Raw genomic sequence first — 57671 nt, 5'->3', positions numbered from 1 at the left:
GCGGCGGTCCAGGTCGCACCGTCGTCGAAGGAGACCGCCAGGGTGGCGGAGGCGGCCCTGGTCACGCCGTCCAGCCACTCCTGGGTGGCGGCGGCGAGCCCGATCCGGGTGGAGCCGCCGGCCTTGACATCGCCGGCGGTGTCGGTGGCGACGTCGTAGTCGAGCTGCAGCAGCTTGATGTCCTGCTGGAACGGCCCGTCCTGCGGGATCCGGCCGGAGCGGAAGCCCCACTCGGTGTGCGTCCGGATCGAGGTCTTCCACGCCCCGGCGTCCCGGCGGGAGTCCAGGACCAGCCGGTACGGCTGCTCCTCGGCCGGCTGCTCCCAGCCGTAACCGGCCCGCCCGGCACCGGACTTCACCAGGGTGTCGCCCCGGTGGAGGGCGTACGTCGTGGTGTCGTACTCGTCGTCGGGCATCGAGCCGGAGTGGCCGGCGCCGTTGTCCGTCCACATGCTGATGTTGAACTGGATGTCGTCGTAGACGCTGCGGGTGGGACCCCAGTAGCCGGTGCCCAGGCGCGGGCGCTGGATGCCGCCGAACCAGTCGGTGCGGTAGGTCCGCCCGGGCCGGTAGGTGTCCCTGCCGCCGCGCATCTCGGCCAACTCGGTCCCGTAGCCGGGGCTGTAGACCGCGTGGTCCTCGTACCAGAAGCCGCTGCCGTGCTGTTCGGAGACCCACTCGGTGCGGGTGCTCGGGTAGGTCTCCTGCTCGGCGAAGCCGATGCCCGGGCCCCAGGCCGGGATGTCGTAGCGGTAGCCGCCGCCGGGCACCGTGCGGAACCCGTTGTAGGTGGCCTCCACCTTGGCCAGGTCGCGCTTCGGGTCCGGGGTGTAGGCGAGCGGGCGGTCCGGGATGGCGCCGTCGTGCTGGTCGAGCAGGTCGTACAGGTAGCGGGTGTCCTTGCGCAGGGTGACGTCCAGGTCGAACCGGCCGCGCTGGGCGGAGGCGATCAGCGCGGCGCCGGCGTCGCGCATGACGGAGACCACGGTGAGCGGGGTGGCGGTGCCCTGGTCGTCGGCGTAGTACTCCATCAGCCGGCCGGGGCCGTCGTTGACGACGACGAGCAGCTTCGCGCCCGCAGCCAGGGCGGCGGCGGCCCGCTCGGCGGGCGGGACGGCGTCGGCGCGCCGGACGACGACCGCCTTTCCGCGCACGTCCAGGCCCGCGTAGTCGGCCGCCGCGCCCTGCCCGGCGTACACCGCGCGCAGTTCGGCCGAGCCGTCGGTGACGGTGGCACCCGCCTGCGCGGTGGCCTCCGGGCCCTGGCCGCCGTGGCCGTCCTGCTGCTTCTGCTCCTCCTCCTGCCGGCCCGGGTGGCCCTTGCCGTCGGTGCGCAGGTCGACGACAGGCTCACCGAGGCGCCAGCGGGTCAGGTAGCTGAAGCTGCCGTCGGTGACCTTCTCGGTCGGGCTCGCGTACAGGGTGTCGTAGGCGGGCGGCATCACGTAGGCGTCGCGCAGTAGGTTGCCGTTGTCGAAGGTACGGGCGAAGTCCCAGCGCAGCTGGCGTTGTTGGGCCCGCTGCGGGAGGGCGGTGCTGACCTTGCGGGCCTTGCTCGCGTCCAGCGAGACGGTGGCCGGCCCGGTGAGTACGGTCTCGGGGTCGATCAGGACGGCCATGCCCAGCGAGTCGGGCTGCTCGCCGCTCACGTCCAGCGCGGCCCAGGTGGCGTAGGTGCCGGGCGGCAGGCGCAGGGTGCGCTGTCCGTCCACGGCGATCGGCGACATGGTCGGGTCGCCCTTCTCGGCGAGCACCACGACACCGGCGGCCGGCTTACCGTCCCGTCCGGTCAACTTCACGGTGTAGTCGTAGAGTTCGCGCTCCTTCTGCAGGGCGAAGCCGGTGTGCGCGACCACCGCGCCGGAAGCCCGGTCGGTGGCGAGCACCTGCCCGGAGAAGGTGGTGGCGTTCGGGACGCCGGCCGGGTCCAGGGTGAGCGTCACGGCCGCGCTCCCGCCGGCCGGCACGGTGACCGCCTTCGCCGAGAGGGAGTAGGCGGCGTCCGCGCTGTCCGTCGCCAGGTCGAGTGTGACGGCGGTCGCGCCCGTGTTGCGGTAGGTGACCGTACGGGTGGCCGGCGCGGCGCCGGCGGTCGGCCAGCGGTAGACCGCCGCCTCCACCGAACCGGTCGCCTCCACCGTCGAGTTGACGGCGGCGAGCACGTCGAGCCGGCCGGTGCCCTGCTCGTACGGCGTGAAGCCGGCCAGCATCTTGGAGGAACTCATCAGGGCTTCCTTGAGCTGCTGCCCCGACCACTCGGGGTGGCGCTGCTTGAGGATCGCGGCGGCGCCCGCCACGTGCGGGGTGGCCATCGAGGTGCCCGACATGGTCTGGTACATGCCGCTGCCCGAGGACAGCGCCTGCGAGCGGGCGGCGGTGATGTCCACCCCGGGCGCGGAGAGGTCCGGCTTGAGCCCGTACGAGCCGCTCAGCGGGCCCATGCTGGAGAAGTCGGCCCGGCCGTCCTGCTTGTCGACGGCCGCGACGGTCAGCGCGGCGGACGCCGAACCGGGGGCGCCGATCGTCCCGGCGCCGTACGCGTTGCCGGCAGCGATCACGTACAGCGGTCCGCCGTCCGCCGACAGCGCGTCCACGGCCTGCGCCATCGGGTCGGTGCCGTCGTCGGGGACGGAGGAGCCGAGGCTCATGCTGACCACGTCGGCGCCCTGCGCCTTGGCCCACTCCATGCCCGCGATGATCCAGGAGTCCTGCCCGGAGCCCTCGTCCGACAGCACCTTGCCGATCAGCAGGCTCGCCCCCGGCGCCACACCCTTGTAGGCGCCCGCCGAGGCGGCACCGCTGCCCGCGACGGTGGAGGCGACGTGGGTGCCGTGGCCGTTCCCGTCGGTCACCTGCTGCCCCGGTACGAAGCTCTGCTCGCCGGCGATCCGGTCCTTGACGTCCGGGTGGGTGCCGTCGACACCGGTGTCCAGCACGGCCACCTTGCGGCCCGTGCCGTCGAAGCCGGCGGCCCACGCCTGCGGCGCGTTGACCTGCGGCACCGACTCCTTGAGGCTCGCCTCGACCCGGCCGTCCAGCCAGAGCTTCTCGATGCCCTTGGCTTCGTTCAGCGACCGGGCGGCGGGCTTCGGTGCCAGGTCGTTCCAGAACGCCCGGGCCTGCGTGCTGCGGGCCTTGAGCGCCGCTCCGCCGATGCTCGGCAACTGCCGCACCACGGTGCTGCCGGCCGGCGCAGGCGGCAGCGAACGGGCGGCCAGGGCCGGCTTGCCGTAGGTGGCGATCAGCGGCATCCCGCCGGAACGCGCGTCGTCGTAGCCCATCCGCACCAGCGCGGTGATGTCGAAGAGCCGCTGGTCCAGCTTGCCGGCGGCGAGCAACGGCTGTGCCTCGTCCGGCAGGACGTGGATGTCGCCGCCGGACTGCTGGACGTGCACCCCGCCCCCGGCACCCTCGGGGCGGTCCACCGTCACGGTGTCCTGGTTGCCGGGGCCGTCGGTGTAGTGCACGACGTCACCGGTGACCAGGGTGAGGTCGTAGGTGCTGGACGGCGCCGCGGCGGTGGGCGCGGTGGCACCCGGTGCGGCGTACGCGGAGGTCGGGGGCAGCAGGATCCCGGTGCCGAGCAGCAGCGCGGTGGCGCCGGCCAGCAGGGGGACCCGTCGTCGTATCGGGGTCATGCACATGATGTACAGGCTGACGAGTGCTCAGGGCAGCGCCTGCGGGAGGCGGGAACCCGCCTGGGCGGTTAACCGCCCGGGCGGGCCCGCGATCAGGAGCACTCCCTGGTGGTGCCGGCACGGCCGTGGCCCCGGTCTCCGCGCGCGGCGGGGACCGGGGCCACCAGGGGCGCACCGGTGCGGCGGGTCCGTCAGCCCTGCGGGGCCACCGAGCCGAGGTAGGCGGCGGCCTTCTCCGGCTCGTAGAACCAGTTCTCGAAGTCGGCCGCGTTGTCGAAGCCGTTGGCGAAGCGGTCCGCCACCGGCGGCAGCTGGCCGGCCGCGCCGATCAGGTTCAGCACGTGCTCCGGCGGCGGGGCGAGCATCGCGTTGGTCCACTTGGTGACGTGCTGCGCGGCGTCCCAGTAGCGGTCGAACGCGGCCTGCATGAAGTCCCGGTCGAACGGCTTCTCGCCCTGCTCCAGGATCGCCTCCAGGTAGACCGCCGCGCACTTGGCCGCATTGTTCGAACCCTGGCCGGTGATCGGGTCGTTGGCGACCACCACGTCGGCGACGCCCAGCACCAGGCCGCCGCCCGGCAGCTCGCCGATCGGGTTGCGGACCACCGGGGCGTACCGGCCGGCCAGGGTGCCGCCCGCGTCGGTGAGTTCGACGCCGGCCCGGGTGCGGTCGTACTCCCACGGGGTGAAGGTCTTCATCAGGTCCAGGGTGAGCCGCAGGTGCTCGGCCGGGTCCTTGACGTCGCCGAAGACGTCCAGCGGGCCGCCGGGGATGCCCTCCCAGAAGAGGATGTCGCCGGGCCCCGAGGTGGTCAGGGTCGGCATGATGAACAGCTCGCCGACTCCGGGCACCAGGTTGCAGCGCACCGCCTTGAAGTCGTGCTCCGGGCGCGGCCCGAGGCCGTGCACGTAGCTGACGGCCAGCGCGCGCTGCGGCGTGTCGTAGGGGGAGCGGGAGGCGTCCCGGCCGAACATCGAGACCAGCTCGCCCTTGCCGGCCGCGACCAGCACCAGGTCGTACGTCCGGGCGAAGTAGTCCAGGTCGGAGACGGCGACGCCGTGCACCACGACCTGGCCGCCGCGCTCGGCGAAGGTCTCCAGCCAGCCGGACATCTTGACCCGCTGGTCGACGGACTGGGCGTAGCCGTCCAGCCGTCCCACCCAGTCGATCACCCGGGCCGACTCGGGGCCGGTCACCGAGACGCCGAGGCCCTCGATCCGCGGGGCCTCCTGCTCCCAGAAGTTGATGCCGAGGTCCCGCTCGTGCTGGAGCGCGGTGTCGAACATGCACTGGGTGGACATCACCCGGCCGTCGCGGACCTCGTCCGCCGTGCGGTTGGTCATCACGGTGACGTCGTAGCCGTTGGACTGGAGCCCCAGCGCGAGCTGGAGCCCGGCCTGGCCGGCTCCGACGATCAGTATTCTGCGCATCGCTGTCTGCTTTCTCGATTGCGAGTGGTGGTCATGCCCGCTCCCGGACCGGACCGGCCGAGGCCGGGGGCCCGGCCGGCCCGGGGTGTGTCGAAAGGCCGCCGTGTCGGCGGCGCCCGGTCCGTCAGAGGCGCCCGGACTGTGCCGACTCCTGCGTCAGCGCGTGCACCACCAGGGCGGTCAGCACCTCGACCGAGGACGCCCGCTGCCGCGCGTCGCAGAGCAGCAGCGGGATGTGGTCCGGCAGGGCGAGGGAGTCCCGGACGGCCTCGGTCGAGTAGACCGGGGCCCCGTCGAACTGGTTGACCGCCACCACGAACGGCAACCCGGTGCCCTCGAAGTAGTCGAGCGCGGGGAAGCAGTCGGCCGGCCGGCGGGTGTCGGCCAGGATCACCGCGCCGACCGCGCCGCGCACCAGGTCGTCCCACATGAACCAGAAGCGGCCCTGCCCCGGGGTGCCGAACAGGTAGAGCACCAGGTCGGACTCCAGACTGATCCGGCCGAAGTCCATCGCCACCGTGGTGGTGGACTTGCCCGGGACGGCGCCGGTGTCGTCGAGGCCCACGCTGGCCTCGGTCATGACCGCCTCGGTGGTCAGCGGGGGTATCTCGGACACCGAGCCGACGAAGGTGGTCTTGCCGACGCCGAAGCCGCCCGCCACCACGATCTTGGTGGAGGTGGCCGTCCCCGCGATCAGCGGGACACCCGGGGGCAGGTCCGCCCGGTCGGGCGCACCCGGTGCGCCCGGTACTGCCGGGGCAGTTGGTACGACTGAGGACCGCTCCCTTGCGGCCTCAGAGCTTGCGAAGTCCACCCAGCACCTTCTCCAGCAGATCACGCTTCGACGTGCCGTGCGCCTCGCCCGCCCCGCCCGGGGCCCCCGCCGAGTCCGTGCCGTGCACCCTGATCCGGCCCTGGTCGGCGAGATCGCTGACCAGCACCTTGACGACCCCCAACGGGATCCGCAGCAGGGCCGAGATCTCCGCGACCGAACGCATCTGACCTCGGCACAGCTCGCAGATCGCCGCCAGCTCGGGCAGCGCCCGGTCCGCCGGGTCGGTCGGCCGGTTGAGCGCCGACACCAGCGTTTCGACCAGCAGCACGCGGGTGAACCGCGTTCTGCCCCGGGTGATGGTGTACGGCCGCACCCTGGACGAACGCCCCTGGCCCGGCCGTGCCGTCGTGGTCCGTTGTGCGCGCAGAGCGTGGCCCTGCCCTGCTCCGTACGTACTGCCGTTGTCGCTGCCGGCCATGCTTCCCACCTCCCTAGGCCTCATCGGACGGCCATCGCCCGGTGGAGTTCGCTACGCACCTGCGGCGTCAGCGCATGACCGGCGCGCTCCACGAGCAGCGCCATCTGGTAGGCGACCACGCCCAGATCGCATTCGAGGGAGGCGTACACACCGAGGCAGGAGCCGTCGCTGATCGCCATCACCACGAGATGTCCCTGGTCCATCGTCACCATGGTCTGTTTCACGGCGCCGCGGGCCATCGACCCGGCCGCGCCCGCGGCCAGGCTGGTCAGCGCCGAGACGATCGCCGCCAACTGCTCCGAGCGGGAGCCGTCCCGCGAGTCGGCGAGCAGCAGGCCGTCCGAGGAGACCACCACGGCGTCGACCACGCCGGCGACCGAGCCGAGGAAGTCGTCGAGCAGCCACCGCACGCTGCTGGCGGCCTGGCTGACCGCGCCGTGGCCGGGCGTGCCGTGGCCGGGCGTGCCGCCGCCCGGGTGTACCGGCTGTCCGGAGCTGTTCATCGGTTCTCCCCCTCGACGGCCGCGTCCACCGGCTGCTCCGCCGCCGGCGCGGACGGCCGGTCGGTGGGCGGCGCGGCGGACGGCCGGGCTGTGGTGGGCGGTGCTGTGACGGGCCGGTCCTCGGTGGGCCGGTCGCCGGTGGGCCGGTCCTCGGTGGGCCGGTCGCCGGTGGGTCGTGGTGCGGCCGCGGGCGTGGGGGCGGAGGCCTGCTCCGGCCGGGCGCCCGCGGGGCCGGTCGGGGCCGAGTCGCGGGCCGCGCGGCGCAGCCCGCCCTGGAAGACGCCGAGTCTGCGGCGGAGCTCCTCGGGCGAGACCCCCGACCGGGCGGGGGCGTGCTGGTCGGGGACGTGGTGGTCGGAGACGGGCCGGTTGGCGACGGGCCGGTTGGCGACGGGCCGGCCGGGGAGCCCCTGTCCCGTGCCACCGCGGCTACCGTCGGCCGCCGCGGGGGCGGTCCGGGCCGGCGCGCTCTCCTCGACGGCCAGGCGGCGCAGGCCGGAGGTGGGCATCTCCCCGGTGCCGGGCAGCCCGTTGCCGCGGGGAATCCGGCGGGGCAGGCCGAGCGGGGTGACCGGGGCGTCTTCGGGTACGGCACCGCGCTCGGGGGCCCGGGTGCCGTTCAGGTGCTGCTCGGGTATCCGCTCCTCCGTCCGGCCGTGTTCGGCGGCCTGTTCGGCGGCCTGCCGGGCGGACGGCTCGGCAGCCTGCTCGGCGGACGGCTCGACGACCTGCTCGACGACCTGCTCGGCGGACGGCCCGGCATCGACCGGGCCGGCTCCCGTGACGTCCTGCGAGCCGGGTTCGGCCGCCTGGGCCGGGAGCACCGGGACGGCCTGGGCCGCGGGCTTGCGGCGCGGCAGCACGGGCAGCTCCCCGCCCGCCGCCGGGCCGTCGGCGCGGGGCGCCGCGGTCGCCGGGCGGGCCTGCTCCGCCGCGAGGGCCTCGGCCTGGGCGCGGGCGCTCTCCGCCGCCGAGGTGACGGTGCGTTCGGCCCGGCGCTGGTCGTCCAGGTCGGTGTTGGTGACGGCGTCCTGCTGGAGGGCCTCCCGGGGGAGCATCACCATCGCGGTGACGCCGCCGCCCTGGACGTTCTCCCGCAGCTGGACGCGGATGCCGTGCCGGCGGGCGAGCCGGGCGACCACGAACAGGCCCATGCTCCGCCCGGTCAGGGCACCGGCCAGCAGCGCGTCGCGGCGGTCGCTGCCGGGCTCGGACGGCTCGGACAGCTGCTCGTTGAGGGCGCGCAGCCGCTCGCCGGGCAGGCCGATGCCGCGGTCCACCACGGAGATCATCAGCTCGCCGTTGTCGAGCAGCCAGCCGCCCACCTCGACCTGGTCCTGCGGGGGCGAGAAGGCGGTGGCGTTCTCCAGCAGTTCGGCGACCAGGTGGCTGGTGTCGTCGGCGACCGCGCCGCTGAGCCGGATCGACGCCAGGAAGCCGAGCTTGACCCGCTCGTACCGCTCGATCTCGGACACGGCGGCCCGGACGACATCCAGCAGGGTGACGGTCTTGCGGCTGCGGTGGCTGTTCTCCAGACCGGCCAGCAGCAGCATGTTCTCGCTGTTGCGGCGCATCCGGGTGGCGAGGTGGTCGAGCCGGAACAGGCTCTCCAGCTGGGCCGGGTCGGCCTCGCGCCCCTCCAGCGCCTCGATCAGCACCAGCTGGCGCTCGACCAGGGTCAGGGTGCGCATCGCGAGGTTGACGAAGGTGGAGTCGACGCTGCCCTCCAGCTCGTCGACCTCCTTGGCCAGCGCGTCCCGCTCCCGCACGAGCGCGTCGCGGGCCGCCGTCAGGGCGTCCCGCTCGGCGGAGAGTTCGGCGACCAGGGTGTCGGTGCCGCTCTGCCGCTCGGCGGTCTCCTCCGCCTGCCGGGTCAGCTCGTCCAGGGTGCGGAGCAGTTGCTCGCGCTCGTGCAGCAGCTGCTGCCGCTCGCCGGCGTAGGCCTGCAGCCGGCGGTCCTGGGCCTCCCGCTCGGCGGCGAGGCCGTGCCGCTCCTCCATCAGGGCGCGGAGGTTCCGCTCGGCCTGGTCCCGGGCGCGCAGCAGCGGACGGGCCGTCGCCCGCCGGGCGACGTAGGCGCTGCCGCCGGCCAGCACAACGGCGGCCCCGGCACCCCAGAGCGCGGGCACGGCGGAGCCGTCCGCGGCCGCTCCGCAGCCGGAGAGCGAGAGGACCGCCAGACAACAGGCGAGGGGACGTGGGAAGCGGCCGGGCGTCGGTGCGTCGGCCTGCGCCGACCCGGTACGCGCGGTGCCCTCGCCGGTCGGGCCGCTCAACGCCCCGCCGGGGCGCCGGCGCTCCGTCATCCTTTTACGCAACGGTGCTCACAATCTCGTCAGGCCTCAAGTGCCAATGCAACTTCAGGCCTTCGTGGATCTCGCAGGAGGACGGTAACCCCCGATCCCGCCGCAGACACCCGCGAGAGTCAACCGTAGAAATAGGTGGACAAACAAGATCAACTCTGCATTTCCCCCGTTGCCGACTCTGACGCGGTGTCATCTCAGGCCGAGTTGTCGCAGGTCAGCGCGGCACTGACAGTCGCGCGATCGAAACTGTGGGTCACGAGATGTGATGGAGATCTCACGTGATCCCCCCGGGTCGTCGGTGGGCGAACTTCTCTCCCTGGTCCACCTGGTGACGGTGCGCCCGGTGCTCAGGGGGTCGGGGGAGGGGACTCGGTGGGGCGGCGGTCGGGCCCGGGGCGGGGAATCGCGGCCGGTGGGAGGTGGTCGGCGGCCCGTCGGGGGCGGCTGCCCATGGTCGGGCCCGAGTGTCCTCGGCGGGGGTTCGGAACTCCTGCCCGCGGGGTCGGGTGGGCCTGCGCCGAACGTGAATGGACCGATCGGTCGGTCCATTTCTGTGGGCGGCGGGTTCGGCCGCCGCAACGGTGGCGCTTTGGAGCGCGCGCCCGCCGAGGCTCGCCGTGCCCACCGAGCCCGCCGCCCACGCCGAAGCCCGCCGGCCCCGCCGGCCGCGCCGGGCGCGCCGGGGCGCGAATGGACCGACCGGTCGGTCCCGTCCGGGGCGTGAATGGACCGACCGGTCGGTCCATTTTTCGTGCGGTGGCCGGTCCGGCCGCCGGAGCATTGGTACTTCGGAGCATGTGCGCGCCAAGGCTGGCCGCCCCCGCCAGTTGCACCCGAGATGCCACTGGACCGACTGGTCGGTCTATTTTCTCGGAAACCTCGGGTCGAGCGGAGCGCCCGCCGGGTGCAGGAGGCGGCCCGTCAGGGCCCAGCAGGCGCCCTGTCCGGGTGCAGGACCAGGCGCGGGGCCAGCGGGCAGGCGTGGGGCTCAGGGGGCGGACAACGGGCGCGGCGAGCAGGGCGCGGGCCCGGGAGGCCGGCCGCCCGGCTCAGGAGGTCGGCGGCCTGCCCACCGGCTCCGCCGGGCTCCGGAGCGCGTGCCCGCCGAAGCCGGCCGTGCCCGCCAGCTGGGCGTCCCACCAGGCGGCCGTCCGTGCGGGGTCCATCGTCGTCCAGTCGGGGGCCTGCTCGACCTGGGCCCGGCCGAGGCGGCGGCCGAGGGTGACCAGGGCGCGCCCCGCCTCCCCGCGCTCGCGCTCGTACGCGGCGACCAGGTCCTCCCAGGAGGCGGACCGCCGCCAGGCGTCCTCGAAGGCGACGGCGTCCTGCAGGGCCTTGGCGGCGCCGCTGGTGTTGTGCGGGCGTACCACGGTGGCCGCGTCGCCGGCCAGCAGCAGGCGGCCGGAGGTGCGGCGCGGGGTGTCGAGGTCGTAGATCGGCTGCAGGAAGGTCCGCTCGGGCGGGGTCAGGGCGATCAGGGCGGCCCAGTAGGGCGGGAGGTGCCGCTCGGCGAGCAGCGCGACATGCGTGGTCAGCTGCTCGGTGGCCGCGCCCGGCGGGATGCTGGTCGGATCCTCCAACCGCAGGCCGGCGGCGGGCGGCGGGGCGTAGAAGACCCAGTTGACCATCGGCCGGCCGGGCTCCTGGCCGGGGATCCGGTAGAGCACGACCTGGCCGCCGGGGAAGCAGACCGTGGCGGTGTGTTCGGCGGGCCAGGCCCGGTCGGCCGGGCCGGCCAGCTGGTCCAGCGCCGCCAGCCGTTCGGCGGGGAAGCTGCCGCGCCAGCAGACGTACCCGGCGTACCCGGGCCGGGCTTCGGGGCTGACGGCCGCGCGCACCACCGAGCGGTAACCGTCCGCGCCGACCACCAGGTCGAAGCGCTCCTCCCGGCCGGAGGCCAGCCGGACGACGGCGCCCGCGCGGCCGCCCGCCGGCCCGAGGCCGTTCGCGACGCCCGCCACCGGGTCGCCGAGGCGGTGTTCCACGGTGGCCGGGGTCCGTTCGCGCAGGCCGCGCCAGAGCAGGCCCCAGTGGTAGGAGCGGAAGGGGAACGGCTGGTCCCAGAGCAGCCGGCCCAGCGCGGAGCCGTCGGCGACCAGCCAGTGCCGCCGGGTGAGCCGATGCCAGGCGATGCCCTCGTCCAGGTGGCCGGCCGCCGCGAGTTCGGCGTACCGGTCGTCGTGCACGCAGAGGCCCACCCCGCGGTCCGTCAGTTCGCCGTGGGTGCGTTCCAGGACGACCACCCGTTCCGCGCCCCCGCGCGCGGCGGCCGCCGCGAACGCGCAGCCCGCGATGCTTCCGCCGACCACCGCGACCGTTCCACCGAGCATGGCCGAACCTCCCCGCCACCCGCGCCGCCGCGTCCCGTGCCCCCGGGCCCGCTCCGACCACCGTACGACGTGTACGGCTCGTCCGGGGCCGATCGGGAGGCCGGCGCGGCCGAGTGAACGCCGGAACGCCGGGGAGGGCACGGCCCGCAGGCCGCACCCTCCCCGCCGATCGCGGACCGGTGTCAGCAGCTCAGGTTGCTGCCGGCGGTGGTGCCGAGGATCTGGACGAAGCTCTGGTACGAGTTGATCCGGCTCTGGACCTGGGCGGGGTTGCCGCCGTTGCACTCCAGGCTGCCGTTGATGCTGCGGATGGTCTCACCGAAGCCGTAGCCGTTGACCATGGCGTTGTGCGGGGTCATGGTGCCCGGCCCGTTCTGGGTGTTCCAGTACCAGAGGCCGGTCTTCCAGGCGACCGAGGCGTCGGTCTGCACGAGGTTCGGGTTGTGCAGCAGGTCGATGCCCAGGGCATCGCCGGCGGCCTTGTAGTTGAAGTTCCAGCTCAGCTGGATCGGGCCGCGGCCGTAGTACGCGGACTGTCCGGCGGGGCAGCCGTACGACTGCGAGGTGTCGCAGTAGTGCGGGTAGTTGGCGGTGTTCTGCTCGACCACGTAGACGAGCCCGCCGGTCTCGTGGCTGACGTTCGCGAGGAAGGCCGCGGCCTCCTGCTTGCGGACGGTGTCGCTGCCGGTGCCGGCGAAGCCGGGGTAGGCGCTCAGCGCGGCGGTCAGACCGGCGTAGGTGTAGAAGGAGTTGCGGCTCGGGAACATCTGGTTGAACTGAGCCTCACTGACCGGGAATCCGCCCGGGTTGGCGGTCTGCGTCGGGCTCGGCGAGGTGCCGCCGCCGGTGCAGGTGTACGGCGACCAGTACCAGGTGCTGATCACCGGGTCGTAGCCCGGGTTGTCGTGCGTGGCCTGGTAGTACTGGCCGTTGGTGTACTTGACGATCGCGCCGGTGACGTAGGTCTGGCCGGCCACCCAGGCGGGGTACGTGCAGCCGGTGCCGGAGGTGGGGGACGGGGTGGTCCCGCCACCGCCGCCGGAGCAGCTGCCCTGGTCGGCCCAGACGCCGGAGGAACCGCCCGGGGTCTCGTTCTGGGTCCACCACTTCGCGGACCAGTTGTGCGAGTTGTACGAGACCTGGCCGCTGGCGGCGGTGTAGACCGTGGCCGAGTTCCAGGGGGTCGCACAGCCTGCCGCGGAGGCGGAGGCGGGGAGGAGCACGGCGAGCGCTATCGCTGTCGCGACGGCGGCCAGGACGGCCATCACGCGCTTGTGGATCGACATTTCATCACCCCTCGGTGCGGTGGGGGCCGCACGAGTTGGAGGACAGGACGGTCCCGCGGGGGGCCGGCCGTGGGGAGGCCGGGCCCCGACCGGGGTGCGGGCCGGGGCGGAACTGATGGGGACTCAACAGTAGTGGTCTATACCTGTCAATAGGTATGGACCAAATCTCCCGCAAACCTCCACGAGTGCCCGCGGGGGTGCCCGTCCGCCGCTCCGGTCCGCCGCCCCGGCCCGGCGGCCGCGCCGCGGTGCCCCGTCCTGACGGCCCCCGCCGCCGGGCGGCCGCCCGTTCGTGCACCCTGCCGGTTGCCGGGATCTGCGAGGATGGCCGGGTGAACGACTACCCCGGCCCCGGTGCGCCGATCAGGTCGGGCATCCCGGACCACGGCCGGGTGCCCAAGTACTACGCCGTCAAAGGCGAGTTGGACGAGCTGCTCGACGAACTCGGCGAGGGCGGGGTGCTACCGACCGAACGCGACCTCGCGGTCCGCTTCGCGGTCTCCCGGGACACCCTGCGCCAGGCGCTGCGGGAGCTGCTGATCCAGGGGCGGGTACGCCGGCGGGGCCGGAGCACCGTGGTGGCCGGCCCGAAGCTGGAGCAGCCGCTGTCGCTGGCCAGCTACACCGAGGGCGTCCGGCGGCAGGGCCGCGTCCCGGGCCGCAACCTGATCGGACTGGAGACCTTCGCGGCCGACCCGGCGCTGGCCGGACAGCTGGGCCTGGCGCCCGGCGATCCGGTCTGGCACCTGGAGCGCGTGCTGCTCGCGGACGGCGAGCGGGTCGGCCTGGAGAGCACCTACCTCGCGGTCGCCCGGGTGCCCGCGCTGGACCGCGAGTTCGACCCGGGGGCCTCGCTCTACGCGTACTTGAAGGAGAAGCTCGGTATCGGCTTCGGCGGCGCGGACGAGCGGATCGAGACCGTTCTCGCCACCCCGCGCGAGGCCCTGCTGATCGGCACGCCCCCCGCGCTGCCGATGCTGCTGCTCCACCGGCTCACCCGGGACGACGAGGGCCTGCCGGTGGAACGGGTGCGCTCGCTCTACCGCGGCGACCGCTTCAGCTTCACCACCCAGCTGGGCACGTAGGTCTGAGCCGCCGCCGGAGCGGGGCCGCGGGCCGTTCCGTTCCCGCCCGCGGCCCGGCGCCGGTACGGTCCGCGGCCGGACGGTGGTCCGGTGCTGGGCGCGGTGCGCGCGGCTGAACCTGGCGGCCCTGGCCCGTACCGGCCGGGCTCAGTCGAGGGCGGCCCGCAGCCGGGCTGCCACCTCGGCGGCCGCCGCCTCGTCCGGGTAGTGCGAGCGCGGCCAGAAGAAGCCACGCAGCCCGTCCTTCGGATTCCTGGGCACCACATGGACGTGCAGGTGCGGCACCGACTGGCTGATCCGGTTGTTGGCCGCCACGAAGCTGCCGGCCGCCACCATCCCCCGCTCCACCGCGGCGGTGACCCGTTGCACCCGGGCGAAGAACGGCCCGACGTCGGCCGCGGGCAGGTCGGTCACGGTCCGCAGATGCTCCCGCGGCACCACCAGCACATGCCCGGGGAACAGCGGCCGCTGGTCGAGGAAGGCCACCGCCACCTCGTCGTCCAGCACCCGGTGGGCGGGCAGCCCGCCGGCCACGATCGCGCAGAAGACGCAGTCCATCCGATCAGTGAACCCCGCCGGACGGCTCGGCCCCGGCAGGCCGCGCCGCCGGTCCGCGGCGGGCCGGCGACGGGGTGGGAGTTCCGTCCGGCCGCCCCGCGCCCCCGGGCGCGGTCGCTGGACGCGGTCACCGGCCGCTGGACGCGGTCACCGGCCGCAGTGAGGGCCCCGCCGGGCGGACAATGGATGACATACCCGGCGGGTCCGCGAGCCGGCCGGTCCGCACCCCCGCGAGGGGGCGGCCGAGGTGCCGCGGACCGTGGGAGGAGGTAGCCGTGATCGTCCGGATCTGGGCCGCGCAGGTGCTGGCGGGGCACGTGGACGAGTTCTGCGCACTGCTGGTCTCCGACGTGCTCCCCGGACTGGCCGAGGCGGAGGGGTGCCTGGGCGGCGAGGTGCTGCGGTCGATGACCGACGACGGGCACCGGGTGCTGGTGGTGACGCGGTGGCGGGACGAGGCGGCCCTGCGCGGGTACGCGGGGCCGATGTGGCGGATCCGGCCGGTGTGGGCCGAGGGCGAGCTGCGCTATCTGGGGCACCCGCCCGAGGTCACCCACTACCGGCCGCTGGCGTCCGGCTGACCGGGCGGTCGATCCGGTGGCCGGCGGGCCGGCCCGACGGTCGGTCCGCTCACCGTGCCGGTCGCCGCGCCGCCCGCCGGCCCGCCCGCCGGCCCGCCCGGCCGGCTTCGCCCCTGCCCGCTGTCATCCATGCCGGCCTCCGCCCGCGCGGCGGGGCCGCGCTGGCTACGCTCGAAGAGGGGACGGGAGGACTGCCGATGCCTGGGCTCCCCTTTGTCGGACGTGCCGATCTGCTGGCCGAGATCGGCGACGCGCTCGCCGACGCCCGATCCGGACGCGGCGGACTGGTCGCACTGACCGGCGCGGCCGGAGCGGGCAAGACCCGCCTCGCGGAGGAGGTCGTGCTGGCGGCCAAGGGCTTCCGGGTGATCTGGACCTGGTGCCCGCCGGGCGAGGCCGGCAGTGCGCTGCGCCCCTGGTCCCAGGTGTCCCGCGAGCTGGCGGCGGACGGGGCCGCCTGCGGCCGGCTGGTCCGCGACTCACTCGCGCTGCGGACGCTGATCGCCGGGCAGGGGCCGGCCGGCTCGTCCTCCGCCGGTCCGCCTTCGTCCCGCGGGCCGTCCACCGGCCTTCCGTCCACCGGCCTTCCGTCCGCCGAGCCCCGCACTGAGCCTGAGCTCGAACGGCAACCCGTACGCGATCCCGAACCCGGCCTCGAACCACCCGCCGGCCCGGGCACCGCTCCCGGCCCGGGCACCGCTCCCGGCCCGGGCACCGCTCCCGGGCCGGCGGCCGCCCGACTGCACCTGGCCGGCGACCTGGCCGCGCTGGTCCGGGCGGGCGCCGCCGCCCGGCCGCTGCTGCTGGTCGTCGACGATCTGCACGAGGCCGACACCTCCTCCGTCACGCTGCTGCTGGAGCTGGCGGCGGCGGTCCGCACCGTCCCGGTCCTGCTGCTGGCCACCGCTCGGGACGACGACCCCGCCTGGGAGGGGCGGACGGCGGCGCTCGCGGCGCTGCTGCACACCGCCCGTTGCCTGCCGGTCGGGCCGCTCGCCGAGGCGGAGGTCCACGCGCTGGCCCGGGCCGCGAGCGGTGGCCGGCCCGATCCGGGGTCGGAGCGCGAGCTCTTCGCCCGTACCGGCGGGGACGCCTTCTTCGTCACCGAGCTGCTGCGCCGGCCCGGCGGCGGCCCGGTGCCGGTGTCGGTCCGGGCGGCCGTCCAGGCGCGGGTGGCGGCGCTCGCGCCGGAGTGCGCGCGAGTCCTGGGCGCGGCTTCCGCCCTCGGCACCGGCTTCGACCTGGACGTGCTCGCCGAGGTCGCGGCGGTGCCGCTGGCGGAGCTGCGCCCGGTGCTCGGGCCGGCGGTGGGCGCCGGGCTGCTCACCATGGGCGAGCCCGGCCGCGGGGCCTTCCGGCACCAACTGACGCAGGAGGCCGTCCACGACGCGCTGTCGGTCCGGGAGCAGGCCGGGTGGCACCACCGGGCGGCGGACGTCCTGGCCGCACTCTCCGGGCGGGGGCGGGACGTGGGCCCCGCCGAGGTCGCCCACCAGCTCCTGCTGGCCGGCCCGGAGCACGCCCGGAGCGCGGCCCGCTTCGCCCGCCGGGCCGGTGCGCGCGCCTCCGGACTGCTGGCCTACGAGGACGCGGTGCGCTGGTACGAGGCCGCCGTCGCGGCCCTGGCCATGGCGGCGCCGCCCGACGCCCCACCGGGCCCGGCGGTGTCTGCCGTGACTGGCAGGCCTGCCGAAACGGCCGGGCCCGCCGCGTCCGCCGGGCCTGCCGCGTCCGCCGATCCCGCCGGGCCTGCCGCGTCCGCCGGGCCTGCCGACCCGGCCGAATCCCTCGAGCCGGCCTCCCGGACGGCGCCGGCGGAGCAGCCGGCCGACCGGTCGGCCGAGCAGCTGGCGGAGCAACTCGCGGAGCTGCTGGTCGAGCTGGGGACGGCCCGGATCGGCGCGGGGGAGCGGGCGAAGGCCAGGGAGGACTTCCTGCGGGCGGCCGCGCTGGCCCGCCGCCACGGCCGGCCGGACCTGCTGGCCGGCGCTGCCCTCGGGCTCGGCGCCGGGCCCGCCGGATTCGAGGTGGGCCTGCTGGACCGCACCCAGCTCGACCTGCTGGGCGAGGCCAGGGCCGCTCTGCCCCCGGAACGCGCGGATCTGCTCGCCGTCGTCGCCGCCCGCCTCTCGGTCGCGGCCACCCTGGTCGAGCCGGAGCAGGACCGGACCGACCTCGCCGAGGAGGCGGTCCGTACGGCCCGGGCCGGCCGTGACGACCAGGCCCTGGCCTACGCGCTGGCCGCGCTCTGCGACGCCCGGGCCGGTCCGGATCACTGCGCCGAGCGCCTCGACCGGTCCACGGAGATCGTCCGGCTGGGCCGGCGGCTGCCCGACCCGTCCGCCGAGCTCCTGGGCCGGCGGCTGAGGGTGGTCGCCCTGCTGGAGCTCGGCCGGGTCGCGGACGCGGAGCAGGAGGTGCTGGCCTTCGAGGTGGCGGCGACCGCCCTGGGCCAGCCGATGCACGCCTGGTACGTCCCGCTCTGGCAGGGCATGCGCGCGCTGCTGGAGGGCCGGTTCGCGGACTGCCGCGACGCCCTCGACCGGGTGGCCGCGCTCGGCCGGCGGGCCGGCAGCGACAACGCGGAGCTGCTCGCCGCCACCCAGCGCTGGTGCCTGCTCGCCGAGAGCGGCGACCGGGCGGGCATCCGGGTGCTTGCTGAGCGGCTCTCGCTGCTGGACATGTCCCTCGCTCTCTGGCCCCGGGTGACCAAGGCCCTGATCGCCGCCCAGCTGGGCGAGCCGGCGGAGGCCCGGCGGCGGCTGGCGGCGGTCGCGCCGCTGCTCGCGACCGCCCCCAGGGACAGTGAGTGGCTGCCGATGCTGGCCCAGGCGGCGGAGGTGTTCGGCCTGACCGGCCCCGCCGGGGAGCTGGCGGAGCCGGCCCGGCAGCTGTACGAACGGCTGGCGCCGTACGCCGACCTGTTCGTGGTCGAGGGCATCGGCGCCGCCGTGCGCGGACCGGTCCACCGCCACCTCGGACTGCTGGCCGCCGCCCTCGGCGAGGCCGCCCCGGCCGAGCGGCACTTCACCGCCGCGCTGACCGCCGCCCGGGCCGTCGGCGCGACCGGGCTGACCGCGCGGATCGCCCAGGAGTCGGGTGTCCGTCCGCCGCCCGACGGCCACAACGTCTTCCGGCGCGCGGGGGAGGGCTGGGAGCTGCGCTTCGCCGGCCGGCAGGTCACCCTGGCGGACAGCAAGGGCCTGCGCGACCTGGCGGCGCTGCTGGCCAGCCCCGGCCGGCCGGTGCCGGCTCTGGACCTCGCCACCGCGGCGGCCGGCCCGGGCCGCGGCGCGGCCGCCGCCGGCGCAAACCCCGACGGTCTCCACCGGCCTGGCGACACCGGGGAGTTGATCGACTCCACGGCGCGACGGGCGTACCGGGCCCGGCTCCAGGAGCTGGCGCACGAGGAGAGCGAGGCCGATCGGGACGGGGACGCCGACCGGTCGGCCCGGATCGCCGCCGAGCGGCAGGCCCTGGTCGGCCAGCTGTCCGCCGCGTACGGGCTCGGCGGCCGGCCGCGTCGGACGGGCTCCGCGGCCGAGCGGGCCAGGACCACCGTGACAGCCCGCATCCGCGCCGCGCTCGACCGGATCGCCCGGGCCCACCCACCGCTGGGCCGCCACCTGGCCAACGCCGTCCGCACCGGCACGCTCTGCGTCTACGAGCCCGAGTCGCCGGTGGCCTGGCACCTGTGACGGCGCGGTCCGGCGGGCTCCGGGCGGCCCGGTCACCCCGCCTCACATCGTGCGTCCCGACCTCACGCCCCATCGGTGGAGGGGGGCGGAACGGAACGAGGAGGCCCATCATGCCCCGCATCTCGAAGGCCGAGGCGGCGCTCACCGTGGACGAGCCGATGATCGAAGGACGCTACGCCGAACTGGACGGCTACACCGTCGGGTTCGAGACGCACAAGGCCGACCTGGACCCGGCGCCGCTGTTCGCCGGCCTGCCGCAGGACCGCTGCCAGAGCCCGCACTACGGTCTGGTCGTGACCGGAAAGGTGGTCTACCGCTACCCGGATCACGACGAGGTCTTCCGGGCCGGTGACGCCTACCACGCCACCCCGGGCCACCTTCCGCTGCTCTTCGCCGGCACCGAGCTGATCGAGTTCAGCCCGACCGAGGCGCTGGAGCGGACCATGGCGGTGGTCGGGCGCAATCTGGACGCCGCGAAGGCGAGCGGCGCGCACGTCGGGAGCTGAGCGATGACGCGAACCATGGAACCCACCGCACCGGCCGTGGCAGGAACCTCGACCGGCGCACGGGGCAAGGAGGCCCCGGCGGACCTGGCGGCCCTGGCGGACCTGCTGGTCACCTTCCTGGAGACCGGCATCCCGCCCGCGGGACTCTTCCACCCCGATGTCTTCTGCGACCTCACGGTGCCGCAGTGGCGGCTGCAGGCCGAGGGCGTGCCGGGCCTGGTCGCCCTGCGCAAGGCCGGCCACCCGGCCCCCGGCGTGGTCCCGCGCCGCCGGGTCGACCCGACCCCGACGGGGTTCGTGATCGAAGTGGAGGAGCGCTGGCAGCAGGACGGGCAGTCCTGGTACTGCCGGGAGTTGATGCGGGCCGACGTCGAGGACGGCAGGATCGCCCGGATCTCCGTCTACTGCACGGGCGACTGGGACGCCGAGCAGCAGCGCCGGCACCGACAGGAGGTGGCACTGCTCAGGCCCTGACCTCATGCGGGCCCTGACCTCACGCGGGCCTGACCTCACGCGGGCCTGACCTCACGCGGGCCTGGCCTGGCCCGGGCGGGCCGGGCCCGAACCCGACGGGCCCGAACCCGCAGGTCCGCCCCGTCCCGGGTCCCGCGGCTGTCGACCGCGAGGCCCATCACTGGCAGGATGGCGCCGAACGGGCCCGGATCCCCGCCGCCCACCCGCTCGGCAGGTTCCGCGTGCCCGGGGAGGCCTCCGTAGTCCCGCCCGTCCCGGTCGGGCCCGGCGCCTCGGACGCGAGCGGCGCCTGCCGTCGACGGCGATGCCCGCGCCGTCCGCCCGGAGGTCGACACCCGATGAGCAATCCCGCAGGCATCCCCGCCCCCGCACCCGTCGACGACCGGGTCAGCGGACTCGGCGAGGGTCCGGTCTGGGACGTCCGCACCAACTCGCTGCGCTGGGTGGACATCCCGGCCGGTGTGGTGCACCACTCCGACGGCAGCTCGCGCCAACTGCCGCCGCCGGCCTCGGCGATCCTGCCGACCGTCGACGGCTGGGCGGCCGTGCTGCGCGACCGCGTGGTCGAGCTGGACGGGCCGGCGGTGGCGGCGGTGCCGCTCGGCGCCGCCGAGCGCTGCAACGACGCCAAGGCCGACCCGGCCGGCCGGGTCTGGGTCGGCACCATGTCCGGCGACGAGCGGCCGGGCCGGGCGGCCCTGCTGCGCCTGGACGGCGCGGTCGCCACCGAGGTGATCGCCGGGGCGACCATCGCCAACGGCCTGGGCTGGAGCCCGGACGCCCGCCGGATGTACTGGATCGACACCCCGACCCGGCGGATCGACGTCCTGGACTACGACCTCGCCGACGGCAGCGTCCGCGGCCGTCGCCCCTTCGTGAGCGTGGACGCGGACGCGGGCTGGCCGGACGGCCTCGCGGTGGACGCCGAGGGCGCGTTGTGGGTGGCCCTGTGGGGCGGTTCGGCCCTGCACCGCTACACGCCGGACGGGAGGCTGGACACCGTCCTGCCGATCGGCGCGGCCTGCCCGACCAGTTGCGCGTTCGGCGGCGAGGACCTCCGCACCCTGTACATCACCACAGCCCACCGCCCGGACGAGCACGGGCGGTTCGCGCCCGACGCGGGCAAGCTGCACGCCGTCCGGGTGCCCGTGCCCGGGCCGGCGCCGACCCCGGCCGTGCTGCCCGCGGCCGCCGGTGGCACGGCGGAGGCGCCCGGCGGCGTGTAGGCCCGTCCGGGGGCAGCTCCGAGCGCCCGGCGCACGTTCCGGCGCATTCCCGGAGGGGGAGTGAAACAGCCCACAGTGAACGCCTCTCCCTGAGGACTCGCGGATCATGGCACAATGACGGCAGTAGTAGTAGTGACGTTCAGCGCACTCCGGGGTCGGTGAAAATCCGAACCGGCGGTTACAGTCCGCGACCCGTCCGCAGCCAGCGGGCGGTTGACCAGGTGAGATTCCTGGACCGACGGTTAAAGTCCGGATGGGAGGCGTGCGCGACGGTTCGAGCAGTGCCGTGGTCCCCCGGTGGACCGCGGGTGGTGTGCAGAGGCAGAGCTCTCCACGGCGACGGCGCCGACGGAGCGGCTCCCGCCGGCGTACGCCCGTCCCTGTGCCGTTCCGTGTCATCTCCCCATGCCGCCCCGGAGTCCGCGCCCTAATGCGCGAGGAGAACCCGGGTGTTCACCGGCATCATCGAAGAGCTCGGCGAGGTCGTCTCCATCGAGGAGATCGGCGACTCGTCGCGGATCCGCCTGCGTGGCCCCGTGGTCTGTCAGGGTGCGCACCACGGCGACTCCATCGCGGTCAACGGCGTCTGCCTGACCGTTGTCGACACCCCCGAGCAACTGGCCACCGAGAGCGGTGAGTTCACCGCCGACGTGATGGCCGAGACGCTGCACCGCTCCAGCCTCGGCGTGCTGCGCACCGGCTCCCCGGTCAACCTGGAGCGGGCGATGGCGCTCGGCGCCCGGCTCGGCGGTCACCTGGTGCAGGGTCATGTCGACGCCACCGGCGCCCTGTTGAGCCGCGAGCCCGGCGACCTCGACGCGGACGGCACCGTCCGCTGGGAGGTGCTGCGGTTCTCGCTGCCGCAGAGCATCTCGCGCTACCTGGTCGACAAGGGGTCCATCACGGTGGACGGCGTCAGCCTCACCGTGGTCGAGGCCGCCCGCGACAGCTTCACCGTCAGCCTGATCCCGGCCACCCTCGCGCTCACCACGCTCGGCGCCAAGAAGGTCGGCGACCCGGTGAACCTCGAGGTCGACGTCCTCGCCAAGTACGTCGAGCGGCTGCTCGACTCCCGGGCCCTGCCCGACACCATCGGAGGGGAAGCCTCGTGAACTGGCTGAGCGGCATAGCCTTCACCCTCTTCGGTGAGCCGGTGAAGTGGGCCGACATGACCGGCAACCTGATCGGCCTGGTCGCACTCGGCTTCGGCTGGCGCCGCTCGGTGTGGAGCTGGCCGCTGCAACTGCTCTCCGGCGCGGTCCTGATCACCGCCTACTGGTCCGGCCACGTGCCCGGCCTGATCGGCAAGCAGCTGATCGTCGTCGTCGCGGCGGTCTGGGGCTGGACCCGCTGGCGCCGGGGCCGGCAGGAGACCGGTGACATCACGGTCCGCTTCGCCAGCTGGACCGAGCGGGCGGCGCTGGTCGGCGCCACGGCGCTCGGCACCGCCGCCGTCACCTGGGCCTTCCTGCACATCACCGAGACGGTCTACCACCCCTGGGCGATGGCCTACATCTTCGCCGGCACCCTCGCGGCGATGTACGCGCAGGCCAGGGGCTGGGTGGAGTTCTGGCTCGCCTGGATCGCCGTCGACGTGGTCGGTGTCCCGCTGGCCTTCAACAGCGGCTTCGCCTTCACCGGTCTGACCTTCAGCATCTACTTCGTGCTGGTCCTGCTGGGCCTGCGCGCCTGGTGGCTGCGCACCCGTGACACCCGTCCCGCCACCGACACCGTCCTGCAGGGAGCATCCGCATGAGCACCCAGCCCGCCACCGACGACCTCGCCCTCGACCCCGTCGAGCGCGCTGTCGCGGACATCGCCCTCGGCCGCCCGGTGATCGTGGTGGACGACGAGGACCGGGAGAACGAGGGCGACATCGTCTTCGCCGCCTCCGCCGCCACCCCCGAGCTGCTGGCCTTCACCATCCGCTACAGCTCCGGCGTCATCTGCGTCCCGATGACCGGCGAGGAGCTCGACCGCCTGAAGCTGCCGCCGATGACCCAGGTCAACGAGGACCGCAAGGGCACCGCCTACGCCGTCTCGGTCGACGCCCGCGACGGCGTGGACACCGGCATCTCGGCGGCAGACCGGGCGCGGACCGTCCGGCTGCTGGCCTCCGCCGGCACCGAGCCGGGTGACCTGACCCGCCCCGGGCACGTCTTCCCGCTGCGCGCCGTCGAGGGCGGCGTCCTGGTGCGTCCCGGGCACACCGAGGCGTCCGTCGACCTGGCCCGGCTGGCCGGGCTGACCCCGGCCGGGGCGATCGCCGAGGTGGTCAACGACGACGGCACCATGGCCCGGCTGCCCGAGCTGGTCGCCTTCGCCCGCGAGCACGGCCTCGCGATCATCTCCATCGAGGACCTGATCGCCTACCGCCGCCGCACCGAACTGCACGTGGACCGCGCGGCGGTCACCGCGCTGCCGACGGCCTACGGCGAGTTCACCGCCGTGGGCTACCGCGGCACCCTGGACGGCATCGAGCACATCGCCCTGGTCGCGGGCGGCCTGGACGCCGACGGCAAGGTGCCCGACGGCGAGGACCTGCTGGTCCGGGTCCACTCCGAGTGCCTCACCGGCGACGTGTTCGGCTCGCTGCGCTGCGACTGCGGCCCGCAGCTGCAGGCATCGCTGGAGAAGGTCGCGGCGGCCGGCCGCGGCGTCGTGCTCTACCTGCGCGGCCACGAGGGCCGGGGCATCGGCCTGGCCCACAAGCTGCGCGCGTACGAGCTGCAGGAGCAGGGCCGCGACACCGTGGACGCCAACCTGGACCTCGGCCTGCCCGCCGACGGCCGGGACTACAGCATCGGCGCCCAGATGCTCACCGACCTCGGGGTGCGCTCGCTGACCCTGCTGACCAACAACCCGGACAAGGTCGCCGCGCTCACCGAGCACGGCCTCAAGGTGAAGGGCCGCGAGCCCGTCCCCACCGTGCCGGGCGAGCACAACCTGGCCTACCTGCGCACCAAGCGCGACCGGATGGGCCACGAGCTGCCCTGGCTCGGCCAGGACTCCTGACAGCACCCGTACCCGTAGCACCACCACCCACCACCACCGGACAGGAAGTACGAACGTGAGCGGCCACGGAGCCCCCGAGCTGACCCTGAAGAACTGCGCCGACCTGCGGGTCGCGGTGATCGCCGCCCAGTGGCACGAGCAGGTGATGAACGGGCTGCTGGACGGCGCCCACCGGGCCCTCAAGGAGCTCGGCATCGAGGAGCCGACCGTGCTGCGGGTGCCCGGCACCTTCGAGCTGCCGGTCGCCGCCAAGCAGCTCGCCGAGCGCGGGTACGACGCCGTGGTCGCCCTCGGTGTGGTCATCCGGGGCGGCACCCCGCATTTCGACTACGTCTGCGAGGCGGCCACCCTCGGGCTCACCCAGGTCAGTGTGAACACCGGCGTGCCGGTCGGGTTCGGCGTGCTGACCTGCGACAACGAGGAGCAGGCGCTGGACCGCGCCGGCCTGCCCGGCTCCGCCGAGGACAAGGGCCACGAGGCCGTCACCGCGGCGGTGGCCACCGCCGCGGTGCTGCGCTCGGTGTCCGAGCCCTGGCGGTAGGTCCCGCGGCGCTCCCGTGACCGGCCGGTGCCGGGCGGGGGCGCCCTGGCTCCGCCCCTGCGCCCCCGCGCTCCGCCCCTGCGCCCCCGCGCTCCGCCCCCTCCGCGCCGGCCGGGGGCGGAGCGTCGTCCAAGGCGGTGTCCACGGTCCGGGACCGTTTACCGTCCGTATGCCCGCAAGCCGTAAGGTGAGTCCATCATGGCTTCGAAGACATTCGAGGAGCTCTTCACCGAGCTCCAGCAGAAGGCCGCCACCGGCGACCCCTCGTCCTCCCGCACCGCGCAGCTCGTCCACCAGGGCGTCCATGCGATCGGCAAGAAGGTCGTCGAGGAGGCCGCCGAGGTCTGGATGGCCGCCGAGTACCAGTCCGACCAGGAGACCGCGGAGGAGATCTCGCAGCTCCTCTACCACCTTCAGGTGATGATGGTCGCCAAGGGTTTGACGCTCGACGACGTGTACGCCCATCTCTGACCCGGCCGGAGAACTCCGGGTACGGGCCGCCGCTGTGCGGCCCGTACCGCTGTACCGACCGAGTGCCCCGCACCAACCGCACCACCCGTGACACCTGCACCACCTGCACCACCTGCCACCACCTGCACCACCCCTCACCCGCTACCTCAGCGAAGGATTCACCACTCATGCTGCGCATCGCCGTCCCCAACAAGGGTTCGCTCTCGGGTCCCGCGGCGGAGATGCTCCATGAGGCGGGCTACCGCCAGCGCAAGGACCCGAAGGAACTCGTCCTGGTCGACCCGAACAACGAGGTCGAGTTCTTCTTCCTGCGCCCGCGCGACATCGCCGTCTACGTCGGCTCCGGCCGCCTGGACGTCGGCATCACCGGCCGCGACCTGCTGCTGGACTCCGCCTCCAACGCGGAGGAGGTGCTCGCGCTCGGCTTCGGCGGCTCGACCTTCCGCTTCGCCCGCCCCGAGGGCCTGGACGTCGAGAACGTGAAGGGCCTGGAGGGCCTGCGGATCGCCACCTCCTACACCGGCCTGGTGCAGCAGCACCTCGCCGACCACGGGGTGAAGGCGACCGTCACCAAGCTCGACGGAGCGGTGGAGACCGCGGTCCAGCTGGGCGTCGCCGACGTGATCGCGGACGTCGTGGAGACCGGCACCAGCCTGCGCAACGCCGGCCTGGAGGTCTTCGGCGACCCGATCCTGGTCTCGGACGCCGTGGTGATCCGCCCCAAGGGCGCCGGTGACGACAGCCGCGTGGAGCAGTTCCTGCGCCGCCTGCAGGGCGTCCTGGTGGCCCGCCGCTACGTGCTGATGGACTACGACATCCGCGCCGAGTCCGTCAGCGCCGCCGTGGCGCTCACCCCGGGCCTGGAGTCGCCGACCGTCTCGCCGCTGCACACCGAGGGCTGGGTGGCCGTCCGCTCGATGGTGCTCCGCAAGGAGGCCCAGCGGATCATGGACGATCTCTGGAGCATCGGCGCCCGGGCCATCCTGGTGACCAACATCCACGCCTGCCGGCTCTGAGAGCGCCCCGCTCGACCGATCGAACACGGGTGGGGACGCGAGTCCCCGCCCGTTCTCTCTGGAGACCCCGAGCTCCGTCTGGAGACCCCGTGAGCGCCCCCGTCCAGCTCCCCGTCACCTGGTTCCCGCGCCGCACCCGCGCGGTACTGCTGCCGGTCAGCGCCCTGCTGGTGGTCATGTTCAGCGTGATCGCCGTCGCGCTGCCGGCCAACTGGCAGCTGAACGACCGGGTGGCGATGGTGGTCAGCGGGCTGGTCTTCGCCGGGGCCGGCCTGATGCTGGCCCGCCCGAAGGTGTCGGCCGACGCCGAGGGGGTCACCGTGGTGAACTTCGTCCGCAGCCGCCGGCTCGCCTGGGCCGAGATCGTCCGGGTGAACTTCCGCCAGGGCGACCCCTGGGCCAGCCTCGACCTGGCCGACGGCACCTCGCTGGCCGCCGTCGGCATCCAGGCGGGCGTCGGGCACGAGCAGGCCGTCAGCGCCGCCCGCGCCCTGCGTGACCTGGTCGAGGGCCACAGCCGCTCGCGCGCCGAGGCCTGACCGCCGGCCCCGGCCGGGCCCGCTCGACCGCCGTCACCGGCCGGGCCGGCGGGGCGCGGGCACGCCGCCTGATCGAACAAGATCCTTATCCTCGTACGGGTATCGTCTACGCTGGTAAAAGCAGGGCAAAGCCCTGTCTTGTCCGCCCGCGACCTGAGGAGTGACACCTCCCCTCGATGGACGATCCGTCCGGTAGTACCGACGCCGCCCCACTTCCGACCCTCGGAAGGCAGGCGGCACTGTGATCACCGCCTGGCTGCTGCTGCTCGCGGCCCTGCTGCTCATCCTCGCCAACGGCCTGTTCGTGGCCGCCGAGTTCGCCTTCGTGACGGTCGAGCGCGGCGCGGTCGACCGCGCCGCCGAGGCCGGGGACCCGAAGGCCCGCCGGATCGGCCACGGCCTGCGGCACCTCTCCTTCCAGCTCTCCGGCGCCCAGCTCGGCATCACCGTCACCTCGCTGGTGGTCGGCATGCTCGCCGAGCCGGCCCTGTCCGTCCTGCTCAGCCCGCCGCTGGTCGCGCTGGGTGTGCCGGAGTCCGCCGCCCGCGGCGTCGCCGTGATCATCGGCATGGTGCTGGCCACCGTGCTGCAGATGGTGATCGGCGAGCTCGTCCCGAAGAACTGGGCGATCTCCCACCCGATGCAGGTGGCCCGCGCGGTCGCCGCCCCGCACATGGCCTTCTCCGCCGTCTGCCGCCCGCTGATCAGCCTGCTGAACGGCGCCGCCGACCGGACGGTCCGGGCGCTGGGCGTCGAACCGCAGGAGGAGCTGGGCCACGCCCGCACTCCCGCCGAACTCGTCTCGCTGGCCCGTCACTCGGCCAAGGCCGGCGTCCTGGACGAGGAGTCGGCGACGCTGTTCGTGAAGACCCTCGGCCTCGGCGAGCTCACCGCCCAGAGCGTGATGACCCCGCGCGTCGACGTCGCCGCCCTCCAGCGCGACGCCAGCGCCGCGGACGTCCTCAACCTGACCCGGGCCACCGGCCTGTCCCGGTTCCCCGTCTACGCCGACAGCCTGGACGAGGTCACCGGCACCGTGACGCTCAAGGACGCGCTGGCCGTCCCGCACGAGCACCGCGGCGGCGTCCGGGTCGCCGACCTCGCCACGGCGCCGCTGCTGGTGCCCGAGACGCTGCCCGCCGAGGCACTGCTCGACCGGCTGCGCCGCCAGCAGCCGATGGCCATCGTGGTGGACGAGTACGGCGGCACCGCCGGCGTGGTCACCATCGAGGACATCGTCGAGGAGATCGTCGGTGAGGTCCAGGACGAGCACGACCCCGAGGACACCCCCGAGCTGGTACCGCTGCCGCCCGTCGACGGGCTGCCCGTCTGGGCGGCCGACGGCAAGGCCCGGATCGACCAGCTGGAGGGCATCGGGCTGCACGCCCCCGAAGGCCCGTACGAGACCCTGGCCGGCCTGGTGGCCGACCTGCTCGGCAAGCTGCCGGCTCCCGGTGAGCAGGCCGAGCTGCCCGGCTGGCGGCTGACCGTGGAGAACGTCGACCGGCACCGGACGACCAAGGTCCGGGTCGAGCGCACCGCCGCGCACCGCCACGACGAGGACGAGACCCGATGACCGCGCTCCAACTGGCCGCCGCACTCCTGCTGCTGCTGGGCAACGCCTTCTTCGTCGGCGCCGAGTTCGCCGTCATCTCCGTCCGGCGCAGCCAGATCGAACCGCTCGCCGAGGCGGGCAACAAGCGGGCCCGCACCGTGCTGCACGCGCTGTCCAACGTCTCCGCGATGCTGGCCGCGGCCCAGCTCGGCATCACCGTCTGCTCGCTGGGCCTCGGTGCGCTCGCCGAGCCCACCATCGCGCACCTGGTGGAGGGCCCGTTCCACGCGATGGGCGTCCCCGACGGCCTGATGCACCCGCTCTCCTACGGATTGTCGCTGGCCGTGGTGGTCTTCCTGCACATGGTGATGGGCGAGATGGTGCCCAAGAACCTGGCGCTGGCCGGCCCCGAGAAGGCAGCGCTGGTGCTCGGCCCGCCGCTGGACCGGCTGGCCCGGCTGCTGGCCCCGGTGATCAGCTTCCTGAACGCCTTCGCCAACGGCATCCTGAAGCTGTTCAAGGTGGAGGCCAAGGACGAGGTCGCGTCGGTCTTCACCACCGAGCAGCTGATGTACCTGCTGCTCGACTCCCGGGACGCCGGCCTGCTCGACGTCGACCGCCAGGAGCGGCTGGAGGACGCGCTGGAGCTGGGCCACCGCCCGGTCACCGACGTGGTGCTGCCGCCGGAGCAGCTGGTCACCGTCGGCACCAAGGTGACCGCCGCCGAGATCGAGGAACTGGCCGTACGCACCGGCTTCTCGCGCTTCCCCGTGGTCGACGGCGACGTCGCCGGCAACGGCTTCCTCGGCTACCTGCACCTCAAGGACATCCTGGACGTCGAGGACCCGTCCGCGCCCGTGCCGGCCCGGCTCTGGCGCCCGATCACCGTGGTGCGCGGCAGCCTGCCGCTGGACGACGCGCTCGGCGCGATGCGCCGGGCCGCCTCGCACCTGGCCGCCGTGGTCGACACCGAGGGCCGCACCCTGGGCCTGATCGCCCTGGAGGACGTGGTCGAGGAGCTGGTCGGCGAGGTGCACGACCCGGACCACCGCCCCGCCGCGGCGTAGCGGCGGGCGGGCGGCCACCGGGCCGCGGGCCGGTCCGGTCGGGGGGCCAGCGTGATCCGTCCCCGGCCGGCCCGGCCTCGTACGGCGGACGGCCCCGGCCCGGCGCGGATCCTGGTGCCGGGTCGGGCGGCGTTCGCCCCGTCCTGCGGGGCGGGGGCGGACGGCGGGGCGCCGACGCGGGTGCGTGGTGTCACGGCTCGCGCCGCCACCCGCGGGGCCTGGCGTTCGCGCGCTGCCTGGAGGGTCCTCCGGGCGGCGTGTGACACTCAGGTCACCGGGCCTCCGCCGGCCCGCCGCGGCCGTCGATCAGCTCGCCGTACGCCTGGACCAGGTCGGGCAGCCGCAGGGTGGCCAGGTCCTCCCGGCTCGGTTGACCGCCGGTGAGGGAGAGTCGCAGATCGCGGTAGGCGCAGGACTTCTCGTAGAGGGTGCGGATGAACCGGCCGTTGCCGAGGTCGTCGATCCAGCCCTCGCGGACCACGTGCGCGCAGATGCTGGCGAGCTCCTCGGTGGCGTCCTCGTCCCAGCCGTCGCCGTCCCGGCCGGCCAGCGCGGAGCCGATCGCGGTGAGCTCGCCGGGCCGGTAGCTGGGGAAGTCCACCCGGGTGGTGAAGCGGGAGTTGAGGCCGGGGTTGGTGGCGAGCAGCCGGTTCATCCCCTCGGGGTAGCCGGCCAGGATGACGACCAGTCGGTCCCGGTTGTCCTCGGCCCGCTTCAGCAGTACCTGCAGGGCCTCGTCGCCGTAGGCGTCGCCCTTGCTGTAGCCGGAGTTGGAGAGGCTGTAGGCCTCGTCGATGAAGAGCACGCCGTCCAGTGCGGAGTCGATCAGCTCGTTCGCCTTGACGGCGGTCTGGCCGAGGAACTCGCCGACCAGGTCGGCCCGTTGGGCCTCCACCAGGTGGTCGCCGGAGAGCAGCCCGAGGGAGTGGAACACCCGGCCCAGGATCCGGGCCACGGTGGTCTTGCCGGTGCCGGAGGGGCCGGAGAAGACGAAGTGACGTTTCGGCGGTTGCACCGGCAGCCCCTCGCCGGCCCGCAACCTGGACATCCGCAACTGCGCTGACAGCGCCCGGACCTGGCGCTTCACCGGGTCCAGTCCGACCATCCGCTCCAGCGCGTCCAGGGCGGCGTCCAGCTCCTGCCGGCTGCCCGAGCGGCCGGGGGAGGCGCGGTGGGCCGGCACCGCCTGCGAGCCGACGGCGCGGCCGGGGAGGAACAGGGTGGCCGCCGGACCGGGCTCGGCCGGTGCGCCGGTCCCGGAGCCGCTGCGGGCGCCCGCGCCCTGCGGCGCGGGCCCCTCGAACGCGCCCGGCCCCTCGAACGCCCCTGGCCCGGAGCGTGGTTCGGGGCCGGCGCCGCCCTCGGCCCCCGGTCTCGGACCGCCTGCCGAGGGGCTGCCCGCCGACGGGCCGGTCTCCGCCTGCGGCCCGACGGCCTCGCCGACGCCCTGGCCCGCCCCCGGGACGTCCTCGAAGGCCTCGCGTGGGCCGAAGCCCTCGTCCACGGTGTAGCCGGCCGGCAGGCCGCCGGCGAAGTCGCCGCGGAAACCGGCCGGGAAGTCCGCCGGGAGGCCGGCGGGCGGTTCACCCGGGTAGTCCGTGCCGAAGCCCGTCCCGGGCTCGGTCGGGCGGCCGGCCTCGGGGCCCGCGGTGTACCCCACCGGCAGGTCGTCCTGGGTCTCGTAGTCCGCGCCGTAGCCCGCGGCGGCCCCGAAGGCCTCGGCCGCCCCCAGCTCCTCCGCCGGGTCGTACGCCTCGTCGGTGCCGAAGCCGGCCACCGGCCCGGCCTCGCGCCCCCCGCCGGCGCCTTGTCCGCCGCCCGCCGGCCCGCTGCCGGTGACGCCCTCCAGCAGCGCGTCCACCAGCCCGTCCTCGGCGGAGATCGCCGTCAGCCGGGCGGCGGTGTCCATGAACGCGGGGTCGGCCCGGTGCACCGCGCGGTACAGCGGCAGGGCGGCGGCGCTGCGTCCGGCGCCCTCGTAGGCCCGGGCGAGCCAGTAGCGCAGCTCTTTGCGCTGCGGCTGCTCGGACCGGCAGCGGGCCAGCGAGGCCGCCAGCGGGCCCTGGGCCTGTGCGCACATGTCCAGCCGTACCCGCGCCATTCCGCCGAAGAGGCCGGCCTCGATGCCGAGCAGCGGGTCGTCCAGCAGCCGGTCGGTGTCCCGGATGAGCTGCTCCCAGTCCTTCAACAGGTAGGAGCGGCAGGCGTGCAGGAAGCGCACCGAGGGGTCCTCGCCGGGCGGCGGGCACTGGGCGAGGGCGATGTCGAGTTCGGTGAGGTGGCGCCCGTCGAGCCAGTGCGAGGCGTGCGCGAGGGCCAGGTCGCGGGCGTCCTCCAGCACGGGCTGGACCCACCAGCCCAGCCAGTACCAGGAACTGAGCGGGCGTCGGTGCCGGCTGCGCTGTTCGCCGAAGCGTTTGCGGTGCCGGTGCATCGCCAGCAGGGCGCCCGAGGTGTCGCAGCGCAGGGCGTGCAGGCCGAGCCAGGCGTCGGCCATTCCCGGGTCGAGGCGCACCGCCGCCCGGAACTCCTCCTCCGCGCGCGCGTACGCGCCGGCCGTGTAGGCGTCCATCGCCCGCAGCCAGGCGCGGTCGGCGAGCCTGCCGGGGCCCCCGCCCGCGTTGTTGCTGTCGGAACTCTCCACCGTCGTCACTCACGCCCCCCGCGGTGTGCATCGGAGCTCGGCCGGCTGCATGGTTCGCCGGTGGAGAGAGCCCCCGGGGCGCATATGCGCCTGCCAGGAATCGTACCGGCGCGGAGCTGATCCGGAAGGGTGCCGCGCCAGGTCAAATCCAAACGGCGCCCGGCTCGTTGGGGTACGGGGCAAGGAGAACGGCATCTCCGGCTCACGGGGGAACAAGCCGGAGATGCCGTGTCTGTGGTTGCGCGATCAACAATCTCGCGACGAGGGAAAACCTAGTTCCCTGCGACGGCCCAGGTCAAGGGAGGTTCGGCAGCTCACCGAGGGTGCCGGAGGCGATCCGTCCGGTTACTCCGTCCACCCGGCTGTCGGCATACGGACGGCTCGGGTCGGCGGCGAAATGTTCCCGCTCGGCCCGCGCCCAGCCGGCCCAGAATTCGGCCAGTTCCGGGCCGTCCCGAAGCTCCCCGCGCCGGCGTGCGGCCGGCGCGTCCAGCTCCATCCAGACCAGCCCGGCCAGCCAGGGCCGCACCGCCCGCCGGCCGGCGCCCACGCCCTCCACCAGTACCACCGGGGCCGCCGGTACCGTCCGGGTGCCCTGGAACCGGTGCAGCGTCCAGTCGTACACCCGGTGCCGGGCCGCCCGGCCGGCGGCCAGCGGCTCCAGGACCTCGCCCCGCAGCCGCCCCGTCCACCCGAACGGCTCCGCGTGCGTCGCCAGGTCGTCCAGATGGACCACCGGCGCACCGCCGAGCGCCGCGGCCAGCCGGCCGGCGAAGGTGGTCTTGCCCGACCCGGCGTGGCCGTCCACCCCGATCAGGCGGACCGGCCCGCAGGACGGCGCCGCCGCGGCGAGCCGCGCCGCCAGCGCGCTCAGCCCCGGGTCACCGTCCCGACCAGCACAGTCCGTCACAGCGATCACTGTACGGGCGCCCACCCGGCGGCGGCGACGGTGATCGGCCGCCGGCCGTGACGGCCGGGCCCGGATCGGGCATACTCACATCGCCAGACATGTGAACGACCGTTCACCGCGACCCGGTGACGGTCGGGCCGACCTGCCACACCCGTGCCGTGCCCGCCACCTCTGGGCCCGGCGCCCGATCGAGGAGGCGACCAACCGCCATGAGCCCCGCACCCGCGAAACCTGTGGACCGCCAGCTCCCCAGCGACGAGGCCCGAGAACTCCTGAGCCTCACCCGCGACCTGGTCCAGCGCGAGCTCGCACCGCGCGCAGCCGGGGACGAGGCGGCCGACCGCTTCCCCCGCGAGGTCTTCCGCACGCTCGGCGAGGCGGGGCTGCTCTCCCTCCCGTACGGCGAGGAGCACGGCGGCGGCGACCAGCCGTACGAGGTCTACCTGCAGGTCCTGGAGGAGCTCGCGGCCGGCTGGCTGGCCGTGGGCCTCGGGGTCAGCGTCCACACCCTCTCCTGCCACGCCCTCGCCACCTTCGGCAGCGACGAGCAGCGCGCAGCCTGGCTGCCCGCGATGCTCGGCGGCGACCAGCTCGGCGCCTACTGCCTCTCCGAGCCGCAGTCCGGCTCCGACGCCGCCGCCCTGCGCACCCGTGCCGAGCTCGACGGCGAGCAGTACGTGATCAGCGGCACCAAGGCCTGGATCACCCACGGCGGCCAGGCCGACTTCTACAGCACCCTGGTGCGCACCGGCGAGGACGGCCCGCGCGGCATAAGCTGCCTGCTCGTCCCGGCCGGCAGTGCGGGCCTGTCGGCGGCGCCGCCGGAGCACAAGATGGGCATGCGCTCCTCACCGACCGCCCAGGTGCACTTCGACGGTGTGCGGGTCGCCCGCGAGCGGCTGATCGGCACCGAGGGCCAGGGCTTCCAGATCGCCCTCTCGGCCCTGGACTCCGGACGCCTCGGCATCGCCGCCTGCGCGATCGGCGTCGGCCAGGCCGCCCTCGACCTCGCCGTCGACTACGCGGGCAGCCGCCGCCAGTTCGGCCGCCGGATCGCCGACTTCCAGGGCCTGTCGTTCATGCTCGCCGACATGGCCACCCAGCTCGAGGCCGGCCGCTCGCTCTACCTCGCCGCCGCCCGCCGCCGCGACGCCGGGCTCTCCTTCTCCAAGGAGGCCGCGATGGCCAAGCTGTTCTGCACCGACGCGGCGATGCGGGTCACCACCGACGCCGTCCAGGTGCTCGGCGGGTACGGGTACACCCAGGACTTCCCGGCCGAGCGGTACATGCGCGAGGCCAAGGTGCTGCAGATCGTCGAAGGCACCAACCAGATCCAGCGACTGGTGATCGGTCGCCACCTCACCGGTAGCTGACAGCAGGAAGGTTGACGATCCGTCAACCGAAGACCCGTCCGGTCCGGCGGCCGCCCTGTCCCGACGGTGGGCGCCGGACCGTACGAGTTCCGTACGCGTCCCGTGCGGTCAGCGGCGGGCGAGCTGCGCCGCCGGGCGGCGACCGGCCTGCACGGAGCGGCCCGCCGCCGGGCGGGAGGCCGTGCGCTGGGCCGGCACCGCGTCCGGGGCCGGTGCCACGGGCTGCGCGCCGGCGGCCTTCACCGGGCTGTGCGCCACGGCGTGCGAGAACGGCTGGGTGCGCCAGTCCAGGGCTGCGGGCAGGGCCAGCAGCCCCTCCAGGCCGGCCGCGACCGTGTCCTCGGGAGCGTCGATCTCCGCCAGGTCGTCCGCGGGCACGCCCGAACCGGGGCACAGCGCGGGGGAGAAGGGGTGCCAGGCGGTCGGCAGGACCGCGTGCTGCGGGAGCCGCTCCTCGTCGCCCACCAGGGCGATCGGGCGGTCGCACTCGGGGCAGTGCACCCGGATGATCTCCCAGGTGTCGGCCTCGCCGGGGTCCGTCCCCGGGGTCGGGCCGTACGAGACCGCGAAGGTGTCGCGGTCGTTCGTATCGTGGGTGTCGTCCGCGCTCAGCGAGCGCTCGTCAACGGCAGACATGGTGATCCCCCTCGGATCGGGCCGGCCTGGTCGGCCAGGGCCACAACCAGCACTTCCCGCCGACGGGGGCTCATAATCCTGCGGTGGGTGGCACGGTGATGCACGGGGTGTGTCCTTCGCCACATTCGTCCGGCACATGACACATCCTATATGCGGCGGCTCGCCGCCGGAGCGCTTTGGTCCGGCGGCGACGGTCGTCGCTCCCGCGGTCGCTTCGCTCCCTTCCTCGCTCCTCGCTTTCGCCACCGGCGCGCTCCTTTGGCTCGCCGCCGGGTGGGTGGTGGGTGGTGGGCGGGGGTCACTACGGGGGTGGCTCGAGGCCAGGTGGGTATGGGCGGGGGTTACCGCGGGGGTGGCTCGTCGTCCTTGTACGGGGTGGCTCGCAGCCGGGCCGGGCGCTGGGGCGCACCCGCGCCCGGCCGCCAACGGCGGGTCAGGGAGGTCCGATCCTGGCGCACGGCCCGACCTGCCGAGCCGTGACGGCACACCCGACGAACCCGGCGGCGAGCCGCCGCAAAAAAGCAGAGTAGGTTTGCGCCTTGTGGAGGATCTCGACCAGCGCATCGTTCAGCTGCTCCTTGAGGACGGCCGGATGAGCTACACGGACCTGGGCAAGGCCACCGGCCTGTCCACCTCGGCGGTGCACCAACGGGTGCGTCGCCTGGAGCAGCGCGGGGTGATCCGCGGGTACACGGCGATCATCGACCCCGACGCCGTCGACCTCGCGCTGACCGCGTTCATCTCGGTCAAACCGTTCGACCCGAGCGCCCCGGACGACACCCCGGACCGCCTGGCCGGGCTTCCCGAGATCGAGGCCTGCCACAGCGTGGCGGGGGACGAGAACTACATCCTCAAGGTGCGGGTCGGTGCCCCCGGCGACCTGGAGGACCTGCTCGCCCGGATCCGCAGCGCGGCGGGTGTCTCGACCCGGACGACCGTCGTCCTCTCCACCCCGTACGAAGCGCGCCCCCCGAAGCTCTGAGACGCGCCCCCCCGGGGCGTTCGGCCGGACGGTGCGGGTGCAGACTTGGGCCCATGACCGAACGCACCTCCCGGACCGTGCTGCTGCGCGGCGGATCCGTCTACAGCCCCGCCGACCCGTTCGCCACCGCGATGCTCGTCGAGGGCGAGCACGTCGCCTGGGTCGGCAGCGACGGTGCCGCCGAGGCCTACGCGGACGTCGCGGACGAGATCGTCGAGCTGGACGGTGCGCTGGTCACCCCCGCCTTCGTGGACGCCCACGTGCACGCCACCTCGGCCGGCCTGGCGCTCACCGGCCTGGACCTGACCGGCTGTCCCTCGCTCGGCGAGGCGCTGGCGCGGATCGCCGGCTTCGTCCGGGCCGCCGCCGAGCAGGCGGGCGGAGCGGCCGGCGTGCTGATCGGGCACGGCTGGGACGAGACCGGCTGGGCCGACGGCCGCCCGCCCACCCAGGCCGAGTTGGACGCGGCCGCCGGCGGCGCCGCCCTCTACCTCTCCCGCACCGATGTCCACTCCGGGCTCGCCTCGACCGCGCTGCGCGTGCTCACCCCCGGCCTGGCCGCCCTGCCCGGGTACAGCGCCGACGGACCGCTGACCCGGGACGCCCACCACGCGGTGCGCCGGGCCGCCCTCGCCCACCTGACGCCGGAGCAGCGCCGGGCCGCCCAGCGGGCCGCCCTGGCCCGGGCCGCCGCGCTCGGCATCGGCTCCCTGCACGAGTGCGCGGGCCCCGACATCTCCTCCGAGCAGGACCTCACCGACCTGCTCGCGTTGGCCGGGCAGGGCGACACCCCCGAGGTCTTCGGCTACTGGGGCGAGCTGGGCGGCGTCGAGGCCGCCCGTCGCCTGGGCGCCGTCGGCGCGGGCGGCGACCTCTTCGTGGACGGCGCGCTCGGCTCGCACACCGCCTGCCTGCACACGCCGTACCAGGACGCGCCGCACACCGGCACTGCCTATCTGACCGCCGAGCAGGTCGCCGACCATGTCGCCGCCTGCACCGAGGCCGGCCTGCAGGCGGGCTTCCACGCGATCGGCGACGCCGCGCTGACCGCCGTCCTGGACGGTGTCCGGGCCGCCGCCGACCGGGTCGGCCCGGCCCGGGTGAAGGCGCTGCGCCACCGGGTCGAGCACGCCGAGGCGCTGGACGACAAGGCGGTCGCCGCCTTCGTCGAGCTGGGCCTGGTCGCCTCCGTCCAGCCCGCCTTCGACGCCGCCTGGGGCGGGCCCGAGGGCATGTACGCCCAGCGGCTCGGCGCCGAGCGGGCGGCCGGGCTGAACCCCTTCGCCGCGCTGCTGCGGGCCGGCGTCCCGCTGGCCTTCGGTTCGGACGCCCCGGTCACCGCCCTGGACCCGTGGGGGACGGTGCGCGCCGCGGCCTTCCACCGCACGCCCGAGCACCGGATCTCGGTCCGGGCCGCGTTCACCGCCCACACCCGGGGCGGCTGGCGCGCGCTGGGCCGCGACCAGGACGGTGTGCTGGTGCCCGGCGCGGTCGCCAGCTACGCGGTGTGGTCCGCCGGCGAGCTGGTGGTGCAGACCCCCGACTCCCGGGTGGCCGGCTGGTCCACCGACCCCCGCTCCGGCACCCCCGGCCTGCCCGACCTGACCCCCGGCGCGCCGCTGCCGGTCTGCCGGCGCACCGTCGTCCGGGGCCGGACCGTCCACGTGGCCTGATCCCCGCCGCGCCGCCGCGTCCCGGGTCCGCTCGTCGGCCACCCGGGGCGTGGCCACCCCGTTATCCGTACACCTCCGGATCCGGGGTACCGTCTTCGCACGGCGTTCGGACAACGGACGGCGAAGAACGCGCGAACACGTACGACCAGAGAGATGGTGCGCAGGTGGCACTGCCCGTCACGCAGGAGCGGTCGGCATCCGGGCCCGCGCCCGAGGAGCCCGCCTCGGCACCCGCGGCCGGCCGGGGCGCCCGCGCCCTCGCCAAGGTCCGCGCCGGCCTGCCCCGCACGGGGCTGGCCGTCCTCCTCGGCCTGCTGCTCGGCGCGGCGTTCCCCCCGTACGACCTCTGGCCGCTCTCGATCGTGGCGGTGGCCGGGCTCTGTCTGCTGACCCGGGGCCGGACCGCCCGGCAGGGCGCCTGGACCGGCTTCGCCTTCGGCCTGCCGTTCTTCGTGCTGCTGCTCAAGTGGCTGACGGTGATCGGGACGGACGCCATGATCGGCCTGTCGGTGGTCGAGGCGCTGTTCGTCGCCGCGCTCGGCGCCGGCCTCGCCGTCACCTCCCGGCTGCCCGGCTGGCCGCTCTGGACGGCCTGCCTCTGGGTCACCCAGGAATGGGCCCGCGACCGGCTCCCGCTCGGCGGGTTCCCCTGGGGCCGGCTGGCCTTCGCCAACACCGCGACTCCCTTCACCCCGCTCGCCGCGCTCGGCGGCGCCCCGCTGGTGACCTTCGCGGTCGCCCTCTGCGGAGCCCTGCTGGCCTGGGCGGCGCTGCGCCTGCGCGGTCCGCGCCGGGCCCCGCGCGCCGCCGCGCTGGCGGCGCTGGGAGCCGTCGCGGCCGTCCTCGCCGGGTACGCCGTTCCGGTGCCGACCGCGGCCGCCGACACCCTGAAGGTCGCCATCATCCAGGGCAACGTGCCCAACCCCGGGATGGACTTCCTCGGCCGCCCGATGCAGGTGCTCAACAACCACGCGGAGGCCACCGAGAAGCTGGCCGCCGACATCGCGGCCGGCCGCCGCGAGCGCCCCGACGTGGTGATCTGGCCGGAGAACGCCTCCGACCTGGACCCGTTCAGCGACCCGCTGGCCTACCGGCGGATCGACCAGGCGGTGAAGGCCGTCGGCGTCCCCACCCTGATCGGCACCCTGGTCGACGGCCCGGACCCGCAGCACGTCCAGAACGAGGGCATCGTCTGGGACCCGAAGACCGGCCCCGGCGCCTCCTACACCAAGCAGCACCCGGTGCCGTTCGGCGAGTACGTGCCCTTCCGCGCCGAACTCTCGAAGATCATCACCCGGCTGGACCGGGTCTCCCGCGACTTCTGGCCCGGCACCTCGACCGGTGTGATGCAGCTCGGCCCGGCCCGGATCGGCGACGTGATCTGCTTCGAGGTCGCCTACGACGAGATCGTCCGCGACACCGTGGACCAGGGCGCGCGGGTGCTGGTCGTGCAGACCAACAACGCGACCTACGCCCTCAGTGGCCAGCCCGACCAGCAGTTGGCGATGTCCCGCCTGCGGGCCGTCGAGCACGGCCGGGCCGTGCTGATCGCCGCGACCAGCGGCATCAGTGCCGTGATCGCCCCCGACGGTTCGGTGGTCACCCGCACCGACGAGCTGACCGCGGCCGAGATCGCCGCGACCGTGCCGCTGCGCGACGGGCGGACGGTGGCCGACCGGCTCGGCGCCGCCCCCGAGTGGATCGTCGCCGTCGCCGGACTGCTGGCCTGCGGCGTCGCGGTCGGCGCCGGCGTGCGCCGCCGCCGTGGCGGGCGGCCCACCGACGGAACACCCGCCGGCGACGATGCGTTGAACCCGGTGGTGCCGTAACCGCCCCGGACTCCGCCGGGCGGCGCGAAGAGCACCGCGATGGAGTGGATCCGTACCGTGACCCAGCAAGCTACCCCCGCCCGCCCGGCCCCTCGGGGCAGAATCCGGCGGGTGCTGCCGCTGCTGATGACCATCTGGCTGGTCCTGGAGATCTGGCTGCTGGTCCAGGTCGGCTCCGCGATCGGCGGGTTCGCCGTCGTGCTGCTGCTGCTCGCCGGTGTGCTGCTCGGCGGCTGGCTGATCAAGCGGGCCGGCCTGAAGGCCCTCTCGGCGGCCTTCGAGCAGAGCCGTGACCCCAAGCCCCAGCAGGCCCAGACCGGCACCAGCCTGACCGTGCTGGCCGGGCTGCTGCTGATCCTTCCGGGGTTCCTCTCCGACCTGCTGGCCGTGACCCTGCTGCTGCCGCCCACCCGGGCGCTCTGGCGGGCGGCCGGGCGCAAGGCGGCCGGCGCCGCGCTGCGCCGCTCCCCGGTGGCCGGCACCGATCCGTTCGCGGACGCGGTCCGGCTGCAGGAGCAGCTGAGGATCCACCGCCCGGACGGCAAGATCGTCCAGGGCGAGGTGGTCGACCCGGCCCAGGGCCCGCGTGGCCCGGAGACCGGTTACCGCCCGCCGATCACCGGCTGAGCCACCGGGCCCCGGTCCGGCCGGCCACCGGACGGACCCGATCTGCACCGCCGTTCCCCGTGGGGGCGGCCCGCCGCACCCCGGCGGGTCGCCCCCACGGGCATGACCGTCGCCCCCACGGGCATGACCGGGGGCAGCGCGGAGAGGGGTGGACGGAGGGGCCCCGGGTCGGGCGCCAAAGGGACCGAAGGCGCCGGGCGGCCCCGGCCGGGCATCCGGGCCGACGCGCCCGCGCCCACGGGGACCCGCCTGCGGACACGGCCAGCTCCGGACACACGGTCTCCGGACACACGGTCTCCGGACACACGAAAGGGACCCTGAACAATTCCAGGGTCCCTTTTCGACTGCCTCCCGCACAGGGCGGGAGCGAGGTCAGGCGCTCTTGCGGGTGTCGCGCGGGTGCACCGCGAGATTCATCCCACCGGAGCGGAGCACGGCCAGCCGCTCGGCCAGCACCTCCTCCAACTCCTCGCGCGTCCGGCGCTCCATCAACATGTCCCAATGGGTACGCGTGGGCTTGGTCTTCTTCTCCTCCGGCTCGTCGCCGTCGAGAAGTACTGCTTCCTGGCCGCAGAATCGGCATTCCCAGGCCGAGGGAATCTCCGCTTCCACGGAGAAGGGAACCTCGAATCGGTGTCCGTTCTGACATGCATACTCGACAGTCTGGCGCGGAGCCAGATCGATACCGCGGTCGGTCTCGTAGCTAGTGGCCCCGAGTCGCGTGCCGCGAAGAGCTCGCTCGCTCATGAATCGTGCCTCCCGGGCTTATGGCCCACAGGACTAGTTGGTCGCTGTTCTTCGTCAGTTCGGTCAACGCCCGGCTGTCGACGAAGATTCCCGTCCGGGGACATGCGTCGTTTGGCGTGCCGCCCCTGTTTGTACCCATCAGCGCCCGATTTGTCACATCTGGCCGGTGATATCACCCTAGGTGTCACTAATTTCACAACTGGTGATCAGTTCGGGTTTCAACCATGAGCGTAGCGGTTCGCCGCTTTCCCGGCGCGGCCGGGCCCCGGCGGCGGCCCGCGCCGCACCCGGCGCCGCCGCGCGTCCGCGGGGGTCCCGGCCGCGCCGGGCTCACCAGACCGGGCGCGGACGCACCGGCGCGTGCTCCTTGCCCAGTTCGACGCCCAGCTCGACCGGACGCTCGACGTGGACCTCCTCCGCCGGGCCGTCCGGGCCGCCCGCCGGCTGCTCCCCGGCCCGCCGCACCGGCTCGGCCGGGGGTGCGGCCGGCGCCGCCGCCTCGGTCCGGGTGTCCCGGTGCGGCAGCAGCGCGATCACCGCGTCGCGCAGCTGGGCGGGTGCCTCGTCGTCCAGCGGGTCCACGGTCGCCGGCACCTGCAGCCGGACGGGGGCGGCGGTGCCGATCCGGGCGTAGCCGCGCCCGGCGGGGGCGTGCGCGGCCGGCACGATGTCGAGCGGAGCGCCGAGTGCGGCGTGCCCCTCCTCGGGCGTGGTGGGGCCGAGCACCACCCGGGCCCGGGTGGTGGCGCGCAGGGTGGGGGTGATCCGGTCGCGGGCCTCGATGTCGTCGGCGATCACCACCGTGACCCGGGCCGCGCGGCCGTGCCGCAGCGGGGTCTCCAGCAGGTCCTGCGGGTCCGGGCGGCCCTCGGCGTGGGCCAGCTCGCTCAGTTCGGTCGGGTGGTCGAGCAGCAGCCACAGCGGCCGGGTGACGTCCTCCGGCGGGGTGGTGCCGGCGTGCCGGGCGGCGTTCAGCGCCGTCAGCCGCCGCGCGGTCTCCTGAGCGGCCCACTCCAGTGCGGCGAGGGTGCCGTGCAGGCTGGTCTCGACGGTGTGCACGCCGGGCCGGTTCACCAGGCAGGCGTGCTCCCCGGTGCCGGCGCCGTCGATCAGCACCAGGTCGGCGAACGGCAGGGCCTGCAGGGCGATCGAGCGGATCAGGGTGGAGGTGCCGTGGCCGGTGGTGCCGAGGGCCAGCAGGTGCGGCTCGGAGGAGCGCGGGCCGGTACGCCAGATCACCGGCGGCTGCTGGGTGCTCACCCCGGCCTGGGTCACCGGGATCATCCGGCGGCTGCCGGCCTCGTCGGTGAAGCCGAGCACGATCTCGCCGGGGGCGGTCACGAAGCGCTGGGCGGCGATGTCGGTGGCCAGCGGTGCGAGCGCGCTGACCCGCAGCCGGTTGGACTCCTCGTCCCAGTCGAAGCGGTACTCGCGGGCCCGGCCCGCCTTGCCCTGGACGACCTGCTCGATCCGGGCCCGGGCGGCCGGCTCGGTGTCGGTGAAGTACGCCGGGTAGGCGAGCTCCAGCTCGGTCAGCCGGCCGTCGCCGTCGAACTCCCAAGAGCCGAAGGCCGTCCGGAACCCGTTCTCGTTGCCGTAGAGCGGGCTCAGGTCGTCGGGCAGGGCCAGGTACGGGGTGAGCGCCGCGTAGAGCGCGGTCAGCTTGACCTCGGCGACGTCGGGCTCGGGCGGGGCGGCCGGCGTCCTGGGCCCCCGGCCGACCCAGGCGGCGCTGGCCATCAGGCCGATCAGGGTGAACAGCGGCCCGTGCGGCAGCAGGAAGATGCCGAGCACCATCGCCGCGCAGAGGAAGAGCGTCGGTCCTCGCCGGTCCTTCGGGGTGGCCTGCCAGCGGCCCTTCGCCCACTCGGCGTGGCGCCTGAGCCCACGGCCGATGAGGGTGATCGGCGCGAACATGTCTGCGGCGTGGTCGCCGGCCGTGCGGGCGAGCGTGCGGCCCTTGCTGAGGTGGCGGTTCAGGGACATTCCTGGGACTCCCCGGGCGAGTGGGACGGGTCGGTGGGGGACGGGGCGGAGCCGGTCGGTGCGGGGTGCTGCGGTGCGGGGTGCTGCGGTGCGGGCGGGCCGGTGCGGGTCGGTACGGTCCTGGCCGGTGGGGCCGGCCGGTGCGGTGTCGCGCCGCGGCCGGAGGTTGAACGGGCAGGCCCGGGGCGGTGGGATCCGCGCCCGGGCCTGTGCGGGGGAGTGGCGGCTCAGAACTTGATGCCACCCAGCAGGCCGGCCAGGCTCGCGCCGCCGGCCGTGATGCTCGGAGCGATGGACGAGCCCGCCACGTAGAAGCCGAGGAGGGCGCAGACCACGGCATGGGAGATCTTCAGACCGTCCCGGCGGAAGAAGAGAAAGGCGATGGTGCCGAACAGGACGATGCCTGAAATGGAGAGGATCACGCGTCTGCTCCTCGGGGAGGGGTGACAGGGACAGTGTCACGGAAAGTGCCCTAATCGTGACAAAAAGTAATAGATGATGGAACGACGCAAATGGGTGGTTCGATGCGGGAAATTCGATGACGGGTGTATGCGAACCGCGCGGCCGGGGCCGCTCAAGGGCTCTGTTCCGCCGTCCCGAGCCATTCCCGGCCCGCCACCCCCGGGGTGCAGCCGACGGGCGGAAGTTCGCCCGAACGGACGCGTAACCGACAGATCGACGTGTCGACATGTCGCGCGGCCGCGCACGGTGTGCTCCACATACCGGACACCTGCTGGATCGCCGGTACGCCCGGCCGCTACGGTGCCGTACGTCACGTCATCCCGCTGAAAGGTCCCCCCATGGCCGACTCCGTCGAATCCACCGGTCCCGCCGACGCCGCCGAGGCCGCCGCGCCGCAGGCCCCCGACGCCGACGTGATCGAGCTGGCCGGCCGGCTCTTCGACGCCGCCCGCACCGGCGACTCGGCCACTCTCGCCGCGTACGTCGACGCCGGCGCCCCCGCCAACCTCGCCAACGACCGCGGCGACACCCTGCTGATGCTGGCCGCCTACCACGGCCACGCCGACGCGGTGCAGGCCCTGCTGGAGCGCGGCGCCGACCCCGACCGGGCCAACGACCGCGGCCAGACACCGCTGGCCGGTGCCGTCTTCAAGGGCGCCGACGAGGTCCTCACCGTCCTGCTGGCCGGCGGCGCCGACCCCGGGGCCGGCACCCCGTCCGCCGTCGACACCGCCCGGATGTTCGGCAAGGACGACCTGGTCGCCCGCTTCACCACGCGCTGACCCGAGAGCCGTACGGGGCGTACGGCACCGCCGGCGGCCCGGTGTCCCCGCCCGGTGGGCGGCCGACCCGGCTCCCGGCCGTCGGGCGGGCCCCACGTAGGCTGGACGACCATGGAGAGCACCACGCAGAGCGCCGTCGAGATCCGCGTCACCGGCTACGGGCACCCCGACGCCCAGCGCCTTTCGGCGGAGGTCCAGGAGGAGTACGTCCGCCGCTACGGCGAGGGCGATCTCACCGACATGCACCCGGACCACTTCGAGCCGCCCGCCGGCCTCTTCCTGATCGCCTACCTGGACGGCGAGCCGGTCGCCTCCGGCGGCTGGCGCGCGAAGAAGGCCGGCCCGCACGGCCTGCGGGACGGCGACGCCGAACTCAAGCGGATGTTCGTGGCGCCGACCGCGCGCGGCCGGGGCCTGGCCCGGGCGCTGCTCCGCCGGCTGGAGGAGACCGCCGCCGAGGCCGGCCACACCCGGGTGGTGCTCGAGACCGGCACCCTGCAGCCCGAGGCCATCGCCCTGTACGCCTCCGAGGGGTACGCCGACATCCAGAAGTTCGGCCTCTACCGCGAGCACCCGCAGAGCGTCTGCATGGGCAAGGAGTTCCCCCCGGCCGCCGCGGGCGCCTGAGACCGGCCGCCGGGGCGGCCGTCGACCGGTCCGGCCGGCCGCGCCGCCCCGATCGCCCGCACCGGGGCCCCGGTCGCCACCGCTCCGGCCGGACCCGTCCGGGGCGGTCGCCCGGTCGCCCCGCTGGGTAGGCTCCCGGCCGACGGCGACGGAGGCGGGGGTATGACCAGCAGCAGCGAGCCACTGGTGGCACTGGTGACCGACGGCCTCCGGGGGGTCGGCACCGGCGCGGTCTGGGCGGTGGGCGACGCGGCCGGCGTACGCCAGGAGGGCCGGCACGGTCCGCTGGGGCGCTACCCGGGCGGACCGGAGATGGCCCGGGACACCCTGTTCGACCTGGCCAGCCTGACCAAGATCGTCGCGCTCTGGCCGTGCGCGGGCGCCCTGTGGTCGGACGGGCGGCTCCCGCTGGACGACCCGCTCGGCGGCTACTGGCCCGAGGTGGCCGGCCGCCCCGTCGGCGGGCTCACCGCCCGCCACCTGCTGACCCACACCGCCGGCCTGCCCCCGCGGACCAACTTCGCCCGGCTCTACGGCACCGACCCGGCGGCCGTCCGGGCCGGGGTGCTGGCCGCGCCGCTGCACCGCCCGCCCGGGCAGGCCGTGCAGTACACCGACCGGGCCGCGATCATCCTCGGGTACCTGGTCGAGGCCCTCGGCGGCGCCCCGCTGGCCGGGCTCGCCGCCGAGCAGGTGTGGCGGCCGCTCGGCATGACCGACACCGCCTTCGGCCCCCTCGGCCCCGACGAGCGGGCCCGTACCGCGCCGACCGAGTTCGACGCGGCCACCGGCGACTACTTCACGGGGGTGGTGCACGACCCCTCCGCCCGGCTGCTGGGCGGCGCCTGCGGCAGCGCCGGCGCCTTCTCCACCGCCCCCGACCTCGGCCTCTTCCTGACCTCGCTGCTCGGCTCCGGCGCCGCGGCCCGCTGGGTCGCCGAATCCCTGTGCGAGCAGACCGGCGGGCTGGCCCCGGCCCGCGGCCTGTCCTGGCTCTGCGCCCCCGGGACGGACCCCGCGGCGGGGACCTTCGTCCACTACGGCTTCACCGGCACCGCGATGTGGCTCTCCCGCCGGCAGGGGCGCTGGGCGGTCCTGCTCACCAACAAGGTCCACCTCAACCGCGAGCTGCAGCCGCTCACCGACCTGCGGAACGCCTTCCGTCGCGAGGTCTTCGGCTGAGCCCCGGGAGAGCGGGGCCGAAACGGCGGGGGCGCCGGAAACCCGGGCCGCCGCCGCGCCGAGGGGCGCGGCGGCGGCCCGCCGCAGGGGTGTCACCTCAGGCGAGGACCTTGGCCTTGGCCTTCTCGTACTCCGCCTCGTTGATGGCGCCGCTGCTCTTCAGCTCGGCGAGCTTGGCCAGCTCGTCCGCATGGCTGCGGGTGGGTCCGGCTCCGGCCGCGGTCTTCTGGACGTAGGAGCGGAAGTCCTTCTCGGCGTCCGCCCGCATCTGCATCTCCCGTTCGCCCATGCCCTTGCCGCGGGCGATGAGGTAGACCAGCACGCCCAGGAACGGCAGCAGGATCACGAAGATGGCCCAGCCCGCCTTGCCCCAGCCGCCGACCGAGTCGTCCCGGAAGAGGTCGCCGAAGATCCGGAAGAGCAGGAAGAACCAGAGGATCCAGAGGAACAGCCACATCATGGTCCAGAAGATGTTGAGCAACGGATAGTCGTCCATGGTGCCTCCTGCCTGGGCGGCCGCCCCCGGAAAGGGCGCGGCCGGTGAAGGGCCCCGTGCGACTCCTGCGAGCGCCTCGGCGGGACCACTCTCGCGTTCCACTGTGCTCCCGGCCGGTCGGCCCGCACCTCGCGGCGTGGGCCGACCGGGTGAACCGCGCGCCACCGCCGTCCGGGCCGGAGGTCAGTTCTCGGCCGCGATGATGCTCCTGAGGTGGTCCAGGTCCTGGCCGGAGAAGCCGGACGGCTGCAGGACGGTGTTCCAGCCGTCGACGTACTCGGCCTTGTACGAGTGGCCGTGGCCCGGCGGCACTCCCGTGGAGAACGGGAGGTCCGCTGTGACCTGCCAGAAGGTGACGAACGGGATCCAGAACATGCCCCCGAGCACGTCCCGGCCGGGCGGCTGGCTGATCCAGTCGGGCTTGCCCAGGATCAGGTTCGGACTCCACCAGACGATCGGGTCCGAGGGATGCATCAGGTAGAGGACCCTGGTGCCCTCCCACGTCCGGTCGGTCGGCGGGATCCCGGCGGCCGGGTCGTTGCTGAAGCGGACGGTGCGTCCGTCCTGGTAGACCGGCTGGACCTCGGGGCTGCCCGGGTCCCGGTGGTCGGTGAACTCGCGGAACAGCGTGTTGAAGTTGGGCGGCCCGGCGAACAGGGTGCCCGCGGTGCGGTTGCGCAGGTCCGCCTCCCCGCTGAACGCCGTCTCCGCGCCGAAGGAGCCGAGGCTCTCGCCGGCGACGTACAGCCGCGGCCGGGTGGTCTGGGGCAGCTTCGACCAGACCTCGTAGACGGCGTCGAACAGGTCGCGGCCCGCGGCCCTGGCCTTGGACTGGTCCACCAGGTAGGAGATCCAGGACGGCAGGTAGGAGTACTGCATCGCGACGGTGGCCGTGTCGCCGCCGCCCAGGTACTCGAAGGAGTCGACCGAGGCCGGGTCCACCCAGCCGCTCCCGGTGGTGGTCACCACCAGCAGGTTCGCCCGCTGGAAGCCGCCCGCCCGCTGCAGGTCCCGCACCGCCAGCGCGGCCCGGTCCTCCGTGTCGTCCGCCGACCCGAGCCCGGCGTAGGACCGGATCGGTTCCTGGGCCGGCCGGTGGGTGAACGAGGATATGTCGCCCTCGGACGGGCCGGTACCGACGAAGCCGCGCCCCTGCCGGCCCAGCGAGTCCCACGCCACGACCGAGCCCGGCCCGCCCGACCGCAGGGGGGTCGCCGGCTGCTGCGCGCCCTCGGGCGTGGCGTCGTCGCGGACCGAGAACACCTCGTTGGCGACGCCGACGAAGCCGTTCAGCAGCAGTCCGCTGACCACCAGGTAGGCCACGCCGGCGGTCAGCAGCCAGCCGACCGTGTGGGCCGCCCGCCGCCCGATCCGGCGGCTCAGCAGCCCCGCCGTCCAGCGGTACACCGCCCGGACGCCGCGTCCCGCCAGCAGGAGGAGCCCGAACACCACCACCGCGACCACGGGCGAGAGCACCACGAACCAGATGGTGTAGTCGCTCACCCCCATCAGCCCGCGGATCAGGTACTGCCAGTACTGGCCGAGCCCGAAGAAGACCGGGAGCAGCACGGCCGCACCGATCAGCAGGCACCGCCGGGCCCACGGCCTGGCGGGCCGGGCCTCGCGGTCGGCGAAGGCGCGCCAGACGGACGCGAGGAGGACGCCGAGCCCGTACCCGATCGCGGCGCCGATGCCCCACACCAGGCCCTGGACGATGCCGCCGCGGGGCAGCAGCGACGGCGTGAACGACAGGCAGGAGGCGACGAGGGCGCCCCAGCAGCCGGGAAGGGTGAGGGCCGGCTCCCAACGCTTCGCGGGCTCGCCCGCCGGTTCCGGGCCTCTGTCGAAGATTCTCACGGCGGCGACCGATCAAGAGGGCGCGGACGGCGCTTCGTGGGCGGTGGGCCGCCCGAGCTGCGGTCGCGGCACTGCGTGACCCGGCGGGACGCCTGCCCACTCCTCATGGTCGCCCCCGGCGTTCGGCGGCGCCAGGCAAGGGGTGGCGGGCCTCGTCCGGCCAGGCGCCACCCCTGAGCCCCGGTGTCCGTCCGCTCCCCGGTGTCCGTCGAGGCGGTTCGGGCCCACCCCCGGCACACGACCCGAAGCCGTCCGGCCGCCCACCGGTCCGCCCAGCGGTCCGCCCGTCCGGGCTGTGGTCCAGGCCGGCGGCGGGCCGGTGTCAGGCCCCGGTGCCTGCCGCGGCGGCGCCCGGGCGGGTGTCGGCGGCGGGGCCCCCGCTGACCGCGTCCAGGTACTCGGCGACCGAGTCCCGGTTGCGGATCAGGCAGTTGATGCGTTCGGTCATCCGGTCGCGTTCAAGGGTGAGAGTGGCGAGCATCTCGGGTGTGGCGTCGGGGAAGTGGATGGTTCGGGGCTTGTCGAGGCAGGGAAGGATCTGCTTGATGATCCTGGTCGGGAGCCCGGCGTCCAGCAGTCCCCGGATCTGCATCACCCGGTCCACGAAGCGCTCGTCGTACTCGCGGTAGCCGTTGGGCGAGCGGGCGGAGACGATCAGCTGCTGCTCCTCGTAGTAGCGGAGCAGCCGGCGGGACGTGTCGGTGCGTACCGACAGCTCTCCGATGCGCATGTGACTGGCCTCACACTCGGTCCCGGGTTGACCCTCACATATATGTGAGGGTTCAACCATAGCCGCCATGAGCACACAGTCACCAGTGGACATCGAGGCCGGACCCGATGCCGACAACCGAGCGGAGCAACGGAAACTCCCCGTCCTGGCGCTGCTGGCGCTGGCCACCGCCGTTTTCGTCACCTGCCTGACCGAGACGCTGCCGGCGGGCGTGCTGCCCGCGATGAGCGCCGACCTCCGGGTCAGCGATTCGGCCATGGGGCAGTCGGTGACGATCTACGCGATCGGGACCGCGCTCACGGCGATCCCGCTGACCGTGGCCACCGCCGGGTGGCGGCGCAAGCGGCTGCTGCTGACGGCGATGGCGGCCTTCGCCGTCGCCAACACCGTCACGGCGGTGTCGACCGACTACCCGCTGACCATGGCGGGCCGGTTCGTCGCCGGGGTGGCCGCCGGGCTGGCGTGGGCGCTGCTGGCCGGGTACGCCCGCCGGATGGCGCCGGTCCATCTGCAGGGCAGGGCGATCGCGATCGTCATGACCGGCATCCCGGTCGCGCTGTCGCTGGGCGTACCCGCCGGCACCTTCCTGGGCAGGGAGCTCGGCTGGGGGGTGGCGTTCGTGGTGATGTCGGCGCTGGCCCTGATCGTGATCGGGTGGATCACGGCGACCGTGCCGGACCACCCGGGACAGCGGCCCGAAGGCAGGGCCCGCATCCTGGGGGCGCTCGCCGTCCCCGGGGTGACGCCGGTGCTGTTCGTGACCCTGGTCTTCGTGCTGGCCCACACCGTCCTGTACGCCTACATCGCGTCCTACCTCGACCACCTCGGCATGGGCCGCTCCACCGACCTGGTGCTGCTGGCCTTCGGCCTCGCCTCGATGGTGAGCATCTGGATCGTGGGGGCCCGGATCCACCACCGGCTGCGGGCCCTGACGATCGGCAGCTCGCTGCTGGTCGCGGTGGCGGCGGCCGGGCTGGGCCTGTGGTCCGGCAGCCACCCGGCGGTCTACCTGGCGGCGGCGCTCTGGGGCCTCGGCTGGGGAGGCGTTCCGACCCTGCTGCAGACCGCGGTGGGCGACGCGGGCGGTGAACAGGCGGACGCCGCCCAGGCGATGCTGGTCACCCTGTGGAACGTGGCGATGGCCGCCGGCGGGGTCCTCGGCGGCGTGCTGCTGGGCGTCCTCGGCGCCGGGTCCTTCCCGTGGAGCGTGCTGATCCTGATGGTCCCGGTGGTGGCCGTGGTGGTCGCCGCCCGGAAGCACGGGTTCCCCCTCCGGCGCGGGTGAGCGCCGCCCGCCGATCAGGCGCACCGGCCGGCGAGTTCTCGGCGCCGCCGCATTCGTTCCGTTGACCGCACCCGTTCCGTTGACCGCTGACCGCACCGACTCGGGAGACCGTCCGCCGTGCCGTTGAAACAGATCCATCTCGCCGCTCAACTCCCCGGCGTCCAGAACACCGTGATCTGGTCGGACCCCCGCGCGGGCAGCCAGATCGCCTTCGACTCGTTCGCCCGGCTGGCCCGGACCGCCGAGCGCGGCAGGTTCGACTTCTTCTTCCTCTCCGAGGGCCTGCGGCTGCGCGAGCACAAGGGGCGGGTGCACGACCTGGACGTGGTGGGCCGGCCCGAGTCGCTCACCGTGCTGAGCGCGCTCTCCGCCGTCACCACACATCTCGGGCTGGCCGCGACGGTCAACTCCACCTTCAACGAGCCGTACGAGGTGGCCCGGCGGCTGGCCACCCTGGACCACCTGAGCCGGGGCCGGGCCGGCTGGAACGTGGTCACCAGCCATGACGCGTTCACCGGCGAGAACTTCCGGCGCGGCGGCTTCCTCGACGAGGCCGACCGCTACACCCGGGCCGCCGAGTTCCTGCAGGCCACGCGGGTGCTGTGGGACAGCTGGCGGCCGGGCGACTTCCGGGCGGACGCGGCCTCCGGCGAGTTCATCGGGGCCGGGGCCGGCGGGTTCGAGCACCGGGGCCGGCACTTCGACATCTCCGGGCGGTTCAGCACGCCCCCCGGGCCGCAGGGCCACCCGGTGATCATCCAGGCCGGGGACTCCGCCGAGGGCCGGGAGTTCGCGGCCTCGGACGCCGACGTCGTCTTCAGCCGGCACGGCGACCTCGCCGGCGGCCGGGCCTTCTACCGGGACGTCAAGCGGCGGCTCGCCAGGTACGGCCGTACCCACGAGGACTTGAAGATCATCCCCTCGGTCTCCTACGTCCTGGGCGACACCGCCGCGGAGGCCGCCGAGCACGCCGCCGAGACCGCCCGGGCCCAGGTCGGCCCGCAGACGGCGCTGATGCTGCTGGAGGCGGCCTGGGGCCGGGACCTGTCGGGGTACGACCCGGACGGGCCGCTGCCGGACGTCGACCCGCTGCCCGACGGCGTCACCGAGGGGCACACGCAGTTCCGCAAGGGGCGCGAGGAGACCGTCCGCCGCTGGCGGAGGATCGCGCAGGCGCGCGGGCTGAGCATCCGGGGCCTGGTCACCGAGGTCACCGCGCGGCCGACCTTCGTCGGGACACCGCGCCAAGTGGCCGACGCCATGAACGAGTTCGTGCAGACCGACGCCGCCGACGGCTTCATCCTCGCCCCGCACCTGGTGCCCGACGGGCTGGACGACCTGGTCGACCAGGTCGTCCCGCTGCTCCAGGAGATGGGCGTCCACCGCACCGAGTACACCGGCGGCACGCTCCGCGACCACCTGGGTCTGCGACCGCACCGCAGCACGGCGGCCGGCCACGACGGCACGGCCGGACGCACCGAGAAGGAGGCATCGTGACACGGCTCCACCTCGCGGTCGCGCTGGACGGCACCGGCTGGCACCCGGCGTCCTGGCGGGAACCGGGGGCCCGGCCCGCCGAGATCCTGACCGCCCGGTACTGGGCCGACCTGGTCACCGAGGCCGAGCGCGGCCTGCTCGACTTCGTCACCTTCGAGGACACCCTCGGCCTGCAGACCTCGGCCTTCCACCTGCCGGACGACCGGACCGACCACGTCAGGGGCCGGCTGGACGCCGTCCTGCTGGCGGCCGCGCTGGCCCCGCTGACCTCGCACATCGGCCTGGTCCCGACCACCAACGTCACCCACACCGAGCCGTTCCACCTGGCCGTCGGCATCGCCTCCCTGGACCACGCGAGCCGGGGCCGGGCCGGCTGGCGTCCGCAGATCACCTCGCGAGCGGCCGATGCGGCCCACTTCGGGCGGCGGACCACCCCCCAGCTGACCCCTGAGGACGTCCTCGACTCCGAGCTGATCGCCGCGCGACTGCGTGAACTGTTCGGCGAGGCGGGCGAGGTGGTCGAGGTGGTCCGCCGGCTCTGGGACAGCTGGGAGGACGACGCGGAGATCCGGGACGCCCCGACAGGGCGCTTCATCGACCGTGACAAGGTGCACCACATCGACTTCGAGGGCCGGCACTTCCGCGTCCGGGGCCCGTCGATCACCCCGCGCCCGCCGCAGGGCCAGCCGGTGGTGGCCGTCCTCGCCCACGCGAGCACGCCGTACGAGCTGGCCGCCGCCGGGGCCGACGTCGTGATCATCACGCCGCAGTCCCGCGCGGACGCCGTCACCAGGCTCGGCGGGTTCGGCCGGGCGCGGCAGCGGTCCGGCCGGCCGGCGGGGGAGCGGATCAAGGCCTTCGCCGACCTGGTGGTCCTCCTGGACGCGGAACCGGGCCGGGCCGCCGAGCGCAAGCGCCGGCTGGACGAGGTGGACGGCAGCGTGTTCGGCTCGGACGCGGCGGTCTTCACCGGTACCCCCGGCGAGTTGGCCGACCTGCTGCTGGAGTGGCAGGAGGCCGGACTGGACGGGTTCCGGCTGCGGCCGGGCGTGCTGCCGCACGACCTCGCCGCCATCACCGGCGGCCTGGTGCCCGAGCTCCGGCGACGCCGGGCGTTCCGTACCGCCTACGAGGCCGACACCCTGCGCGGACTGCTCGGCCTGCCCCGCCCCGCCAACCGCCATACGCGGGCCGGCAGCACGGGACCCGCCCGGTGACCGGCCCGCCGACCTGGCCGGCCCGCCCGGTCCGCCGAGCGCCCGGTGGACCGGTGACCGGCCCCGGACGCCTGGCGCTGGAGCGTCCTACACCAACGTTCGCCAGTAGTACCAGAACCGGTTGAGGATCATCAGCGCGATCACCGCGTACCAGAGGGCGGGCACCACCCAGTGGTAGCGGACGGCCTCCCGGACGACCGGGTGCAGGCGGGCGGGGAGGGGGACGGTACCGGTCCGCAGGTTGTGCAGGGTGAGGTACCAGAACAGGGCGATCGTGACGGCCCAGACGACCATGCAGTACGGGCACAGGGCGCCGATCCGGTAGAGCGCCTGGACGATCAGCCAGTGGGTGAAGGCCAGGCCGAGCACCGAGCCCAGCTGCAGCCCGAGCCAGAACCAGCGCCGGAACGCGGCTCCGGCCAGCGACCCGGCGCCGACGGCGAGGAGCACCGCGAAGGCGGCGATGCCCAGCAGCGGGTTGGGGAACCCGAAGACCTCGGCCTGCGCGGTGCGCATCACCGAACCGCAGCTGACGACCGGGTTGATGTTGCAGCTCGGAATGTACGAAGGGTCCGACAGCAGGCGGATCTTGTCGAAGGTCAGGACGGCCGAGGCGACCAGGCCGACGAGGCCGGCCAGCGTCAGCAGCAGGGCGAGGGCCCGGCCGGCCGGCACCGGGCCCCGGGCCGGGGCGGCGGGGCGCTCAGGACGCGCGGGGTGGGCGGGGTGTGCGGACAGGACGGTCATCGGGACGGACTCCAGTGGGTGTGGAACTCCGGTGGGCACGGCGGGGACCGGTCCGGCCCGGCCGGGAGAGGCCGGGCCGGTACCGGTGGTGCGGTACGCGTCCGCGTCGGCGGTCAGCGGTCGCCCGGCCGACGGCGGGCCGTACGCGACGGGCGGGCGGTGACCGCCCGCCGGCTCACCGGGCGCCGGCGGCCTGCCGCAGCTGGGCGGTGAGCTGCTCGGCCGTCAGGGGCCGGCCGCTGCTGTCGGCCAGCTTGACCGGCCTGCCGTCGAGCTTGACGGTCGGCGTGCCGGTCACCCCGCTGGAGTTGAACGCCTCGGCCACCTTGGCCGCCCACGGCGCGTAGGTGCCCTCGGTGACGGCCTTGGTGAAGGCCTCGGTCTTCAGCCCCGGGACCTGCTCGGCCAGCGCGAGGATCCGGTTGACGTCCCCGAAGCCGTCCTCGCGCTCCTCGGGCTGGTTGGCGTAGAGCACGTCGTGGAACTGCTTGAACTTGTCCACGCCTTCGTTGGCCGCGGCCCCGGCGGCGGCCAGCGCGGTGCGCGAGCCCCGGCCGCCGAGATTGACGTCCAGGAAGGCGGCCAGGTGGTACTCGATCTTGTAGGTACCGTCGTCCGCGAGCTGCTGGACGGCCTTGCCGTGCGCCTTCTCGAAGGTCTTGCAGACGGGGCAGCGGAAGTCCTCGAACACCTGCAGCGTGTGCGCGGCGTCCGGCTTCCCGTAGGTGATCACGGTGCCGTCCGGGCCGGAGGTGTTGGCCGGCACCACCAGCGGGCCGGCCGGGCCGGCGGTCCTGGCCGGGTCGCCGGCGGCGGCCGGGACGGCCTTGGCGCCGCCGCCCGCGGTGCCGATCGCCAGGGCGGTGCCGCCGGCCAGGGCCAGCACCGCGACGATCGCGGCGCCCGTCACGATCCGCCGGCGGGTCCGGGCGGACCTGGCCTCCAGGCGGTGGGCCTCCTGGATGCGCTCGCGGGCCGTCGGCAGGGAGGCGCGGTGCGGGTTCTGCGGCGGGAGCTGCTGGGCGCTGCCCGGCGCGGTGCTCCGCTGCTCGGCCGGGTCGCCGGCGGCGGGCCGGATCGGGCTGTCGGACATCGGGCTGCTGGACATCGGGCTCTGGGGCATCGGGCTCTTGGACATCGGGTCGACTCCTGGACGGATGCGGCGCGGGCGGCCGCGGCCCGGGGCGCACCGCCGGAGGGCGGGTGCGGGCGGGCGGCGCGGGGGCCGGGCGGTGGATGCTCTGGACGGCCGGGGTGGGCGCGTCGCCGGGGCACCGTCGTCCGGGCGTGCCCGGGGGAGCCGGGCAGGGACGGCGGACGGTCTCAGGCGGCGGGCGCGAAGGCCGGCGGGCCGCGTCGGGGGGCCGGGCCGCGCAGAACGTCCTGGTGGCGCGGTCGCGGAAGGTCCGGGACCGGCAGCGGGACCAGCCGGACGGGGCGGGCCGGCACCGGCGCGAGCAGCAGCAGCCGCCGGAGCGGACCGCCGAGCGACTCGCGCAGGGCGCGCAGCGCGCTCGCCAGACCGCTCAGCGCGGCGTCGCCCAGCCGGAGCCAGACGGCCGCGACGACGGCCACCAGCAGGTGGACCAGCAGCAGGAACAGCTGGGCGGCGGCGGGGGCGACCGGGCCGGTGCGGCCGAGCGGGCCGGGGAGGAACGAGCCGTCCAGCGAACCGCCGCCGCAGACCAGCAGGTTCATCCCGTGGACCGGGCCGTGGCCGGCGCCGAAGGCCGGCGCACAGGTCGTCTGGCCGAGGTTGAAGGTGGTGTTCAGCAGCAGCTCGACGGGGACCAGCACCGCCGAGATGTGCAGCAGCCCCCGCTCGGCGCCGGCCAGTGCGGCGGCGGCCAGGAAGACCACCACGGTCGCGCCGGCCAGCAGGCCCAGCGGCAGCGGGCGGCCGGTGACGACGACCTGGCCGGCCGCGGAGAGCGGCACGGCGAGCGCGGTGAACACCGCTGCCCGCAGGGCCCTCGTCGCGTGGCTGGTCGTCATGTTCGGGAGTATGCCATGCGACCGGCCGGCGGCACGAGGCCGTCCCGCGCAACGGCCGCCCTGGGACGTACGGGTGTCGCAGTCTCGGGTACCCGTTCGTCACCGGGGTGCCGCGGCTTCACTCCTGGGGCGGTTTCGGCCGCGAATCCGGGTGATCGACACCGGGCCGCTCTCAGGGCGGTTGCAGAATCAGCCGATGGACAACGCCGCTCACTCGCCGCAGGCCTCCCAGGCCCCCCAACTGCCGCAGCCCGCCCACTCTTCGGAGCACTCCGCGCCCGCGCACCCGACCCACCCGACCGGTGCTCCGCACGGCCCCCAGGGGCCTTCCGGACCGCACGCCACGGAGCACCCCGCGGAGCATCAGGACGACCACCCGGACGACCACCACCCGCCGCAGGACGGCCACCCGTCCCACGACCAGCACCACCCGCCGGACCCGCACCCGGAGAACCCGAACCCGCCGCACGACGGTCACCCCTCGCACGACGGCAGCCCCCCGCACGACGGCCACCCGCCGCACCTCCCACATCCTCCGCACGTGCCGGCGCCCCCCTGCAAGCCGCCGCCGCCCCCGCCGCCCTGCCCGCCACCACCACCCTGCCCGCCGCCCAAGCCCGATCCCCCGCTGCCACCGGTGGTCCATCCGCCGGACCCGCCCGTGCCGCCGCCTCCGCCACCGCCCGACCCGCCGTCACCTCCGCCACCGCCACCGCCACCACCGGTGAAGGCGGCGGCGCCGGAGCCGGTCAAGGCCGCGCCGACGCCGGCCGCGCCCGTCCCGGTGAAGCCCGCCAAGGCCAAGGCCGTCGTGGTGGCCGCCCCGCCCGCACCGACCCTGCTCCCGCCCCCGCCGGTGGCCACACCGATCGCGGGCACCGCCGTCCCGGCGCCCCCGCCGCCGCTCGCCGTGGCGCCGGAACCCGTGCTGGACCCGGTGGTGCTGTCCGTCGTCCTGCTCGTCACCGTCCTCGTACCCGCGGCACTCGCCGCGATCTTCCAACCCGTCACCAGGAGTCGCAGATGAACCCCGCCCCGATCGTCGGAGCCCTCGCGGCAGCGACCGTGGCCCTGATCAGCCTGGCCGTCGCCCAGCGGCTGCGCCCCGCCCTTCCCGAGGGCGAGGAGGCGGACGGCCCGCACCCGGTGCTGTCCACCATCGGCGGCGGCCTGCTGTCCGGCTTCGTGCTGCTGACCGGGTTCCTGGTGGCCACCGGCTGGGCCGCCCACAGCACCCAGGTGGTGCCGCCGGTCGGCCTGTACGCGGCCGACCTGGCGGCCGGCTGCGCCGTCCTGGTCTACCCGTCCCTGGCGGGTCTGCCGTTCAGCGCGCGGCACGCCACGGCGGTCGGCCTGTTCGGCATGCTCGTCGGCTACACCCTGTCGCTGGCGATCCAGCTGCGGCCCTGAGCCCCGGCCGGGCGGCTCCCGCCGCCCTGCTCCCGGCCGTCGGTCCGCCACCGTCGCCGGGTGGGTTCTAGGCTGGAGGCCAGAGCTTCGGACCGGCCGGGTCGCCGGCCGGTCCGGTCGACCCGCGAGGGGGTGACCAGGTGCCGGCACCCGCGACCACCGCACCGGCGACCACGATCGGCGCCGTCGTGCTGGCCCGGTTGGCCGCCCAGGCCGAGGTGCTCGCCGCGCTCGAACCGGCGGTGCGGGCGGACGAACCGGACGCCGTGCACCGGATGCGGGTCGCCTGCCGACGGCTGCGCAGCGCGCTGCAGACCTACCGGCGGCTGTTCGCCGAGGGCCCGGCACGGGAGCTGGCCACCGAGCTGAAGTGGCTCGGCGCGGTGCTGGGGCAGGCCCGCGACCGCGAGGTGCTGGGCGAGCGGCTGCTGGCCGACGCCCGCGCACTGCCGCCGGACTGCCGCCCGGAGCGGACGGCCGGCCGGCTCGCCGCGTGGTTCCGGCGGGAGGGGGATCGCCTCCGGCCGGAGGTCGTCGCGGCCCTGGACAGCACCCGGCGCCGGGCCCTGGGGGCGGACCTGGCCGCGCTGCTGGCCGATCCGCCGCTGCGCGGCCGGGCCGGGCGGGCCGCCGTGCCCGAGTTCTCCCGGATCGCCGCCCGCGAGCAGCGCCGGACGGCCGATCGGGTCCGGACCGCCCTGGCGGCCGGGCCCGGGCCGGACGGCGATACCGCGCTGCACGAGGCCCGCAAGGCGGCGAAGCGGGCCCGGTACGCGGCGGAGACCGCCGAGCCGGTGGCCGGTGAGGCCGCCCGCCGGTACGCGCAGCGGATGAAGGCCGTCCAGGAGCTGCTCGGCGAGCACCAGGACGCGGTGGTGGCCGCCGCCGCCCTGCGCGAC

General features: G+C 74.8%; 50 protein-coding genes and 1 riboswitch (2 of these 51 running past the window's edge). Of the genes, 29 read left to right on the top strand and 21 right to left on the bottom strand.

Going from position 1 to position 57671, the window contains the following annotated elements; genetic code table 11:
- From OG689_RS06860 to OG689_RS06825, 8 genes are all read right to left on the bottom strand, one after another.
- A protein-coding gene (locus OG689_RS06860) for a S8 family serine peptidase (RefSeq protein ID WP_266318634.1) crosses the window boundary here: on the bottom strand, positions 1-3638 show its 5' portion. The gene continues 151 nt to the left of window position 1, outside the view; only the first 3638 of its 3789 coding nucleotides appear in the window; it begins with the start codon at positions 3636-3638; its stop codon lies beyond the left edge, outside the window.
- Positions 3639-3829: 191 nt separating this feature from the next.
- A complete protein-coding gene (locus tag OG689_RS06855) occupies positions 3830-5068 on the bottom strand; it encodes a styrene monooxygenase/indole monooxygenase family protein (protein WP_266318633.1) in 1239 nt (412 codons plus the stop codon).
- A gap of 124 nt (positions 5069-5192) precedes the next feature.
- Positions 5193-5783, bottom strand: coding sequence for an ATP/GTP-binding protein (locus OG689_RS06850; RefSeq protein WP_266326925.1), 591 nt, complete (start codon positions 5781-5783; stop codon positions 5193-5195).
- 79 nt (positions 5784-5862) lie between these two features.
- Positions 5863-6321 carry a DUF742 domain-containing protein gene (locus tag OG689_RS06845; RefSeq protein WP_266318632.1) on the bottom strand — a complete coding sequence of 153 codons (459 nt, stop codon included), beginning with the start codon at positions 6319-6321 and terminating at the stop codon, positions 5863-5865.
- Positions 6322-6341: 20 nt separating this feature from the next.
- Positions 6342-6824, bottom strand: a complete 483-nt coding sequence (locus tag OG689_RS06840; protein ID WP_266318630.1) for a roadblock/LC7 domain-containing protein — start codon at positions 6822-6824, stop codon at positions 6342-6344.
- Complete coding sequence (locus OG689_RS06835; protein ID WP_266318628.1) at positions 6821-9130, bottom strand: ATP-binding protein; 2310 nt, start codon at positions 9128-9130, stop codon at positions 6821-6823. The genes OG689_RS06840 and OG689_RS06835 overlap by 4 nt, the downstream gene beginning before the upstream one ends.
- Before the next feature lie 1049 nt (positions 9131-10179).
- Positions 10180-11460, bottom strand: a complete 1281-nt coding sequence (locus tag OG689_RS06830) for an FAD-dependent monooxygenase (protein ID WP_266318627.1) — start codon at positions 11458-11460, stop codon at positions 10180-10182.
- A 182-nt stretch (positions 11461-11642) separates the two neighbouring features.
- Positions 11643-12746, bottom strand: a complete 1104-nt coding sequence (locus OG689_RS06825; protein ID WP_266318625.1) for a glycoside hydrolase family 19 protein — start codon at positions 12744-12746, stop codon at positions 11643-11645.
- 332 nt (positions 12747-13078) lie between these two features.
- On the opposite strand from OG689_RS06825, the gene OG689_RS06820 reads away from it, so the two are divergent.
- Entirely contained in the window at positions 13079-13831 is a 753-nt protein-coding gene (locus OG689_RS06820; protein WP_266318623.1) for a GntR family transcriptional regulator, read from the top strand.
- 147 nt (positions 13832-13978) lie between these two features.
- Here the strand turns inward: OG689_RS06820 and OG689_RS06815 are convergent, their stop codons facing one another.
- The gene (locus tag OG689_RS06815) at positions 13979-14389 is read right to left on the bottom strand and encodes an HIT family protein (protein ID WP_266318621.1); all 411 of its coding nucleotides are present in this window, start codon (positions 14387-14389) and stop codon (positions 13979-13981) included.
- Between the two features lie 275 nt (positions 14390-14664).
- Here OG689_RS06815 and OG689_RS06810 point away from each other — a divergent pair, with 275 nt between their 5' ends.
- The 14 genes from OG689_RS06810 (at position 14665) to OG689_RS06745 (ending at position 29078) form a co-directional block, all read left to right on the top strand.
- The gene (locus OG689_RS06810) at positions 14665-14970 is read left to right on the top strand and encodes an antibiotic biosynthesis monooxygenase family protein (RefSeq protein WP_266318619.1); all 306 of its coding nucleotides are present in this window, start codon (positions 14665-14667) and stop codon (positions 14968-14970) included.
- Positions 14971-15167: 197 nt separating this feature from the next.
- Complete coding sequence (locus OG689_RS06805) at positions 15168-18668, top strand: AAA family ATPase (protein WP_266318617.1); 3501 nt, start codon at positions 15168-15170, stop codon at positions 18666-18668.
- A gap of 110 nt (positions 18669-18778) precedes the next feature.
- The gene (locus OG689_RS06800) at positions 18779-19174 is read left to right on the top strand and encodes a hypothetical protein (RefSeq protein WP_266318616.1); all 396 of its coding nucleotides are present in this window, start codon (positions 18779-18781) and stop codon (positions 19172-19174) included.
- 3 nt (positions 19175-19177) lie between these two features.
- Positions 19178-19648 carry a hypothetical protein gene (locus tag OG689_RS06795; protein WP_266318614.1) on the top strand — a complete coding sequence of 157 codons (471 nt, stop codon included), beginning with the start codon at positions 19178-19180 and terminating at the stop codon, positions 19646-19648.
- 338 nt (positions 19649-19986) lie between these two features.
- Positions 19987-20874: an SMP-30/gluconolactonase/LRE family protein gene (locus tag OG689_RS06790; RefSeq protein WP_266318612.1), complete on the top strand. Its 888-nt coding sequence runs from the start codon at positions 19987-19989 to the stop codon at positions 20872-20874.
- A 141-nt stretch (positions 20875-21015) separates the two neighbouring features.
- Positions 21016-21143: riboswitch (FMN riboswitch) on the top strand.
- A gap of 180 nt (positions 21144-21323) precedes the next feature.
- Positions 21324-21986: a riboflavin synthase gene (locus tag OG689_RS06785; RefSeq protein ID WP_266318610.1), complete on the top strand. Its 663-nt coding sequence runs from the start codon at positions 21324-21326 to the stop codon at positions 21984-21986.
- Complete coding sequence (locus OG689_RS06780) at positions 21983-22630, top strand: nicotinamide mononucleotide transporter family protein (protein WP_266318608.1); 648 nt, start codon at positions 21983-21985, stop codon at positions 22628-22630. Before OG689_RS06785 ends, OG689_RS06780 begins: the two co-directional genes overlap by 4 nt.
- Positions 22627-23889, top strand: coding sequence for a bifunctional 3,4-dihydroxy-2-butanone-4-phosphate synthase/GTP cyclohydrolase II (locus tag OG689_RS06775; protein ID WP_266318606.1), 1263 nt, complete (start codon positions 22627-22629; stop codon positions 23887-23889). The genes OG689_RS06780 and OG689_RS06775 overlap by 4 nt, the downstream gene beginning before the upstream one ends.
- 55 nt (positions 23890-23944) lie before the next feature.
- A complete protein-coding gene (gene ribH / locus OG689_RS06770; protein ID WP_266318604.1) occupies positions 23945-24430 on the top strand; it encodes a 6,7-dimethyl-8-ribityllumazine synthase in 486 nt (161 codons plus the stop codon).
- Between the two features lie 198 nt (positions 24431-24628).
- Complete coding sequence (locus OG689_RS06765; RefSeq protein ID WP_266318602.1) at positions 24629-24901, top strand: phosphoribosyl-ATP diphosphatase; 273 nt, start codon at positions 24629-24631, stop codon at positions 24899-24901.
- A 167-nt stretch (positions 24902-25068) separates the two neighbouring features.
- A complete protein-coding gene (gene hisG, locus OG689_RS06760; RefSeq protein WP_266318600.1) occupies positions 25069-25917 on the top strand; it encodes an ATP phosphoribosyltransferase in 849 nt (282 codons plus the stop codon).
- A gap of 89 nt (positions 25918-26006) precedes the next feature.
- The gene (locus OG689_RS06755; protein WP_266318598.1) at positions 26007-26456 is read left to right on the top strand and encodes a PH domain-containing protein; all 450 of its coding nucleotides are present in this window, start codon (positions 26007-26009) and stop codon (positions 26454-26456) included.
- A gap of 241 nt (positions 26457-26697) precedes the next feature.
- Positions 26698-28032 carry a hemolysin family protein gene (locus tag OG689_RS06750; protein ID WP_266318596.1) on the top strand — a complete coding sequence of 445 codons (1335 nt, stop codon included), beginning with the start codon at positions 26698-26700 and terminating at the stop codon, positions 28030-28032.
- Positions 28029-29078, top strand: coding sequence for a hemolysin family protein (locus tag OG689_RS06745; protein ID WP_266318595.1), 1050 nt, complete (start codon positions 28029-28031; stop codon positions 29076-29078). The genes OG689_RS06750 and OG689_RS06745 overlap by 4 nt, the downstream gene beginning before the upstream one ends.
- Positions 29079-29349: 271 nt before the next feature.
- Here OG689_RS06745 and OG689_RS06740 read toward each other — a convergent pair whose 3' ends face one another.
- Together OG689_RS06740 and OG689_RS06735 are read right to left on the bottom strand one after the other, a co-directional pair.
- Positions 29350-31650 (bottom strand): AAA family ATPase, encoded by a 2301-nt coding sequence (locus OG689_RS06740; protein WP_266326923.1) that lies wholly within the window; start codon positions 31648-31650, stop codon positions 29350-29352.
- A 367-nt stretch (positions 31651-32017) separates the two neighbouring features.
- Positions 32018-32632, bottom strand: coding sequence for a hypothetical protein (locus tag OG689_RS06735; protein WP_266318593.1), 615 nt, complete (start codon positions 32630-32632; stop codon positions 32018-32020).
- Positions 32633-32841: 209 nt separating this feature from the next.
- Here OG689_RS06735 and OG689_RS06730 point away from each other — a divergent pair, with 209 nt between their 5' ends.
- The gene (locus OG689_RS06730) at positions 32842-34005 is read left to right on the top strand and encodes an acyl-CoA dehydrogenase family protein (RefSeq protein ID WP_266318591.1); all 1164 of its coding nucleotides are present in this window, start codon (positions 32842-32844) and stop codon (positions 34003-34005) included.
- Positions 34006-34113: 108 nt separating this feature from the next.
- Here the strand turns inward: OG689_RS06730 and OG689_RS06725 are convergent, their stop codons facing one another.
- A complete protein-coding gene (locus OG689_RS06725) occupies positions 34114-34641 on the bottom strand; it encodes a hypothetical protein (RefSeq protein ID WP_266318589.1) in 528 nt (175 codons plus the stop codon).
- A 541-nt stretch (positions 34642-35182) separates the two neighbouring features.
- Here OG689_RS06725 and OG689_RS06720 point away from each other — a divergent pair.
- From OG689_RS06720 to fxsA, 4 genes are all read left to right on the top strand, one after another.
- Positions 35183-35623, top strand: coding sequence for an Lrp/AsnC family transcriptional regulator (locus tag OG689_RS06720; RefSeq protein ID WP_030058365.1), 441 nt, complete (start codon positions 35183-35185; stop codon positions 35621-35623).
- Between the two features lie 53 nt (positions 35624-35676).
- A complete protein-coding gene (locus OG689_RS06715) occupies positions 35677-37296 on the top strand; it encodes an amidohydrolase family protein (protein WP_266318587.1) in 1620 nt (539 codons plus the stop codon).
- A 170-nt stretch (positions 37297-37466) separates the two neighbouring features.
- Positions 37467-39125: an apolipoprotein N-acyltransferase gene (lnt, locus tag OG689_RS06710; protein ID WP_266326920.1), complete on the top strand. Its 1659-nt coding sequence runs from the start codon at positions 37467-37469 to the stop codon at positions 39123-39125.
- Between the two features lie 57 nt (positions 39126-39182).
- Positions 39183-39752, top strand: a complete 570-nt coding sequence (gene fxsA / locus OG689_RS06705) for an FxsA family membrane protein (protein ID WP_266318585.1) — start codon at positions 39183-39185, stop codon at positions 39750-39752.
- A gap of 372 nt (positions 39753-40124) precedes the next feature.
- On the opposite strand, the gene OG689_RS06700 is transcribed toward fxsA, so the two are convergent.
- From OG689_RS06700 to OG689_RS06690, 3 genes are all read right to left on the bottom strand, one after another.
- Entirely contained in the window at positions 40125-40499 is a 375-nt protein-coding gene (locus OG689_RS06700) for an RNA polymerase-binding protein RbpA (protein WP_030396357.1), read from the bottom strand.
- 330 nt (positions 40500-40829) lie between these two features.
- Positions 40830-42485, bottom strand: a complete 1656-nt coding sequence (locus tag OG689_RS06695) for a hypothetical protein (RefSeq protein ID WP_266318583.1) — start codon at positions 42483-42485, stop codon at positions 40830-40832.
- A gap of 227 nt (positions 42486-42712) precedes the next feature.
- Positions 42713-42907: a hypothetical protein gene (locus tag OG689_RS06690; RefSeq protein WP_073921277.1), complete on the bottom strand. Its 195-nt coding sequence runs from the start codon at positions 42905-42907 to the stop codon at positions 42713-42715.
- A gap of 378 nt (positions 42908-43285) precedes the next feature.
- Here OG689_RS06690 and OG689_RS06685 point away from each other — a divergent pair, with 378 nt between their 5' ends.
- The 3 genes from OG689_RS06685 to OG689_RS06675 all read left to right on the top strand — a co-directional run bounded on the left by OG689_RS06685 (position 43286) and on the right by OG689_RS06675 (position 45538).
- Positions 43286-43729, top strand: coding sequence for an ankyrin repeat domain-containing protein (locus OG689_RS06685; RefSeq protein WP_266318580.1), 444 nt, complete (start codon positions 43286-43288; stop codon positions 43727-43729).
- 111 nt (positions 43730-43840) lie between these two features.
- Positions 43841-44356 (top strand): GNAT family N-acetyltransferase, encoded by a 516-nt coding sequence (locus OG689_RS06680; RefSeq protein ID WP_266318579.1) that lies wholly within the window; start codon positions 43841-43843, stop codon positions 44354-44356.
- Between the two features lie 162 nt (positions 44357-44518).
- Positions 44519-45538: a serine hydrolase domain-containing protein gene (locus OG689_RS06675; protein ID WP_266318577.1), complete on the top strand. Its 1020-nt coding sequence runs from the start codon at positions 44519-44521 to the stop codon at positions 45536-45538.
- 97 nt (positions 45539-45635) lie between these two features.
- On the opposite strand, the gene OG689_RS06670 is transcribed toward OG689_RS06675, so the two are convergent.
- The 3 genes from OG689_RS06670 to OG689_RS06660 form a co-directional block, all read right to left on the bottom strand.
- Positions 45636-46034, bottom strand: a complete 399-nt coding sequence (locus OG689_RS06670; RefSeq protein WP_266318576.1) for an SHOCT domain-containing protein — start codon at positions 46032-46034, stop codon at positions 45636-45638.
- Positions 46035-46217: 183 nt separating this feature from the next.
- Positions 46218-47891: an alpha/beta-hydrolase family protein gene (locus OG689_RS06665; protein ID WP_266318574.1), complete on the bottom strand. Its 1674-nt coding sequence runs from the start codon at positions 47889-47891 to the stop codon at positions 46218-46220.
- Between the two features lie 322 nt (positions 47892-48213).
- Positions 48214-48621, bottom strand: coding sequence for a MerR family transcriptional regulator (locus tag OG689_RS06660; protein WP_266318572.1), 408 nt, complete (start codon positions 48619-48621; stop codon positions 48214-48216).
- 67 nt (positions 48622-48688) lie between these two features.
- Between OG689_RS06660 and OG689_RS06655 the strand changes: the two genes are divergently transcribed.
- From OG689_RS06655 to OG689_RS06645, 3 genes are all read left to right on the top strand, one after another.
- Positions 48689-49906, top strand: a complete 1218-nt coding sequence (locus OG689_RS06655; protein ID WP_266318571.1) for an MFS transporter — start codon at positions 48689-48691, stop codon at positions 49904-49906.
- A gap of 123 nt (positions 49907-50029) precedes the next feature.
- Positions 50030-51403 (top strand): NtaA/DmoA family FMN-dependent monooxygenase, encoded by a 1374-nt coding sequence (locus OG689_RS06650; RefSeq protein WP_266326917.1) that lies wholly within the window; start codon positions 50030-50032, stop codon positions 51401-51403.
- Positions 51400-52620, top strand: coding sequence for an LLM class flavin-dependent oxidoreductase (locus tag OG689_RS06645; protein WP_266318569.1), 1221 nt, complete (start codon positions 51400-51402; stop codon positions 52618-52620). Before OG689_RS06650 ends, OG689_RS06645 begins: the two co-directional genes overlap by 4 nt.
- A gap of 87 nt (positions 52621-52707) precedes the next feature.
- Here the strand turns inward: OG689_RS06645 and OG689_RS06640 are convergent, their stop codons facing one another.
- The 3 genes from OG689_RS06640 to OG689_RS06630 form a co-directional block, all read right to left on the bottom strand.
- Positions 52708-53367, bottom strand: a complete 660-nt coding sequence (locus OG689_RS06640; RefSeq protein WP_266318567.1) for a vitamin K epoxide reductase family protein — start codon at positions 53365-53367, stop codon at positions 52708-52710.
- A 175-nt stretch (positions 53368-53542) separates the two neighbouring features.
- Positions 53543-54505: a thioredoxin domain-containing protein gene (locus OG689_RS06635; RefSeq protein ID WP_266318565.1), complete on the bottom strand. Its 963-nt coding sequence runs from the start codon at positions 54503-54505 to the stop codon at positions 53543-53545.
- A 185-nt stretch (positions 54506-54690) separates the two neighbouring features.
- On the bottom strand, positions 54691-55362 hold the full coding sequence (locus tag OG689_RS06630) for a hypothetical protein (RefSeq protein WP_266318564.1): 672 nt from the start codon (positions 55360-55362) through the stop codon (positions 54691-54693).
- A gap of 724 nt (positions 55363-56086) precedes the next feature.
- On the opposite strand from OG689_RS06630, the gene OG689_RS06625 reads away from it, so the two are divergent.
- The 3 genes from OG689_RS06625 to OG689_RS06615 all read left to right on the top strand — a co-directional run.
- Complete coding sequence (locus tag OG689_RS06625; RefSeq protein WP_266318562.1) at positions 56087-56389, top strand: hypothetical protein; 303 nt, start codon at positions 56087-56089, stop codon at positions 56387-56389.
- Positions 56386-56772, top strand: a complete 387-nt coding sequence (locus OG689_RS06620) for a hypothetical protein (protein WP_266318560.1) — start codon at positions 56386-56388, stop codon at positions 56770-56772. The genes OG689_RS06625 and OG689_RS06620 overlap by 4 nt, the downstream gene beginning before the upstream one ends.
- Positions 56773-56912: 140 nt before the next feature.
- Positions 56913-57671 carry the 5' portion of a CHAD domain-containing protein gene (locus tag OG689_RS06615; RefSeq protein WP_266318558.1) on the top strand. Its footprint extends 192 nt past the window's final position, so only the first 759 of its 951 coding nucleotides appear in the window; it begins with the start codon at positions 56913-56915; the stop codon falls past the right edge of the window.

The sequence above is a fragment of the Kitasatospora sp. NBC_00240 genome (assembly GCF_026342405.1).
GTDB lineage: Bacteria > Actinomycetota > Actinomycetes > Streptomycetales > Streptomycetaceae > Kitasatospora.
Note: the sequence above shows the minus strand (reverse complement) of the source record. Positions and strands in the feature narration are given on the sequence as shown.

Excerpts from the sequence above, each read along its gene's own strand:
- OG689_RS06660 (WP_266318572.1), bottom strand. The coding sequence starts at position 48,621 with ATGCGCATCGGAGAGCTGTCGGTACGCACCGACACGTCCCGCCGGCTG.
- OG689_RS06630 (WP_266318564.1), bottom strand. The coding sequence starts at position 55,362 with ATGACGACCAGCCACGCGACGAGGGCCCTGCGGGCAGCGGTGTTCACC.
- OG689_RS06775 (WP_266318606.1), top strand. The coding sequence starts at position 22,627 with ATGAGCACCCAGCCCGCCACCGACGACCTCGCCCTCGACCCCGTCGAG.
- OG689_RS06700 (WP_030396357.1), bottom strand. The coding sequence starts at position 40,499 with ATGAGCGAGCGAGCTCTTCGCGGCACGCGACTCGGGGCCACTAGCTAC.
- OG689_RS06805 (WP_266318617.1), top strand. The coding sequence starts at position 15,168 with ATGCCTGGGCTCCCCTTTGTCGGACGTGCCGATCTGCTGGCCGAGATC.
- OG689_RS06745 (WP_266318595.1), top strand. The coding sequence starts at position 28,029 with ATGACCGCGCTCCAACTGGCCGCCGCACTCCTGCTGCTGCTGGGCAAC.
- OG689_RS06725 (WP_266318589.1), bottom strand. The coding sequence starts at position 34,641 with ATGTCTGCCGTTGACGAGCGCTCGCTGAGCGCGGACGACACCCACGAT.
- OG689_RS06840 (WP_266318630.1), bottom strand. The coding sequence starts at position 6,824 with ATGAACAGCTCCGGACAGCCGGTACACCCGGGCGGCGGCACGCCCGGC.
- OG689_RS06635 (WP_266318565.1), bottom strand. The coding sequence starts at position 54,505 with ATGTCCAAGAGCCCGATGCCCCAGAGCCCGATGTCCAGCAGCCCGATG.
- OG689_RS06740 (WP_266326923.1), bottom strand. The coding sequence starts at position 31,650 with ATGGACGCCTACACGGCCGGCGCGTACGCGCGCGCGGAGGAGGAGTTC.
- OG689_RS06825 (WP_266318625.1), bottom strand. The coding sequence starts at position 12,746 with ATGTCGATCCACAAGCGCGTGATGGCCGTCCTGGCCGCCGTCGCGACA.
- OG689_RS06790 (WP_266318612.1), top strand. The coding sequence starts at position 19,987 with ATGAGCAATCCCGCAGGCATCCCCGCCCCCGCACCCGTCGACGACCGG.
- OG689_RS06670 (WP_266318576.1), bottom strand. The coding sequence starts at position 46,034 with ATGGACGACTATCCGTTGCTCAACATCTTCTGGACCATGATGTGGCTG.
- OG689_RS06675 (WP_266318577.1), top strand. The coding sequence starts at position 44,519 with ATGACCAGCAGCAGCGAGCCACTGGTGGCACTGGTGACCGACGGCCTC.
- OG689_RS06655 (WP_266318571.1), top strand. The coding sequence starts at position 48,689 with ATGAGCACACAGTCACCAGTGGACATCGAGGCCGGACCCGATGCCGAC.
- OG689_RS06845 (WP_266318632.1), bottom strand. The coding sequence starts at position 6,321 with ATGGCCGGCAGCGACAACGGCAGTACGTACGGAGCAGGGCAGGGCCAC.
- OG689_RS06855 (WP_266318633.1), bottom strand. The coding sequence starts at position 5,068 with ATGCGCAGAATACTGATCGTCGGAGCCGGCCAGGCCGGGCTCCAGCTC.
- OG689_RS06640 (WP_266318567.1), bottom strand. The coding sequence starts at position 53,367 with ATGACCGTCCTGTCCGCACACCCCGCCCACCCCGCGCGTCCTGAGCGC.
- OG689_RS06730 (WP_266318591.1), top strand. The coding sequence starts at position 32,842 with ATGAGCCCCGCACCCGCGAAACCTGTGGACCGCCAGCTCCCCAGCGAC.
- OG689_RS06800 (WP_266318616.1), top strand. The coding sequence starts at position 18,779 with ATGCCCCGCATCTCGAAGGCCGAGGCGGCGCTCACCGTGGACGAGCCG.
- OG689_RS06685 (WP_266318580.1), top strand. The coding sequence starts at position 43,286 with ATGGCCGACTCCGTCGAATCCACCGGTCCCGCCGACGCCGCCGAGGCC.
- OG689_RS06680 (WP_266318579.1), top strand. The coding sequence starts at position 43,841 with ATGGAGAGCACCACGCAGAGCGCCGTCGAGATCCGCGTCACCGGCTAC.
- hisG (WP_266318600.1), top strand. The coding sequence starts at position 25,069 with ATGCTGCGCATCGCCGTCCCCAACAAGGGTTCGCTCTCGGGTCCCGCG.
- OG689_RS06815 (WP_266318621.1), bottom strand. The coding sequence starts at position 14,389 with ATGGACTGCGTCTTCTGCGCGATCGTGGCCGGCGGGCTGCCCGCCCAC.
- OG689_RS06795 (WP_266318614.1), top strand. The coding sequence starts at position 19,178 with ATGACGCGAACCATGGAACCCACCGCACCGGCCGTGGCAGGAACCTCG.
- OG689_RS06695 (WP_266318583.1), bottom strand. The coding sequence starts at position 42,485 with ATGTCCCTGAACCGCCACCTCAGCAAGGGCCGCACGCTCGCCCGCACG.
- OG689_RS06715 (WP_266318587.1), top strand. The coding sequence starts at position 35,677 with ATGACCGAACGCACCTCCCGGACCGTGCTGCTGCGCGGCGGATCCGTC.
- OG689_RS06835 (WP_266318628.1), bottom strand. The coding sequence starts at position 9,130 with ATGACGGAGCGCCGGCGCCCCGGCGGGGCGTTGAGCGGCCCGACCGGC.
- OG689_RS06620 (WP_266318560.1), top strand. The coding sequence starts at position 56,386 with ATGAACCCCGCCCCGATCGTCGGAGCCCTCGCGGCAGCGACCGTGGCC.
- OG689_RS06830 (WP_266318627.1), bottom strand. The coding sequence starts at position 11,460 with ATGCTCGGTGGAACGGTCGCGGTGGTCGGCGGAAGCATCGCGGGCTGC.
- OG689_RS06765 (WP_266318602.1), top strand. The coding sequence starts at position 24,629 with ATGGCTTCGAAGACATTCGAGGAGCTCTTCACCGAGCTCCAGCAGAAG.